This window comes from Paenibacillus sp. Dod16 (assembly GCF_049893405.1).
In the GTDB taxonomy this organism is placed as follows: domain Bacteria; phylum Bacillota; class Bacilli; order Paenibacillales; family Paenibacillaceae; genus Paenibacillus_AQ.
On the sequence record NZ_JBNDYG010000006.1, the window covers coordinates 57672 to 115342 of the forward strand.

The 57671-nt window shown below is 49.6% G+C and carries 55 protein-coding genes and 1 other annotated feature (2 of these 56 cut by a window edge); of the genes, 38 read left to right on the plus strand and 17 right to left on the minus strand.

Annotated elements, in window-relative coordinates:
* On the minus strand, positions 1-272 hold the 5' portion of the coding sequence (locus ACPV3A_RS07355) for a bactofilin family protein (RefSeq protein WP_071222492.1). The gene continues 148 nt to the left of window position 1, outside the view; 272 of the gene's 420 nt are visible here — the first part of the coding sequence; its start codon is at positions 270-272; its stop codon lies off the left edge, out of view.
* 32 nt (positions 273-304) lie between these two features.
* Positions 305-1276: a M23 family metallopeptidase gene (locus ACPV3A_RS07360; RefSeq protein WP_339219715.1), complete on the minus strand. Its 972-nt coding sequence runs from the start codon at positions 1274-1276 to the stop codon at positions 305-307.
* Positions 1277-1513: 237 nt separating this feature from the next.
* On the opposite strand from ACPV3A_RS07360, the gene cls reads away from it, so the two are divergent.
* Both cls and ACPV3A_RS07370 read left to right on the plus strand, forming a co-directional pair.
* On the plus strand, positions 1514-2944 hold the full coding sequence (gene cls, locus ACPV3A_RS07365) for a cardiolipin synthase (protein ID WP_339294854.1): 1431 nt from the start codon (positions 1514-1516) through the stop codon (positions 2942-2944).
* 167 nt (positions 2945-3111) lie between these two features.
* Complete coding sequence (locus ACPV3A_RS07370; RefSeq protein ID WP_113061072.1) at positions 3112-4029, plus strand: YitT family protein; 918 nt, start codon at positions 3112-3114, stop codon at positions 4027-4029.
* Positions 4030-4090: 61 nt separating this feature from the next.
* On the opposite strand, the gene ACPV3A_RS07375 is transcribed toward ACPV3A_RS07370, so the two are convergent.
* Together ACPV3A_RS07375 and ACPV3A_RS07380 are read right to left on the minus strand one after the other, a co-directional pair.
* A complete protein-coding gene (locus ACPV3A_RS07375; RefSeq protein WP_426198637.1) occupies positions 4091-5161 on the minus strand; it encodes a serine hydrolase domain-containing protein in 1071 nt (356 codons plus the stop codon).
* Positions 5162-5210: 49 nt separating this feature from the next.
* A complete protein-coding gene (locus ACPV3A_RS07380) occupies positions 5211-5786 on the minus strand; it encodes a TetR/AcrR family transcriptional regulator (protein ID WP_194544460.1) in 576 nt (191 codons plus the stop codon).
* Positions 5787-6012: 226 nt separating this feature from the next.
* Between ACPV3A_RS07380 and ACPV3A_RS07385 the strand changes: the two genes are divergently transcribed.
* The gene (locus ACPV3A_RS07385) at positions 6013-7107 is read left to right on the plus strand and encodes an SPL family radical SAM protein (RefSeq protein ID WP_194544459.1); all 1095 of its coding nucleotides are present in this window, start codon (positions 6013-6015) and stop codon (positions 7105-7107) included.
* Here the strand turns inward: ACPV3A_RS07385 and ligD are convergent.
* Genes ligD through ACPV3A_RS07400 form a run of 3 tightly spaced genes read right to left on the minus strand, consistent with a single transcriptional unit; the run spans position 7090 to position 9853 of the window.
* A complete protein-coding gene (ligD, locus tag ACPV3A_RS07390; protein WP_194544458.1) occupies positions 7090-8007 on the minus strand; it encodes a non-homologous end-joining DNA ligase in 918 nt (305 codons plus the stop codon). The two genes, ACPV3A_RS07385 and ligD, sit on opposite strands and share 18 nt — an antisense overlap.
* Positions 8008-8012: 5 nt before the next feature.
* On the minus strand, positions 8013-8909 hold the full coding sequence (locus tag ACPV3A_RS07395) for a DNA ligase (protein ID WP_426198640.1): 897 nt from the start codon (positions 8907-8909) through the stop codon (positions 8013-8015).
* 14 nt (positions 8910-8923) lie between these two features.
* Entirely contained in the window at positions 8924-9853 is a 930-nt protein-coding gene (locus tag ACPV3A_RS07400) for a Ku protein (RefSeq protein WP_194544456.1), read from the minus strand.
* A gap of 396 nt (positions 9854-10249) precedes the next feature.
* Here ACPV3A_RS07400 and ACPV3A_RS07405 point away from each other — a divergent pair, with 396 nt between their 5' ends.
* Positions 10250-10537 (plus strand): hypothetical protein, encoded by a 288-nt coding sequence (locus tag ACPV3A_RS07405; RefSeq protein ID WP_216530731.1) that lies wholly within the window; start codon positions 10250-10252, stop codon positions 10535-10537.
* A gap of 4 nt (positions 10538-10541) precedes the next feature.
* The gene (locus ACPV3A_RS07410) at positions 10542-10724 is read left to right on the plus strand and encodes an H-type small acid-soluble spore protein (RefSeq protein WP_071222503.1); all 183 of its coding nucleotides are present in this window, start codon (positions 10542-10544) and stop codon (positions 10722-10724) included.
* 117 nt (positions 10725-10841) lie between these two features.
* Here ACPV3A_RS07410 and ACPV3A_RS07415 read toward each other — a convergent pair whose 3' ends face one another.
* A complete protein-coding gene (locus ACPV3A_RS07415; RefSeq protein ID WP_426198643.1) occupies positions 10842-12023 on the minus strand; it encodes an epoxide hydrolase family protein in 1182 nt (393 codons plus the stop codon).
* Between the two features lie 251 nt (positions 12024-12274).
* Here ACPV3A_RS07415 and tsaE point away from each other — a divergent pair, with 251 nt between their 5' ends.
* The 5 genes from tsaE to ACPV3A_RS07440 all read left to right on the plus strand — a co-directional run bounded on the left by tsaE (position 12275) and on the right by ACPV3A_RS07440 (position 17651).
* Complete coding sequence (gene tsaE / locus ACPV3A_RS07420) at positions 12275-12745, plus strand: tRNA (adenosine(37)-N6)-threonylcarbamoyltransferase complex ATPase subunit type 1 TsaE (protein ID WP_194544948.1); 471 nt, start codon at positions 12275-12277, stop codon at positions 12743-12745.
* A complete protein-coding gene (gene tsaB / locus ACPV3A_RS07425) occupies positions 12732-13523 on the plus strand; it encodes a tRNA (adenosine(37)-N6)-threonylcarbamoyltransferase complex dimerization subunit type 1 TsaB (protein ID WP_426198645.1) in 792 nt (263 codons plus the stop codon). The genes tsaE and tsaB overlap by 14 nt, the downstream gene beginning before the upstream one ends.
* A gap of 19 nt (positions 13524-13542) precedes the next feature.
* The gene (gene rimI / locus ACPV3A_RS07430) at positions 13543-14067 is read left to right on the plus strand and encodes a ribosomal protein S18-alanine N-acetyltransferase (protein ID WP_194544452.1); all 525 of its coding nucleotides are present in this window, start codon (positions 13543-13545) and stop codon (positions 14065-14067) included.
* Complete coding sequence (tsaD, locus tag ACPV3A_RS07435; RefSeq protein ID WP_194544451.1) at positions 14064-15113, plus strand: tRNA (adenosine(37)-N6)-threonylcarbamoyltransferase complex transferase subunit TsaD; 1050 nt, start codon at positions 14064-14066, stop codon at positions 15111-15113. Before rimI ends, tsaD begins: the two co-directional genes overlap by 4 nt.
* Before the next feature lie 519 nt (positions 15114-15632).
* Positions 15633-15974, plus strand: a binding site (T-box leader).
* Positions 15975-16127: 153 nt separating this feature from the next.
* Positions 16128-17651 carry a 2-isopropylmalate synthase gene (locus ACPV3A_RS07440; protein WP_339294848.1) on the plus strand — a complete coding sequence of 508 codons (1524 nt, stop codon included), beginning with the start codon at positions 16128-16130 and terminating at the stop codon, positions 17649-17651.
* A gap of 480 nt (positions 17652-18131) precedes the next feature.
* On the opposite strand, the gene ACPV3A_RS07445 is transcribed toward ACPV3A_RS07440, so the two are convergent.
* Complete coding sequence (locus ACPV3A_RS07445; protein WP_426198648.1) at positions 18132-20084, minus strand: ABC-F family ATP-binding cassette domain-containing protein; 1953 nt, start codon at positions 20082-20084, stop codon at positions 18132-18134.
* A 354-nt stretch (positions 20085-20438) separates the two neighbouring features.
* Between ACPV3A_RS07445 and ACPV3A_RS07450 the strand changes: the two genes are divergently transcribed.
* The 5 genes from ACPV3A_RS07450 (at position 20439) to tatC (ending at position 23419) form a co-directional block, all read left to right on the plus strand.
* Positions 20439-21086: a 5-formyltetrahydrofolate cyclo-ligase gene (locus tag ACPV3A_RS07450; protein ID WP_426198650.1), complete on the plus strand. Its 648-nt coding sequence runs from the start codon at positions 20439-20441 to the stop codon at positions 21084-21086.
* A gap of 3 nt (positions 21087-21089) precedes the next feature.
* Entirely contained in the window at positions 21090-21566 is a 477-nt protein-coding gene (gene moaC, locus ACPV3A_RS07455; protein ID WP_071222520.1) for a cyclic pyranopterin monophosphate synthase MoaC, read from the plus strand.
* 49 nt (positions 21567-21615) lie between these two features.
* Positions 21616-22107: a MogA/MoaB family molybdenum cofactor biosynthesis protein gene (locus ACPV3A_RS07460; RefSeq protein WP_071222524.1), complete on the plus strand. Its 492-nt coding sequence runs from the start codon at positions 21616-21618 to the stop codon at positions 22105-22107.
* 217 nt (positions 22108-22324) lie between these two features.
* Positions 22325-22561: a twin-arginine translocase TatA/TatE family subunit gene (locus ACPV3A_RS07465; RefSeq protein ID WP_071222526.1), complete on the plus strand. Its 237-nt coding sequence runs from the start codon at positions 22325-22327 to the stop codon at positions 22559-22561.
* Positions 22562-22639: 78 nt separating this feature from the next.
* The gene (gene tatC, locus ACPV3A_RS07470; protein WP_426198653.1) at positions 22640-23419 is read left to right on the plus strand and encodes a twin-arginine translocase subunit TatC; all 780 of its coding nucleotides are present in this window, start codon (positions 22640-22642) and stop codon (positions 23417-23419) included.
* A 141-nt stretch (positions 23420-23560) separates the two neighbouring features.
* Here tatC and ACPV3A_RS07475 read toward each other — a convergent pair whose 3' ends face one another.
* Both ACPV3A_RS07475 and ACPV3A_RS07480 read right to left on the minus strand, forming a co-directional pair.
* Positions 23561-24400 (minus strand): WYL domain-containing protein, encoded by an 840-nt coding sequence (locus ACPV3A_RS07475; protein WP_426198655.1) that lies wholly within the window; start codon positions 24398-24400, stop codon positions 23561-23563.
* Complete coding sequence (locus tag ACPV3A_RS07480) at positions 24369-25700, minus strand: helix-turn-helix transcriptional regulator (RefSeq protein WP_426198657.1); 1332 nt, start codon at positions 25698-25700, stop codon at positions 24369-24371. The genes ACPV3A_RS07475 and ACPV3A_RS07480 overlap by 32 nt, the downstream gene beginning before the upstream one ends.
* A 203-nt stretch (positions 25701-25903) precedes the next feature.
* On the opposite strand from ACPV3A_RS07480, the gene ACPV3A_RS07485 reads away from it, so the two are divergent.
* From ACPV3A_RS07485 to groL, 5 genes are all read left to right on the plus strand, one after another.
* Entirely contained in the window at positions 25904-26722 is an 819-nt protein-coding gene (locus ACPV3A_RS07485) for a nucleotidyltransferase domain-containing protein (RefSeq protein ID WP_426198659.1), read from the plus strand.
* Positions 26723-26740: 18 nt separating this feature from the next.
* Positions 26741-28006 (plus strand): methyltransferase domain-containing protein, encoded by a 1266-nt coding sequence (locus ACPV3A_RS07490; protein WP_194544445.1) that lies wholly within the window; start codon positions 26741-26743, stop codon positions 28004-28006.
* A gap of 4 nt (positions 28007-28010) precedes the next feature.
* Positions 28011-30626, plus strand: a complete 2616-nt coding sequence (locus ACPV3A_RS07495; protein WP_426198661.1) for a metallophosphoesterase — start codon at positions 28011-28013, stop codon at positions 30624-30626.
* A 374-nt stretch (positions 30627-31000) separates the two neighbouring features.
* Complete coding sequence (gene groES / locus ACPV3A_RS07500; protein WP_006212454.1) at positions 31001-31282, plus strand: co-chaperone GroES; 282 nt, start codon at positions 31001-31003, stop codon at positions 31280-31282.
* 62 nt (positions 31283-31344) lie between these two features.
* A complete protein-coding gene (groL, locus tag ACPV3A_RS07505; protein WP_071222540.1) occupies positions 31345-32973 on the plus strand; it encodes a chaperonin GroEL in 1629 nt (542 codons plus the stop codon).
* A 131-nt stretch (positions 32974-33104) separates the two neighbouring features.
* On the opposite strand, the gene ACPV3A_RS07510 is transcribed toward groL, so the two are convergent.
* Positions 33105-34232 (minus strand): NADH-dependent flavin oxidoreductase, encoded by a 1128-nt coding sequence (locus ACPV3A_RS07510; RefSeq protein ID WP_426198664.1) that lies wholly within the window; start codon positions 34230-34232, stop codon positions 33105-33107.
* A 248-nt stretch (positions 34233-34480) separates the two neighbouring features.
* On the opposite strand from ACPV3A_RS07510, the gene ACPV3A_RS07515 reads away from it, so the two are divergent.
* Both ACPV3A_RS07515 and ACPV3A_RS07520 read left to right on the plus strand, forming a co-directional pair.
* Complete coding sequence (locus tag ACPV3A_RS07515; protein WP_426198666.1) at positions 34481-35023, plus strand: MerR family transcriptional regulator; 543 nt, start codon at positions 34481-34483, stop codon at positions 35021-35023.
* A 139-nt stretch (positions 35024-35162) separates the two neighbouring features.
* Positions 35163-35327 (plus strand): sporulation protein Cse60, encoded by a 165-nt coding sequence (locus ACPV3A_RS07520; protein WP_194544434.1) that lies wholly within the window; start codon positions 35163-35165, stop codon positions 35325-35327.
* Between the two features lie 74 nt (positions 35328-35401).
* On the opposite strand, the gene ACPV3A_RS07525 is transcribed toward ACPV3A_RS07520, so the two are convergent.
* Positions 35402-36613, minus strand: coding sequence for a PsbP-related protein (locus ACPV3A_RS07525; RefSeq protein ID WP_426198668.1), 1212 nt, complete (start codon positions 36611-36613; stop codon positions 35402-35404).
* Positions 36614-37049: 436 nt separating this feature from the next.
* Between ACPV3A_RS07525 and ACPV3A_RS07530 the strand changes: the two genes are divergently transcribed.
* The 5 genes from ACPV3A_RS07530 to ACPV3A_RS07550 all read left to right on the plus strand — a co-directional run bounded on the left by ACPV3A_RS07530 (position 37050) and on the right by ACPV3A_RS07550 (position 42124).
* Entirely contained in the window at positions 37050-37862 is an 813-nt protein-coding gene (locus tag ACPV3A_RS07530; protein ID WP_194544432.1) for an undecaprenyl-diphosphate phosphatase, read from the plus strand.
* Between the two features lie 128 nt (positions 37863-37990).
* Positions 37991-38626, plus strand: a complete 636-nt coding sequence (locus ACPV3A_RS07535; RefSeq protein ID WP_426198719.1) for a pyridoxamine 5'-phosphate oxidase family protein — start codon at positions 37991-37993, stop codon at positions 38624-38626.
* 69 nt (positions 38627-38695) lie between these two features.
* Positions 38696-39901, plus strand: coding sequence for a phosphoenolpyruvate hydrolase family protein (locus tag ACPV3A_RS07540; protein ID WP_426198670.1), 1206 nt, complete (start codon positions 38696-38698; stop codon positions 39899-39901).
* Between the two features lie 128 nt (positions 39902-40029).
* The gene (locus ACPV3A_RS07545) at positions 40030-41241 is read left to right on the plus strand and encodes a Tm-1-like ATP-binding domain-containing protein (protein WP_426198672.1); all 1212 of its coding nucleotides are present in this window, start codon (positions 40030-40032) and stop codon (positions 41239-41241) included.
* 52 nt (positions 41242-41293) lie between these two features.
* Complete coding sequence (locus ACPV3A_RS07550; RefSeq protein ID WP_194544429.1) at positions 41294-42124, plus strand: phosphoenolpyruvate hydrolase family protein; 831 nt, start codon at positions 41294-41296, stop codon at positions 42122-42124.
* A gap of 175 nt (positions 42125-42299) precedes the next feature.
* Here the strand turns inward: ACPV3A_RS07550 and ACPV3A_RS07555 are convergent, their stop codons facing one another.
* On the minus strand, positions 42300-42473 hold the full coding sequence (locus tag ACPV3A_RS07555) for a hypothetical protein (protein WP_194544428.1): 174 nt from the start codon (positions 42471-42473) through the stop codon (positions 42300-42302).
* Positions 42474-42965: 492 nt separating this feature from the next.
* On the opposite strand from ACPV3A_RS07555, the gene ACPV3A_RS07560 reads away from it, so the two are divergent.
* The 3 genes from ACPV3A_RS07560 to ACPV3A_RS07570 all read left to right on the plus strand — a co-directional run bounded on the left by ACPV3A_RS07560 (position 42966) and on the right by ACPV3A_RS07570 (position 45770).
* Positions 42966-43943, plus strand: a complete 978-nt coding sequence (locus tag ACPV3A_RS07560; RefSeq protein ID WP_426198675.1) for a LacI family DNA-binding transcriptional regulator — start codon at positions 42966-42968, stop codon at positions 43941-43943.
* A gap of 151 nt (positions 43944-44094) precedes the next feature.
* Complete coding sequence (locus tag ACPV3A_RS07565; protein ID WP_260067912.1) at positions 44095-45021, plus strand: prenyltransferase; 927 nt, start codon at positions 44095-44097, stop codon at positions 45019-45021.
* Positions 45022-45038: 17 nt separating this feature from the next.
* On the plus strand, positions 45039-45770 hold the full coding sequence (locus ACPV3A_RS07570; RefSeq protein WP_071222560.1) for a DUF6081 family protein: 732 nt from the start codon (positions 45039-45041) through the stop codon (positions 45768-45770).
* A 759-nt stretch (positions 45771-46529) separates the two neighbouring features.
* On the opposite strand, the gene ACPV3A_RS07575 is transcribed toward ACPV3A_RS07570, so the two are convergent.
* From ACPV3A_RS07575 to ACPV3A_RS07585, 3 genes are read right to left on the minus strand one after another with little or no spacing between them, the layout of a single operon-like run.
* Positions 46530-47441, minus strand: a complete 912-nt coding sequence (locus ACPV3A_RS07575) for a glycine betaine ABC transporter substrate-binding protein (RefSeq protein ID WP_426198678.1) — start codon at positions 47439-47441, stop codon at positions 46530-46532.
* 1 nt (position 47442) lies between these two features.
* On the minus strand, positions 47443-48276 hold the full coding sequence (locus ACPV3A_RS07580; RefSeq protein WP_113058970.1) for an ABC transporter permease: 834 nt from the start codon (positions 48274-48276) through the stop codon (positions 47443-47445).
* A complete protein-coding gene (locus ACPV3A_RS07585) occupies positions 48269-49471 on the minus strand; it encodes a quaternary amine ABC transporter ATP-binding protein (RefSeq protein ID WP_194544423.1) in 1203 nt (400 codons plus the stop codon). Before ACPV3A_RS07585 ends, ACPV3A_RS07580 begins: the two co-directional genes overlap by 8 nt.
* Before the next feature lie 371 nt (positions 49472-49842).
* On the opposite strand from ACPV3A_RS07585, the gene ACPV3A_RS07590 reads away from it, so the two are divergent.
* The 8 genes from ACPV3A_RS07590 to ACPV3A_RS07625 all read left to right on the plus strand — a co-directional run.
* Positions 49843-50412: a GbsR/MarR family transcriptional regulator gene (locus ACPV3A_RS07590; protein WP_071222565.1), complete on the plus strand. Its 570-nt coding sequence runs from the start codon at positions 49843-49845 to the stop codon at positions 50410-50412.
* Positions 50413-50580: 168 nt separating this feature from the next.
* Entirely contained in the window at positions 50581-51909 is a 1329-nt protein-coding gene (locus ACPV3A_RS07595; protein ID WP_426198681.1) for an alpha/beta hydrolase, read from the plus strand.
* A gap of 42 nt (positions 51910-51951) precedes the next feature.
* Entirely contained in the window at positions 51952-52512 is a 561-nt protein-coding gene (locus ACPV3A_RS07600) for a GNAT family N-acetyltransferase (RefSeq protein ID WP_426198684.1), read from the plus strand.
* 165 nt (positions 52513-52677) lie between these two features.
* Entirely contained in the window at positions 52678-53175 is a 498-nt protein-coding gene (locus tag ACPV3A_RS07605; protein ID WP_113058975.1) for a winged helix-turn-helix domain-containing protein, read from the plus strand.
* Between the two features lie 63 nt (positions 53176-53238).
* Complete coding sequence (locus ACPV3A_RS07610) at positions 53239-54567, plus strand: MFS transporter (protein ID WP_426198686.1); 1329 nt, start codon at positions 53239-53241, stop codon at positions 54565-54567.
* Between the two features lie 261 nt (positions 54568-54828).
* Complete coding sequence (locus tag ACPV3A_RS07615) at positions 54829-55938, plus strand: DUF4367 domain-containing protein (protein WP_426198688.1); 1110 nt, start codon at positions 54829-54831, stop codon at positions 55936-55938.
* Between the two features lie 270 nt (positions 55939-56208).
* The gene (gene alr, locus ACPV3A_RS07620) at positions 56209-57396 is read left to right on the plus strand and encodes an alanine racemase (protein WP_071222571.1); all 1188 of its coding nucleotides are present in this window, start codon (positions 56209-56211) and stop codon (positions 57394-57396) included.
* A 225-nt stretch (positions 57397-57621) separates the two neighbouring features.
* A protein-coding gene (locus ACPV3A_RS07625; protein ID WP_028406492.1) for a CopG family ribbon-helix-helix protein crosses the window boundary here: on the plus strand, positions 57622-57671 show its beginning. Its footprint extends 232 nt past the window's final position; the window shows 50 of its 282 coding nt (coding positions 1-50); the start codon lies at positions 57622-57624; the stop codon falls past the right edge of the window.

Here is a 57671-nt window from a genome sequence, read left to right on the forward strand (position 1 = left end):
ATTTGTCCCGTAGGCGTAATGGTCAGTTTGTTTTCTGCCGTTACATCGCCATACACCTTGCCGGCCACGATGACCTCCCGAGCGGAGATATTGGAGCGTGCAATGGCTTCTTCGCCGATCGTGACACAGCCTTGGCTTTCGATGGAGCCGTTAAAGCGGCCATCAATTCGCAGGTTTTCTTCGCATTGAAGCACACCTTCTACTTCGCTTCCCGGCCCAATCAGCGTATCCGTTCGCTCTGAAGCCCGCTTGTTCTTGTTTTTCTTTTTCATATTATATTCCTCCTCATCAAGAATGAATGTTGTTACTGCAGATAAGGCAACGGGTCAATCGTCTGGTTGTTTTTGACGACCTGAAAATGAAGATGAGGGCCTGTGCTTCGCCCGGAGGAACCCAGCTTGCCGATGGTATCACCTTGATCGACATGATCGCCTACCGACACGTCCAGACTGTCCAGATGCATGTACCAGGTCTCCAGCCCATTCGGGTGTTTGACGACGATATAAAGCCCTCGAGCTCCGCTGCGTTCCGCTGCCGTCACCTCACCGGCACCGGCGGCATAGATCGGATCGCCGGTTTTACCGGCAATATCGATGCCGGCATGATAGGCCGAACGCCCGGTAAAAGGATCGCTCCGATAACCGAAATTCGATGTCAGCCGCTTAGAGGTGGTCGGCCATAGAGAAGGTGTGCCTTCACGTTTCTCCTGGGTTTCCTGAGCCTGATCCAGCGTACGCGGAATATGCTGCTCCATGCGAGAAATCAACTGCTGAATCTCCTCAAAATCATCCTGAGTCTCCTTCGCGAGACTTAACATTCCATTCTCATGAACGGCAATGAATTCCCCTCCGACATGCTGCTTATCCTCATCTGTGATGGAGGAGGTCTGTCCTGACAAGCTGCCGTGCTTCTGAATAAACTGCTGAAGCTCCTGCTCCAGCTGCTGAACGCGCTCCATCTGGACCTTCGTTTGCTCTGCTTCGCCCGACAGCTGAATGATGGCTTTGTTTAGACGTTCTATGGCTTCTTCCTTGTCGGTAACCGTTACTTCCATCTTTAAGGCTTCCAGGTTTTTGAGCATCAGCTGCTGCTCCAGCCCCGAGATCGTCTGGGCCGACTGGATCTGCAGGGAAACGATCAGTCCGGCGATGGACAAAATAGCGGCCGCGGGCACCGCTATCATTAGAGGCTTGGACAGATGGATCTGTTTGACTGAATGCTGGGCATCCCGAAGCACCAGCAAGGTTAAGCGTTGTTTACGGTGTGTGGTTTTCATGGCATCTCCCTTCCATACATCGTTTATGGATCATGGTACCCGCTAGACTTGGCCAGCTCCTTATCTAGTATGTATTCTATTCTTTCGAAGAACATGTCAAAAATTATTAGATAAGAGAATTTATTCAGTATGGTGCGCCATTGGGTAATTGAATAAATACATATGGAATTGGTCAATGATGTAGTGTAGTTAATCGATTCAAATACGACTATTATTCATGGTGAGGAGGCTGCCGGTATGATGTGGCTTCTGGTTGCACTTATTACTTTTATTTTGCAGATGGTTGCAGTGCTGTTGCTGGAGTTTCGGAATCCGTCCAAGGCCGTGGCCTGGCTGTTTATTTTATTTTGCCTCCCATTGATCGGGTTTGTACTCTATTTCTTTGTGGCTAGGGACTATCAGAAGCGGTTGAAGATTCGCAAGCGGGGCTCCAGACTGTTTCAGGAGCTTAGGGGACACCTGTGGGATCGGGCCGCCGTTGTTTGGAACAAGGAAGGCATGAACAATGCTGAATTTCATCATAATGACCGTTTGTTCAATCTGCTCAATCACTTGTCGGAGAGTCCGATTACAGGCTGTAATCAGAGCCGCGTGTTGACGGATGGAGAAGAGACTTACGATGCCATGCTGCGTGCTATGGAACAGGCCAAAGACCACATCCATGTGGAGTTCTATATCTTTCGTCATGACCGGATCGGCACGAAGTTTCAGGAGGTCATGATCCGAAAGGCGCAAGAAGGCGTCAAGGTACGCCTGGTTTGTGACGGGCTTGGCAGTTATAAACTCAAGAAAACGTTCATTCGGCGGTTCAAGGAATCGGGAGTGGAGTTCTATTTCTTCCTGCCCGCCATGGTTTCGATGTTCAGCCGCAGAATCAATTACCGGAATCACCGTAAAATCGTCGTGGTGGACGGCATAATCGGTTTTCTTGGCGGGATTAACGTCGGGGACGACTATTTGGGCGAATATCCGAAAATGGGCTACTGGCGCGACACGCATCTGGAAGTAAAGGGAGATGCGGTTTACTTCCTGCAAAATGTGTTTCTGCATGATTGGAAGCTCGCATCCGGAGAGCGCATTGCGGATTTCGGGCTGTTCCCGGAGCATCAATGCACCGGGGATGAGCAAGTGCAAATATTGAGCAGCGGACCGGATCTGAACTGGAATGCCATCCAGGAGATGTGCTTTGGGGCGATATCCGTAGCCAAAGAACGAATATGGATCACCACGCCTTATTTCATTCCGGATGAAGGAATATATGAGGCGCTGAAGACGGCGGCGGTGAGTGGTGTGGATGTGCGGATCATTATCCCCGATCGTGCCGATTCCCGTTTTGTGAAAATGGCGAGCTTGTCCTATGTGGAAGAGCTGCTGGCAGCGGGAGTTACCTTCTACGAATATGAAAAAGGATTCATCCATGCCAAGGTGCTCATTGTGGACGAGCTTCTCGGCTCAGTCGGTACGGCGAATATGGATATGCGGAGTTTTTTCTGTAATTTCGAGCTGACCGCCGTACTGTTTGATCAGCTGCCCATCGAACGGTTGGTTGCGGATTTTAAGGAGGATCTCAAACAGAGCAGGCTTATCGATGCGGAGGTGTTCCGTCAGCGCGGAAGATGGCAGAAAGCTGCCGAAATATTATGCAGGATGCTGTCTCCCTTACTTTAGGTTTAACATCTTACTTGATATGTAAGAATGCAGGGCATGCAAGTGAAATTCAGGAAGAAGCCTGAAAGTTCTATGTCCAGCATTTGTTTATATGATAGAATATTTATAAGGGTTTCACTTATAAATATAAACTAGCTTATTTTTCATAAGTTGAACGGGGGAGATTTATGTCAAGTGATGTGAAGATTCTTGCGCAAGTGAAAGCGGAGCAGCAGAAGCCGGAGAATCCCAAGGCAGGCTCAACCACCTTGAAGCTTCTCCGCCGTCTGGTGTTCTTAACTTTCGGTGCGGTACTAATGGCAGTAGGGCTGGAGATCTTTCTGGTGCCCAACAAAATTATTGACGGGGGCATTACCGGGATATCCATTATGGTTTCCCATATCACGGATTTTCCGCTTGGTATATTCCTGACCTTATTCAACCTTCCATTTTTGTTTATGGGATATAAACAGATCGGGAAAACTTTTGCATTATCCACGTTGTTCGCTGTAGTGGTCATGTCCATTGGAACTTATTTTCTGCATCCCGTCGATCCGATTACCATCGATCCGCTGCTAGCGGCCGTGTTCGGCGGCGTTCTGCTCGGGATCGGGGTTGGTCTTGTAATCCGGTCCGGCGGCTCCTTGGACGGCACGGAAATCGTAGCCATTCTGATCAACAAGAAGACACCGTTCTCTGTCGGTGAAATCGTGATGTTCATTAACGTATTTATTCTGGGCAGCGCAGGATTTATTTTCGGTTGGGATCATGCCATGTACTCGCTGATTGCTTATTACCTGGCGTTTAAACTGATTGACATTACAATCGAAGGCATCGATCAATCCAAATCGGTATGGATAATCAGTGATAAGCATAAGGAGATCGGTGATGCGTTAACCCAACGTTTGGGACGCGGCGTAACCTATCTGGATGGAGAGGGTGCTTATTCCGGGGACAGCAAGAAGGTTATCTTTGTTGTCATCACCCGTTTGGAAGAAGCGAAACTCAAATCCATCGTGGAGGATTGGGATTCCCAGGCTTTTGTTGCCATCGGAAACATCCATGATGTGAAGGGCGGCCGCTTTAAGAAGAAGGCCATACATTAATAACTTTAAAGTGCTATGTTCCACCCACGTTGAGAGTTAACCGGGTGGAGCATCTTTTTGTTTATGGGGTGTCTGTGTGTAAGTGAAGCGTCTTCTTCTCCCGCCCATAATAACGTATGATTCTTGTCATCACCTGCACAGCCGCGGATTGACCGACAGCCTGGTTCACGGTTCCAGTGAAATAGAGTCCTGATTCAGGATGATGGAAGGCAAATGCGCCGGATTGACCCCAGTGACCAATGAGTCCCCGTCCGAGGCTGAATGGAGATAGCGGCTGTCTTGAAATGCCGGTGCCATAGAAAAAGGGGCCCGGTGCCCAGAGAAAATTCCATTGTCTCTGGAGTTCATCCAGATCACCTATCGGAAACAGTTCCCCGTTAAAAAAGGAGCGCAGGAACATCATCGTTTCCCTTGCCGTTGAGACGATGCCGCCTTCCGCTCCGATTGACGCCATGTACAGAGGAAGGTCCAAACGTTTTTTCTTATAATAGAAAGGAACGGGGCTTGTATCTTCGGGATCATGAAAAAAATACGTCTGTGTCAGATTCAGCCTGTCGAAAATATATTCCTTGAATACGTTCTGAATGGATTCGCCCTTGATATTCTCGATCATTCGGCCAAGCAGCCGGTAATTAGTGTCGGAATATTGGGCTTTATTTCTCTGGCCTGGTTTGAATTTGGGCTGTTGCCGTCTAGCCTCATCCAATGTTTTGTCCAGACTCCAAGCCTGATCATGCCCGGCGATGAGGTCGGAGAAGACCTTTCCAGAAAAATAGTCCGGAATGCCAGACGTATTGGACATTAACTGTTTGACGGTGATTTCTCCAGAGTAATCCTTGTTCTCCATCCTATGCAGTCCCGCCATGATCTCTTCGGGGAGGTACTGGCCGATCGGATCATCGAGCCCAATCTGCTGCTCGGCTCGTAATTTTAAGATTACGGCTGTCACGTATAATTTGGTCACGCTGGCAATGAAATAGCGGTCTTCAGTCTTCATTGCCCCGCCGCTGCTGACAAGGGATAGGGATTGTTCCTGGTCCTCGACGCACAGAACCGTGCTAAACACATTCTTTTTATTGGCGATCCGTTCCAACCATTCATCCAGAAGCGACTGCTCTAGGGCTCTTCCCATTCTCCGTAAACCTCCTATAGATCGAAATGTATTGACACCTAATGCAGATTCATTTCTCTTGCTGTTTCCGCAAACGAGCGGCACGTATGAAATCTTGAGCAGCCTCATCCATCATATGGATCATCTTGTCGTCATCAACGCTCTCCGTGAACAGATCATTGGCTAGCATGACACAAAGACCCGTCTGAAAGGTTTGCATTTTCAATAAAATTGATTGCAGCTCCTGATCAGAAAATCCCGCAAGCTCCGGGTCCAACTTCATTAACCCGATAACCTCACGAATTTGTTCGGGGGTATTCTTCGTGTGGGGATTGTTCTTCATTATCAAATCCCGGTAGAGCACAGGGTACTCCTTGGCGAATCGGAGACTTGCCATGCCGATATCCCGGAAGGGCTGACCGGACTTCTGCTCTGTAATCAATCCTCTAGCTACCTGGAAGGTCTTGTCGACGACCTGTTGAATCAGTTCTTCGGCATCGTTGAAATTGACATAGATCGGCGCGATGGAGCTGCCCAGACGTTCAGCTACTTTACGAATCGTAATGGACTCGATCCCATCGGTCTTGGCAATGTCAAATGCGGCTAGCACGATATCTTGTTTGGTGAACCTTGTTTTCGGTGCCATGACTGTCTGCAACTCCTTAGATAATTTATATGTATAACAGTTGATATATATCACATGATATTTAATGATTATAAATCGTAAATGGACGGAGTTCAACCGGTTCCCATGAAGCGTGGTGGGGGTTGGTTTGTAAATCCAGTAAAATCCACTTATAATAAGAACATATGTTTGTTAAAATATGAAATAATTCAAGATAGCATTACAGGATCAGAAGGGAGGAAGAGGAATGGCTCGTACGCAATATGAACGTATAACCACCAAACAGACTTTAAACAGAGTGAAGGAAGAGAGGATGCCCTTCGATTGGTCCATCAATCCGTACCGCGGGTGCGGGCATGGCTGCAGCTTTTGTTATGCTCGCGCTTTCCAGTCCTTCATTGGCATGGGGGCGGAGGATGAGTTTCAGCATCATATCTTTATGAAGTCGAATGCAGCGGAAGCGCTGGAGAAGCAGTTATCGAGTGCTGCGAGGAAGTTTGATCATGATATTGAAGCGATGCGGAGATCGATAGGACAGGTTACGATCGGAACGGCAACCGATCCGTATCAGCCGATCGAGAGCAAGGAGGGCATTACGCGGGAGTGCCTGAAGCTGCTAGCTAAATACCGCATCTCCACGAGCATTACAACGCGCTCTCCGCTCGTGCTCAGGGATATGGACATATTGACACGGATGGAGAATGTATCCGTCAACATGAGCCTCAACACGCTGAATGGGGACATCATCCGGAAGCTGGAGCCGGCATCGCCTCATCCGGAGGGCAGGCTCGATACGATCCACCGATTATCGGCTGCAGGCATAAGAACGGGTTTGTTTGTGGCGCCTGTGCTGCCCTTTTTGACGGATAAGGAATGGGAGCTGAGGGAGCTCTTGTCGCAGGCGAAGGTAAGGGGCGTTTCCTTTGCCATGATCTCGCTGCTGAGACTCTCGCGCGATGTGAAGAAATGGTATATCGAAACACTGAAACACCAGTTTCCTGAAGTGGTTCAGCCTTACCGTGAGTTATATGCGCAGGGCGCATATGCCGAAGAGCATTACGTACGTTCCTTCAAGTCGATGGCAGCCAGGCTGCTGAACGAATGTGAACTGAATGGACTGACCCCGGGGGCATCTGCTGCTGGCGTGAGCCGGCCCGGGACGATCGGAAGCGGGATTTCTCAAGAGGACGGGGCGCAGGTGGAAGGCGCTCGCGATCATCTTCGTTCAGCGGAAGATTTGGCAGCTGTTTCTGTACAGCCAAGGAAGCTGCCGCAACCGGCCGCACCGGTCTCCGGGGAGGAGCTTGTGCCGGATGTGGAGCAGCTATCCTTTCCTTTTTGATCCTGCCTTTCCTTGTGGCTTCAGATGTCGGATGACGTTCTCTATCGGTTGAGGAGGCAGGGTCTGCAGCAGGTCCCCCTTCTCTCTTAATCGTTCCTCGATGTTCAGCAGATGAAACTCCGTGGGAGAAACGTCCTGACGGACCTCGTCCCAAGTGAGCGGTGTAGAGACGGTCCCCAGCCGCCGGGCCCGCGGTGTATAAGGAGCGGCGAGTGTCCTTCCGCTGTAATGCTGAAGATAATCGAAGTAGATTTTATCGCCTCGATTCTTCTTCAGCCGTTCAATGGTGAACAGCTTGGGGAATTTCTCGGTTACATATTGCCCCACGAATTGGCCTACTGTTCGAAGTTCATCGAACGTAATGCCTTCCTGAATGGGAACGATGATCTGGACCCCGGTAGCACCTGAGGTTTTCGGGACGGAGGACAAGCCCAACGAGGTCAGTACGTCCCCTACAATGGCAGTCGCCTCCATGATGCGCGGCTCCTCCGGCAGCGTGGGATCCAGATCAATCATCCATTCGCAGGGCAGATTGCTGCCTGCGAGGTGCAGCGAAGGGTGAAACTCAAGCGCAGCCAGGTTCCCCAGCCATAGCAGCTCCGGCAGTCCGTTGAGCAGCACGTAGTTAATATTTTCGTGCACATAGGTCTGAACAAAAGGAGGCAGCGGCTCCGGCGCATTTTTCTGATAGAAGGATTCGCCTTCGGCTCCGTGAGGATACCGAATGGTCGTGAGCAGCCTGCCCCGGCAGTACCGGAGCAGGAACGGGGAGATGGCCGCAAGCTTTTGCAGATACATCGCTTTGGTAATGCCGACTTCCGGCCAAAGTGGTTTGTCTGGATTCGTAATTTGAATCTCCTGTCCCTCGATCGTCAGGGTGCCTTTGACGGTACGAGCCATATGGTTTACACCCCCTCAATCGATACGAGTTTGGGATGGCGCATCATGCCATCCTGACTCCACTCGAGAAATGTGACCTGAACGGAAAGCGGCTGGCTAAGCCAGGCCAGCTGTTCCTTCTTCAGGTCGGTATGGAGCGTACTCCATACCGCGTCAGCACGATGCATTTCGGCATATTGCAGCAGCCTCTTCTTCGTCTGCTCATTAAGCCCCAGGGAAGCACGGCCGATGTAATTGCCATCGTCATCGGCAATGACAAGGCTGGCTACACGGCCTTCCCTGATGATCATTGCGACGGCGGTGGCTGTCATGTTCACGGCAATCTTTTTCTTGTACCAATCCCGGTGTTTCTTGCCTTCACGATAAGGAGAGGAGAGGCGCTTCATTACAATGCCCTCCCATCCCCGTGCTTCGGCCCAATTCCATAAATGCTCGCCTTCAAGAAACAGATCCGCGGTCAGCAGGCCCGGCGTATCGGAAACGATCTCCTTCAGGCGGTGGTGACGTTCAAGATAGGGCAGCTTACGCAAGTCTTGGTCGCCGTCCACCAGAATATCGAAGAGAACATAAGTAAACAGAGGAGCGTTCGTGCTGATCGCACGCGAACGCTCCCGCTGAAGTACCTTCTGAAACACGGGACGACCCAGCTCCGGATGAAAATAGACAACCTCACCATCCAAAAGAAGTCGCCGTTCATGCAAGCCGGATAATGCCTGAACGACTTCGGGATACAGCGACGTTTTATCGAGCAGCTTGCGGGAATATAGCGATACGCGGTTTTGGTCAAGCCCGGCGAGTATGCGCACACCGTCCCATTTCAGCTGATAACCCCAATCCTCGCCTGTCGTGATCTGGTCCGTCGAGATCGGTGCCATCGGCTCTTTGGGCAGCAGATTCTGCATTTGTCCCATACGGATCAGGAAGTGGAGTCGGATTTCTTGGATTTGGTTGTTCGGCGCTTCGGCTTCGGTGCGTCAAGGTCGCCTTCTCCGCCGCTGACCTTGGCAGCAGGTTCTTTGGCTGCCGTCTTCCGGGTCGTTTTACGCGGCTTTGGTTTGGTGCCCGGATCCGTTCCGATCGGCTTTACAGCTTCGATGCTTGCCTGGAGGGCAGCCATTAGATCGACAACGTTGGTCTCCTGACGAGCAGGGGCAATCTTGATTTCTTCACCGGATACTTTGCTGTTGATCAGATCCAGGAGACGTTCGCGATAATCATCCGTGTATTTCTCAGGATCAAAGGGAGTCGAAAGCTGGTCAATCAGCAATTTGGCCATATCGAGTTCCTTGGAGTTGACCTCGGTTCTTTCAGGCAAATTCGGGACCTGGGAGATCGGCCGGATCTCATCCGGGTAGAAAATCGTCTCGATCGACAAGCATTCATCGAGCACCCGGATCGCGGCCAGACTGCTCTTCGAGCGAATAGCGATTTTGGCGATGCCGATTTTGCCTGACTGCTTCATCGCTTCCAGCAGGAGCCGATATGCGTTTGCGCCTGCTTGATCCGGCGAGAGGTAGTACGTCTTTTGAAAATAAATTGGGTCAATTTCGGTCAGATCCACAAAGTCCAGTATCGTTATGTTTTTGCTGTTCTGTTCCGCCAGCTGCTCCAGTTCCTCTTTTTCGAATAGCACGAATTTCCCCTTCTCATACTCGTATCCCTTCGTAATTTCCTCCCAGGCCACTTCCTCTTCACATACCGGACATTTGCGGATGTAAGAGAGCGGACTGCCGCACTCCTTGTGGATGTACCGCATCGAAATATCCTTATCTTCCGTGGCCGAGAACATCTTGACAGGCACGTGCACCAGACCAAAGCTGATCGCGCCCTTCCATACCGTATGCATTCTATGAAACCTCCTATCAAATTCTAATATGTTTGGGTATGACCGTGTAGTAAACGTAATAAACGACTACTATGACTTTTTGTACTACCTCTATCAGTGCGTGTTCAAAAAGGTCGGTTTTCAGCACCGAGAAGGTTGGATGAAGATAGGGACTGAGAAGCGGAGCGTACATTTTGGGTACGTGAGCACCGGAAGGCCCGGCTGAATTCAAGATTCGATGCCGAGCTGCTTGCTTCCTGATTTGCTTCGTGATCAAAAGCGGACTTTTTGTACTACCTCTATCAGTGTGCCCAAAAAAAGACTCTAGTATGAGTTATAGCTCAGGATTGCATAATTAGAACCTGTTTGTGGCATATTGACGTTGAACGCTGCCTGTATAAGGAGGTAATTTTCGTCATGACGGAGCCTAGAGAAACCCAAACGTCGGAAGAGATACAGAAGGACAGAGCCTCGGACCATTCCGCTGCAGAATCGGTGAACGGGGACATGGTGGATTGGAACAGCCTGACCTCGGAGGAGAGCGAGATCTCTCGCGAATCTACGATGTTCGATATTGACCGGATGATCAACGAAGGCCTTGGCGGAGGTAATGTCACCATAGATAATGGGCTGATCGGCCCTTCCACAACCGATACGATGGACATCGTGGACGAATCGCCAAGAAATAGGGAGAAGGAGGATTAAACGTATGGAGATACAGCGCGCCGTAGAGATTTTCAACTCCAAGGATATTTACAAGGTCAACCTGGAAGGGGAGTCCGTGTGGATCGAGCATGTGGATCAGCAGAACGGAATGGCCACCGTCCAGGTCGGCTCCCGTCCGACCAATACGCTGACTGTAGACGTAGACCGGTTAAAAGAAGGCGAATAGCTTATTGCAGGGCCTCTAGAATTCCGGGGAACAGTTTAATAAACACGAAAAAACACACCTTACTCGGGACTCCGTAAGTTGGAACCCGGATAAGGTGTGTTTGTGTTGACCCTGCCGTTAACGAATCTCTCTGAAAAATAACCGGATATCTTCAGTCAGCAGATCAGGAGCTTCCAATGCGGCGAAATGGCCGCCGCGGTCGAACTCTGACCAATGGACGACATGGTACTGCTGCTCGACCATACTGCGAATGGAGAGATCTTTGGGAAAGACCGCCACGCCGGTGGGCACGGAGGAATATGGTGCCGGCGCTCCCCAATTGTCCGAGCTTTCTTTATAGATTCTTGCGGAGGAGCCTGCCGTTGCTGTCAGCCAATAGATCGAGACATTCGTTAGAAGGAGCTCAAGGTCTACTGCATCCTCAGGAAGATTGGCCGCTGGATCGGTCCATTCCTTAAACTTCTCTACAATCCATGCAAGCTGCCCAACAGGGGAATCCGTTAAGCCGTAGGAAAGCGTCTGGGGTTCGGTCGCCTGAAGGATGGCATATCCGGACCCTTCAAATCCGCCACCGGCTAATTCATCATAGCGAAGTTTCTCTACAGCCGTAAGGTTCTCGCTTTCAGCCGGATCTCCGGTTGGAAACACCGACAGACCGTTACAATGTACGCCAACGATTCGCTCTGCAGCGATCCGGCCAAGTTCCGCTGAAACCATGCTCCCGGTATCTCCCCCCTGTGCTCCATATCGTTCATAGCCCAGGCGGCGCATTAATTCATCCCACGCTTTAGCGACACGCTCGATATTCCATCCGCGTTCGGTGGTATGCCCGGAAAAGCCGAAGCCTGGGAGGGACGGGATCACGAGATGAAATGCATCGGACGGATTTCCACCGTACTTGCCGGGATTGGTGAGCGGTTCAATCAGGCGGGTAAACTCCACAATCGATCCGGGCCAGCCATGGGTTATGATTAGAGGAAGCGCATCAGGCTCAGGGGAGCGAACATGCAGAAAGTGAATGTTTTGCCCATCGATGGTGGTCGTATATTGAGGGAATTGATTCAACATGGTTTCATATTTACGCCAATCGTAAACATCCTTCCAATAGGTGGATAACTCTTTCAGGTAAGACAGCGGTGTGCCATATTCCCAGTGATGATCCTCCAGGTCATCAGGCCAGCGAGTGCGGGTCAAACGTTCCTTAAGGTCAAGCAAGTCCAACTCTGGAATTTGAATGCGAAATGGAAGTATGGTTTCTTCTGAATATGGGGCTGTGTTCGATACATTCGTGGGGTTCATTATAATCCTCCTCAAATCTTTTTATCATTGTTATGGTTTAACTATAATGCTTAATCTTTGACTACGTAGTGTCAGTGTTTGCAACCTGGTTTTACGTTTCTTTTCTTAACTGAGTAATGAAGGCGAAACTCATGTTCTTGCAGCGGGTTGGGAGGACCGATATAATGAAGATCAAGTATTTTGAGATATGGGCAAACTAAGTAAAGGGTGGGTTATCAGTGAACAATGGCCGTACGGAGGGCCAGTTTCGAATGATTTCAAGCAGTCTGGAGGAGACGGAGCAGCTTGCTGCTTGGCTGGCCGCTAGAGCGGAGCCAGGGACTGTCATCGGACTGGACGGGGATCTTGGAGCAGGAAAAACGGCATTCTCCAAACAATTTGCACAGCACCTTGGTGTGAACGGGGTTGTGAATAGCCCGACATTTACGATTATTAAAGAATATGAGGGGCGTCTGCCGCTCTACCATATGGATGTGTACCGTTTGTCGGTCGATGAAGCGGATGAGCTCGGGCTGGATGAGTATTTTTTTGGCGAAGGGGTTTGTCTCGTGGAATGGAGCAGTCTGATCACTGAGCTGTTGCCTGAGCGGTATCTGCATATCCAGCTTGAAACGACAGGCGAAACGCACCGGACCATCACACTTTCAAGCCAGGGCGAGCCCTATGGCGAGTGGTGCCGGGATTTGAATGAAAAATGGGGTAGCTGGAATGAACAACAATGACACGAAGCCGCAGCAGCGGTTTTTGGCGCTGGATACGTCTACGGCATCGCTGGCGGTATCCGTGATGGAGCATGACAAGCTGCTGTCGGAAGTGAACACGAACGCAGACCGCAATCACTCGGTGCATCTGCATCCGGTGATGGCACAGGCGCTTGCTGAAGCAGGCCTCGGCATGGACCAGATGGACGGCATTGCCGTGGGAGTAGGGCCGGGATCTTATACAGGAATCCGGATTGCGGTAACGGCTGCCAAAACATTGGCATGGGCTAATCACATCCCGGTTGTCGGGGTATCCAGCCTGCAAGCCCTTGCATGGGGGGGCCTGAAGTCCGGATGGAACGAAGCCGAGCCAAAGGCGGGAGTCCACTGGATCATTCCGCTGCTTGATGCAAGACGGGGACAGGTGTACACGGCTTTATTCGCTGCCGATTCAGAGAGCAAGGAGAGTGCGCCGATACGTCTGGAGGCAGACGGTATTCGCCTGATGCAATCCTGGGTGGAAGCCATTAAGGAACGCATCAGCAAGCTGCCTGAAGAGGAACGCCCGGTCTGCCTTTGGTTTATTGGGGAAGTGGAACTCCATGCCGAAACCGCCCGCAGGCTTGAGCCGGGGTTCGGAGAACGGCTGCATATTCATCCGTACTCGCTCGAAGGCCGCTGGATGGGGTACTTGGGCGCAGCGAGGCTGCTCGCCGGAGAAACGGATGATCTGCATACACTGGTACCCAATTATACACAGCTTTCCGAAGCGGAAGCGAACCTGCTGCGTAAGCGGTGAAGGGAGCGTAGGATTCGTCATGAATCAGCAGAAGAAGCCGGTAGATGGTGAAGACGGTTTGTCCTTTCGGTTGATGACCCTGGAGGATATTCCGGAGGTTCTCGTGGTGGAGCGCGAAGCGTTCACCGTGCCCTGGACCGAGGAAGCTTTTCACAATGAACTGAAATTGAATCATTTTGCACGTTATATGATTATGGAGTACGAAGGCAAAACGGTAGGATATGCAGGCATGTGGACGATCGTGGATGAAGCGCACGTTACAAATATTGCGCTTCTGGAGCAGTACCGCGGACGCAAGTGGGGCGATCGTCTGCTTACGGAATTGATGAAGACTGCTGCCTATATGGGAATGGAGAAAATGACGCTGGAAGTCCGGGTATCCAATCACGTGGCCCAGCACTTATATATCAAAAAAGGGTTTAAACCAGCCGGTGTCCGGAAGGGGTATTATTCCGATAATCAGGAAGACGCACTCATCATGTGGGCAGATCTGCCCCCTTATCGGGAGGACGATGGCGAGGAAGGAAGTCAAAGGCTATCATGAATGAAGAAAGAGTAGACCGGCAGCACAGCTGCATATTGGCGATAGAAACGAGCTGCGATGAAACCTCGGTTGCCGTTGTAAAGGATGGCTGCGAGGTTTTGTCCAGTGTCATTGCCAGCCAGATTGAAACACATAAAGCTTTTGGCGGGGTGGTGCCCGAGGTGGCTTCCCGCAAGCATGTGGAGAGTATCACGCTAATTATTGAACAAGCCGTAGCTGAGGCCGGCATTGAAATGAAGGATTTGTCGGCGATCGCCGTAACGCAGGGTCCTGGCCTGGTTGGGGCGCTTCTCGTTGGCGTTATGGCTGCTAAAAGCCTGGCGTTTGCGCTCGGCAAGCCGCTGATTGGCACGCATCATATTGCGGGTCATATCTATGCCAATCGTTTTGTGGGCGATATCGCTTACCCTTGCATGGCGCTGGTGGTTTCCGGCGGTCACACCGAGCTGGTCTACATGAAAGACGAAGGCAGCTTTGAGTTGATCGGCAGGACGCGGGATGATGCGGTTGGCGAAGCGTACGACAAGGTGGCCAGGGCGCTTGGCTTCCCATATCCCGGCGGTCCGCATGTCGACCGAATGGCATTGGAGGCCGAGGAGGTTGTGGAGCTTCCTCGCGTATGGCTGGAGCCGGATTCCTACGACTTCAGTTTCAGCGGTCTGAAATCGGCTGTATTAAATGTCGTCAATCAGAGCAAAATGCGTGGAGAGGAAGTCCGGACGGAAGCGATAGCCCGGGGTTTCCAGGAATCCGTGGTCGAAGTGCTCGTGGAAAAGGCGGTTCGTGCGGTCAGAGCATATGATGCCAAGCAGCTGCTGCTGTGCGGCGGCGTTGCCGCCAATCGCGGACTCCGTAAAGCCTTGGCTGAACGCTGCGAGCAGGAAGGGATATTGCTGACGATCCCGCCATTTCAGTATTGTACCGATAACGGAGCGATGATTGCTGCCGCGGCGCATCTGAAATGGAAGCAGGGGAGCTTTACGCCGCTCGATATGAAGGCCGACCCGCAAATGTCACTGGAGCTTTGGGCGGAGCCATTAAGCTAAAGCCACTTGACACGTATTTGTATAGGACGTATAATCTTTATCAAATTCCAGAATGTTGAAACGCGAAGAACAGGATCAGTAAGGTGAACCTTGGATGAAGAGAGCTGCGGGACGGTGCAACGCAGACGAGAGGGACCTGAACTCACCTGGGAGCGGAGCTGGGGAACCTTGCGCAGCGAAGTGCCGGTCAGGCACGGATTGAATTGCGGAGTTTGACCTTGCTACGGGATGGCCTCCGTGAGAATGGCTCCGCACAAATCATTTGTGATTTGGCGATGGAGGGGGCTTTAGGTTCGGGAGATAGCATGATGATCCCGGGAGCTTAGAGTCAACAAGAGTGGTACCGCGATAGGATAGCCTGTCGTCTCTTGAATAAGAGATGGCAGGCTTTTTTGCATGCTTGGACAGCTAAATACGAATCAATCTGATAAAGCTTCACTTTCAATCCGCAGATGATAAAAGCGGAATCTCGGATATAGTGATCCGAAGGATATGATAGTCAGCATAACAACATATCGAATAAACGCAATGAACGGGAGCAGTAAAAGGGAGCCGTCTACAGAGAGCTGCGGGTTTGGTGTAACGCAGCGGCAGCAACCTTCGAATCTCGCCCGGGAGCGGAAGAGGGGAACAGCAGCAAGCATCGGTTGATGGAGCTAGACAGCCCAACGACCCTGAATGCAGCTGTACTCTCTTACGGAGTTTCCTCCGTCATCAGGACGTCCATTCTCTTCATGACCGGCCGGTATGAGGAGATCATGGACAGTGAGTGGACGTGCATATGTCGCGAAGGAACAGCTGCGAAATTAGGCGCGTCAATTAGAGTGGTACCACGGAGGGTCTAAGCCCGTCGTCTCTTATATGAAGAGATGGCGGGCTTTTTTGCTGCCGGCAGCAGCAGGGTGGGATGCGGACGCAAGTCGACGTGCGGACGTAAAGCGAACATATGGAACAGACTAAACAACGTTCCCGTAGGAAATCGGGTCATACCATAACTCAGGAGGAGTATGCAAAATGAGTGAATCCATGAGAACCATCCAAATATTCGATACAACGTTGCGGGACGGGGAACAGGCCCCGGGAGCAAGCCTGCAGCCAGAACAGAAAATTGTGCTGGCCGGAAAGCTGGCTGAGCTGGGCGTAGATGTGATGGAGCCCGGATTTCCAGTGTCTAGTCCCGGGGAGTTTGCCGCTGTGCAGGCCATCTCGAGACAGCTGCAGCAGGTCGAGATATGCGGATTCGCACGGGCCGTGAAAGGGGATATTGATGCTGCCGTCAAGGCCACCCAGGATGCGGCCAAAAGGCGAATCCATCTGTTTATTTCATCTTCCGACATCCATCTTCGACACCAGCTGCGCATGAGTCGTCCGGATGTAGTGGCAAGGGCACGTGAGATGACAGCTTATGCGAAGCAGTTCAGCGACGTGGTGGAATTTACGGCGATGGATGCCTCGCGTACCGGCATTGACGACTTGATTGAGATGGTGGAAGCCGTCATTGAAGAGGGTGCAACGATAATCAATCTGCCCGATACGGTGGGATATGCGCTTCCGAATGAATATGGCGAGATGTTCCGACGTGTGCGGGAAGGCGCCCGTGGCGGAAAGACGGTCGCCTATAGCGCCCACTGCCATAATGATCTCGGTTTGGCTGTGGCCAACAGCCTGGCCGCGATTGAGAATGGCGCCAGCCAAATCGAGGTTACCGTGAATGGGGTAGGCGAGCGTACAGGCAACTGCGCATTGGAGGAGCTGGTCATGGCTCTATCCACCCGGGGTGACATGCTGCGGGCAGAGACGGGCATTACGGCCGAGAAGCTGTATGAAGTATCTCGTCTCGTTAGCGGTGCGATGCATTTTCCGATCGCTTTTAATAAACCTGTAGTCGGCAGGAACGCCTTCCAGCATGAGTCCGGCATCCACCAGGACGGTCTGCTGAAGGACCGAAGCACCTACGAGATTATGGATCCGGAAAAGCTGGGGATTCCGCGGAGCATGATTGTGCTGGGCAAGCATTCCGGTCGTCATGCGCTGAAGGATCGTCTTGCCCGGTACGGTGTTCAGCTTGATGGAGACGAGATGGAGTCCTTGTACGATACCTTCAAGGAGACGGCTGATCGTCAGAAGGTGGTCAGCGATGATCAGCTGCTGCAAATGGTGAGCAGCACTTTGGGCAAACCAGCCCAAGTATATGAGCTGATCGAGGCCCAGGTCATCTCGGGAACGGGCAGCAGCCGGGTCGCGGCAATCACGCTGCGTCATCTGAGCGAGCAAACGGAAGCCACTTACTCCAGCGTGGCGGACGGTCCGGTGCAAGCCGTTATCTCGGCAATCAGCCAAGGAATTAGCAGCGATATCCGCTTTGGCGATCTGGAGCTCCACTCGTTAAGCAGCGGCGAAGACGCGCATGCCGAAGCGGCGGTCACGGTTGAGAAGGCGGGCAAGATCTTCCGCGGAACGGCTGTGCATCAGGATATCGTTATGGCGGCAGGCCTGGCATACGTTGCTGCATGCAACTCGGCGTTGATGTCGGTCTAGGCGAAAAGCTGAATAGGGAACCTTAGCGTCTAACGCTTCTATGATTGATGGCACAAGCGACCTTCCGAACCGGATGGAGGAGGGTCGCTTTTTTTCATAATCAAGCTCGATAAAAACTTGCAGATAACAAGAGATAAGTCTATATAGAAGTCCATTATATAAGACATATAACTCTGTCAAGTTGTGAACAACGTTATCCACATATTCGCCAAAAAATGTGCATAAGCGAGAAAAATGTCGTTAAATCGGTCTTTTGCAAGACGCTGAAAAGAGGGGACAGGATTTTCAAATTTTCCGGTGGAAACTGTGGATAATGTGAATAACTTAGTGGATAAAGCTGGATATAGGACCAGGAGTGCGCGTATAACAACAAAAAAATGGCCGTTTCGGCCATTTTCATGGTAAACTTATGCACCATTCTTGGGGATAAGTTTGTGTATAAATGCAAAACTCCATTTGAAACACTTTTGTGAACTTTTTTTAATCTTCCAGCAATGACTCCCATTCGGCAAAAATTTGCTCAAGCTGACTCTTTTTCTCCTCTAACGACTGCTGGCGTTCTTGGAGTGCCATATAATCCTGATAGATCTCCGGCAGGGTCATCTCGGCCTCTAACTCGGTTATGTCCGATTCCAAAGCATGGATTTGCTCTTCCAGACTTGCGAGCTTGCGCTGACGGTTTCGCTCCTCCCGTTTGGCTTGCTTCTCGGCTTCAAAGGAAACGGCTCCCTGTTTCTCGACGGAAGCTTCAGCTTTTCCTTCCTGTTTCAGGGTGTGACGAGCAAACGGCTCGGAAGGTTCGTCATTCATATCGATAATTTCCTGCTTTTTCTCCGTATAGTCGTCATAATTACCCAGGAAATGTTGAATGCCGTCCGGATGAAGCTCGATGATGCGCTCGGCCATTTTGTTAAGGAAGTAACGGTCATGGGATATGAACAATAAAGTGCCTTCGTAATCCATGAGTGCTGATTCAAGAACCTCTTTTGCAAATAAGTCCAGATGGTTCGTCGGCTCATCCAAGATGAGCATGTTGGCTTCCAGGAGCATCAGCTTGGCAAGCGATACGCGGGCCTTTTCCCCTCCGCTTAAGGAACTGATCTTCTTGAGGACATCTTCGCCGCTGAAGAGGAAGTTGCCCAGAACGGTGCGGATGCGGGCTTCCTCCATATGCGGATAGGTGCCCCATAGCTCTTCCAGAACGGTATTGCTCGGATTCAGCTCGGATTGCTCTTGATCGTAATAGCCGATCTTGACTTTTGTACCCCATTGCAGCGATCCCGCCGTTGGCTTCATGGTACCGATCAGGCATTTCAGGAGTGTCGATTTGCCCACTCCGTTGGGTCCGATCAAAGCTACGGTCTCCCCGCGGCTGAGATCAAAGGAAACCTGACGGAACAATGGCTTGTCCTGCTCGAACGAAAGCGCCAGCTCCCGCACATGAAGCACATCCTTGCCTGACATATATTCGGCTTCAAAAGAAAAGTGTGCTTTCTTCAAATCTCCCAGCGGTTTATCCAGCCGCTCAATTTTATCCAGCGCTTTGCGACGGCTCTGTGCGCGCTTGGTCGTGGAGGCCCGGACCAGATTCCGCTGAATGAAGGTCTCCATCCGGGAAATCTCATCCTGTTGCTTCTCGTACTGCTTCAGCTGGGATTCGTATTCCGCTGCCTTCAGCTCAATATACCGGCTGTAGTTGCCCGTATATTTTTTGGAATGACGGCGTTCGATCTCAACGATGGTCGTTACAAGCCGATCCAGGAAATAGCGGTCGTGGGAAACGACCAGCAATGAACCGGAATAGCCGCGCAGATAATCCTCCAGCCAGGTGAGGGTCGCGATATCCAAATGGTTCGTCGGTTCATCCAGCATGAGCAGGTCAGGTGCCTGCAGCAATATTTTTGCAAGGGCCAGCCTTGTCTTCTGCCCGCCGCTTAATGTGGCAATGGAGGTGTCCGGCGAAAAACTGCCAAATCCCATGCCGTGAAGGACGCTGCGGATACGTGTTTCGATCTCATAACCGCCCTGATCCTTGAACCAGTCCGAACGGATCGCATAACGATCCAGAAGCTCTTGGTATTTCTTCGGATCCTCGCTCGACTTCGGGTCGGCAATTTGTTCCTCCATCTGACGCAGCTCGCGCTCCAYCTCCAGAAGGGGAGCGAAGACATCCAGCATCTCGTTCCATATCGACGAATCGGACTGAAGCCCGCTGTTCTGGGCAAGATAACCAACGGTGGTTTCCTTAGCCTTGAAGATTTGTCCGCCATCATAAGACATCTCGCCTGCCAAAATTTTGAGCAGGGTCGATTTCCCGGCTCCATTGACTCCGACAAGACCGATTCTTTCGCGTTCAAGCACCTGCAGATTGATCCCGTCAAGGACGGGCGTAACTCCGTATAATTTCGTAATGCCATTGGCTTGCAGCAGCATGTTATGTGAAACCTCCATCATTCTATATGTTTGTACCATTAATTCTTCATTATAAGAAAAACGTTTCCCGACGTACATTCTCAGAAGACAGACCGCGTATAGCGGAAGTTTTTCTTGCGAGATAAGGAGGGTAGCCCCTGATGTATAAACAATCTTATCTCTTAAGAAAAACGTTTCCCGACGTACATTCTCAGCGTGGTCATGCTTTGAAGTGTATACGTTCTGATATCTTAAAGTAAGTGTACATGAAAATGGCCGAACAATCGACCATGATTGGCGACTTCCGGCATTCTTGGCGAAAGGAAGGAACAGTGGTAAACTAAAATTAATTATAAGCGTGAGAGGAAAGATCACGTGTTGAACCCTGAGGAAGAATTGAAGCGGGTATCCGCAAAAGAAGCCCTGCGCAAAGTGATGACATTACGCAGGGATGAGTTATCCGGGCAAGAGCGTTCGAAGTGTTCGAAGCAAGCCTGCAAGTTTGCTTCAGAGGTCATGAATCAATTTCAATTTCAGAGCATGATGATTTATGTCCCCTTTCGCTCCGAACTGGATTCCCGGCCGCTGGTTGAATGGGCGTGGAAGCAGGGGATTCAGGTTATCGTTCCCCGAAGTCTGCCCCAAGACCGTTCGATGGAATTGTATAAACTTCAGGCATGGAATGAGCTGATTCCCGGAGCTTACGGCATTCCGGAGCCAGATCCGTTGCGGTCGCAGAAATGGAATCATCCCGGACCTGATATCATCTGGGTGCCCGGGCTTGCGTTTGACAGGAAGGGCGGAAGACTTGGATACGGAGGCGGTTATTATGACCGGCTATCGGACAGGCTTAGTCAGGGAGCGCAAGACAACGCTCAGATCGGTGAACCTTTGTGGATGGGAATTGGCTACGAGGTTCAAGTCTTGGAGCATATCCCTATGGAAGAACATGATAGGGTATTGGACGGTTTGGTTACGGAGTTGGGACATTCGGCAACGGCCAGACCTGCAGCGGAGGGATAAGAGATGGAATTGAGTCATTTTAACGGCCAAGGCAGAGCACGCATGGTGGATGTCAGTGATAAGGATGTAACAGCCCGGACAGCGGTAGCGAAGACTACGGTTCGTATGCACCCGGATACGCTGATTCGCATCCAGGAGGGGAAAATTGGCAAGGGAGATGTGCTTGCCGTAGCGCAGGTTGCGGCTATCATGGCTGCCAAAAACACGTCAAACTGGATTCCCATGTGTCATCCGCTGCCGTTGACTGGCGTGAATGTGGAGTTCAGCGATAATGCTAGGGATGAGTTATATATAGAAACGACTGTGAAGACCACAGGCAAAACCGGTGTTGAAATGGAAGCTTTGACAGCAGCTTCCGCCGCTGCGCTGACGGTCTATGACATGTGCAAAGCCTTGCAAAAAGACATGGTCATCGGCCCGACCTACCTGGTAAGCAAAACCGGAGGAAAGAGCGGGGATTACATACAAGAAACAACATAGGATTGCATAGAGATAGGAGATTCGGACGAGTGGGAAGGAGAGAGGGCAGATGGTGTGGAAAACGGCGATCCTGACGGCGAGCGACAAAGGTTCGCGGGGGGAACGCGAGGATACGAGCGCTCAAGTGATCCGGGAATTGGTGGAGGAAGAGCTGAGCGGAGAAATTATTGAATACCGGATCGTACCGGACGAGCCGGATGAAATTATTGCGGCATTGATCGAACTTACGGATTATTATCAAGTGGACCTTGTCCTCACGACTGGCGGAACGGAGCTGGCGGTCCGGGATGTTACGCCGGAGGCGACCAAGCGGGTCATCGAACGCGAAGTGCCGGGCATTGCGGAAGCGATGCGCGCTACCGTCATGCAGAAGAATCGGAGCGCGATGCTGTTTCGGGGCGTATGCGGCGTCCGCGGCCGTACCTTGATTGTCAATTTGCCGGGTTCGCCCAAAGGTGTGCACGAGAATCTGGCGGCGGTTATGGATCAGCTTCCGGAAGCACTGCTGATGGTAACGGGCCAATATCGGGAGCAGCTCTAGAGAGTATTTACTAGATAATTATGTAAATAAACTGTCACGTTTCTAGACTGTATATGTGATTTACATTATGGTATGATGGCGGTATATGAGCTTGTTTCAACTGTAGTAGTCGGATTATGGTCATTAGTTAACACCTGTTGTAGTGCAAGGCATGACGGATTTAGATCATCCTGAAGTCCTTTTAAAGGCATTGAGCAGGACGAGGAGGAGAATAGATATGAGTGGAATTGGAGTGCCGGGTATTATTTTGCTCGTTATTTTGGCGCTGCTCTTGTTCGGACCGAACAAGCTTCCTGAACTTGGACGTGCGGTCGGAAGAACATTCCGTGAGTTTAAGGACGGTGCGCGGGAGATTATTGCTGACGATGCACCGGCGAAGAAGAAAGAAGAGGCTCCCCAACAAGCCGTTGTCGCTGAGCCAACCAAGGTTGAAGACAAGCGTCTTCCGGAATAGAAATAAAGCAAGGCTTGAAGTCCCTTCCTTCGGGAGGGATTTTGTTTTGTCAGGGTCACATACAGGGTGGTGGTTAACTTGTCGGAGCAAGTGAAAGATATGGCGCTTGTTGAGCATTTGGGCGAGCTTCGCAAACGAATTATTATTGTGCTCGTGGTATTCGTAGCGGGTTTGATCGGCGGGCTTTTTGTTGCGGACCCGATCTATCATTATTTGACGGCGGCTGAAGAAGCCAAGAACTTTGAGCTGCACGCCTTCTCCTTCTGGGATGGTATCGGGATCTATATGAAAATCGCTGCCATTTTCTCGCTTGTCATTTCCGTTCCGCTGATCTTCTATCAGCTGTGGGCGTTCGTCAAGCCGGGACTTCGCAAAGAAGAGCAGAAAGCGGCCATTCGTTACGTGCCTTATGCGTTTCTTCTGTTCATTGTAGGGATCACGTTCGGATATTACGTCGTGTTTCCGATGACGCTGTCATTCACGACAACGATTACCCAGAGCATGGGGCTTCAGGAAACCTACGGCATTACTAATTACTTGAATTTTATGTTCAATCTCGTATTGCCGCTGGCCTTGCTGTTTGAGCTGCCGCTTGTGGTGATGTTCTTAACGAAAATTCGCATTCTGAATCCGCTGCGGCTTCGAAAAATGCGCAAACTCGCGTACTTCGCGCTCGTATTCATCGCGGTTGTCATTACGCCGCCGGACTTCATATCGGATTTCCTGGTCACGATTCCGCTGCTGCTGCTGTACGAATTCAGCGTGTTTCTGTCTTCCGTGATCTACCGCAAGCAGCTAGAGGCGGACATGGAACGGGACAGCCGGTACATACGGGTAGACGAAGAGGATGGACTGTGACGTTTTTTTGCAAAATAGGATCGCATAGAATAAGAACAACCCGCTTAACCAATCCCCACGGGAGTATGGTTTGCGGGTTGTTTTTTGTTGGAGGATCGAATGGTTAGAAATCAAATTTCATAAGTGCATTCGCTCCAGGTCTCATAGGGATCTATTCATATCGTCCTGACTTTCATCTTGCGCATATCTAGCCAGCGCCATCGCTGCGGTTTCCTGCATTCGGGCCTGCAGCGTGTTTCCTTCCACGACTTTTACCCGCAGTCCGAGAAAGCGAATACGGGAGAGCAGAAAGTCGCACTCATCCTTCAAATAGGAGACTTTAATGCGGTAGGTATTGGAATCTTCATCATAATGGACGGTCTTGTCAAAACAGGAGAAAGCGTACAGAATCCGTGACAATTCCCCGTTGTATCGGCGATGGATTTTAATGAGGGCTTGCTTCTCGCGATTTTCCATCAGATTCTGCAGCCGTTCCTTGATGCGATCGATTCGAAAAGACGGAAGTGAGGTCCTTTGGATATATAGAATATGATCCAGCTTCGTGTACATGAGTCCTCTTCGGCTTTTGCTGTACCAGATCAGCATCCATTCCCGTTTGATCATGGAATACTCCAATTTGAACGGGAAACCGGACTGATTGCTGCGCGTTTCTCCGAGCTTCGTTCGATAGCTTAAGCGAAAGCCCTGATCCTGCATGATCATTCTTCGCAAGGTGCGAAGATGCGGGTGATATACACTTCGTTCCTGTCCCTTGGCCTTCTCCAGGATAATCTCCTTCATCTCGGCACCGCTATGCTCCATGTGAAGGATTTGTTCGAGACGCTTTAAGGTTTCAGGCGTAAAGGCGTTAGCTGCCTCAGGGTGCACCAGCATCATTTTGAGCCATCCCCGTTCTTGAGCGGTTATGGCAATCGAGTCAGTTTCCTCAAGCCGCGTCATAATCTGATAATTAAAAATTTTCTCGAACGGATTCTGGCTCATAATAAGCGGCAATCTCCTTCCATTCCTTGATGAACTCCAGGCGAAGGGAGCGGGGCTTGAGCACCTCGCAGCTGGAGCCGAAGCTCCGGAGCCAGGGCTTGATTTCGCTGGTGCCGTTCACTTCGATTTCATATAGAAATGAATCGTCGGATTCTATCGTAACGGTCCCCCATTGCCCTTGCGCCTTAACCCGGTTCAGCACGAAATTCACTTTGCTGTCCTCCGGGTTAAAAAATCTGGCCACGACCTTGGTGGGATTACGGGTATCGGTAACCCAACTATTCTCGAATTCGGCCAGCACTTCCTCCAGGCGCTGCTGGAAGACCTCTTCCTTAACCACATCGCCTTCTTCGATCTGAGTCAATCCCTCCATACGAAACTTCATGAGACCTTGTCTGCCGTTATAACCGATCAGATACCAACGGCCGTATTGATGGTCATATATCACGCGCAGCGGCAGCACCGTTTCCCGAAGCCCTTTGGACTCCCTGTGGAACAGCGGATTCGTATTTTGGGAAGCATAGCGTGAAGTGCTTTTGGGTGATAAGTACAGGAAACGGATTCTAGCTCTTTTGGTAATGGCCTGAAAAATGGTATGCAGATGCGCTTCGTCCAATATGCGTGAAGGATAATGATATTTATAAATATAAGCAGCGGTTGAGTGCGCAGCGATGTCACGCTTCCGCAAAGCCCGCTTTAAGTTATCCCTAAGCATATAACCCTGCACGGACGGCAGCTGCGTATTCGACATGACGTCCACATAGTCGTAGAGATCAAGCAGCTCGTCATCCGACAACGAATCGATCAGATCACGGGCGCCCCTGTATCGGTAAGGCCGGTCTGTGCCTGTCTTCACGATGACTCCGACTTCCTCCAGGTATTTGAGATCTCCGCGTATCGTCTTCTCATCCGGCAGAGACTCCCCGTCAGGCAAGTGATCGCCGCATAGGTCGATTAGTTCTTTGGCGGTTAACTGCTGATGCTGCAGCTGGGTGAGGATCGTGGACAGCCTCAAGCTTTCCGATGCCTTAAGCGATTTGCCGCGGAACAACAGCAGCAGGAGCGGATCTGCGGTTTCATAGTATGAATAGCGCAGGCCTTCGGATAGGGTGAGACTTTGTTCTTCCGAGAGCTGCGGCTGAAGCGATTCAATCCTATTTTTTAAATTTCGAAGCGTTTTGTCATAGGTATGTACCGAAATACCGAGTCGATCGGCCAGTTGTTGCCGGTTGTATGCTCCTCCGGCCAGCGCCAGAATGCGAAGGAACTGGATTTCTTTATCGAAGCTTTCCCGAGCCATGGCGCCCTCCTTCAAGTCATATATTAGATCGTACGTGATGCTGTCTGTAACTATTGTAGCAAGGATAGGGAACTGCATAAAGGATGGAAATTATAACATCTTTTTGTTATCGCCATACTTTCGCCCTGTTGAAATTGGAACGTGTGGAGGACAATAAGGTTATCGGACATCAGACGGCAGCTACAGAAGGAGAGATACCAGATATGAATATATCGCAGGAAATGAATTCGACGATTCAGCAAGAACTTGAGCGAATTGAGCGGGAGGAAGGCGTCCTTATCCTGTATGCCTGCGAATCAGGCAGCAGGGCCTGGGGCTTTCCGTCGACAGACAGCGATTATGACGTAAGGTTTATCTATATCAGACCCGTGGAGTGGTATTTATCGATCTTCGACAAGCGAGATGTGATTGAGCGGCCGATCAGTGACAGGCTGGATATGAGCGGTTGGGATTTGAAAAAAGCGCTGGGGCTTTTTCGCAAGTCGAATCCGCCCCTGCTCGAATGGCTGGAGTCCCCCATCAAGTATAAGGAGACGCTTGGCATCGCCCAGCAAATCCGCAGCATATCTCCGCTTGCGTTCTCGCCAAAATCTTGCATGCACCACTACCTGAACATGGCTAAAGGCAATTACCGGATGTATTTGCAAGGGGGAGACGTTAAGATCAAAAAATATTTCTATGTCCTGCGTCCGATCCTGGCATGCGACTGGATTCAAACCTACAACGAGATGCCTCCCATGGAATTCGAGCTGCTTACGAATCGCCTATTAAATCAGGAAAGTGCGCTGAAACAGGAGATTGATCAATTGCTTCTCCGCAAACGTTCAGGTGAAGAGATGAATGTTGAACCGAGGCTTCCTAACATTAATGCATTCATTGAAGAGAAATTGAACGAATATGAGCTGCTAGCCAAGGATAAGAAGCATCAAGATACGGATCTGGATCAAAGGCTGGATGCTTTGTTTCGGGACGCGCTGGTTGAAGCATGGGGAACCGGTGGACCGCAGTCATTCACGGTTTGACGAAAGGAGAGAGTCATTTTGGCAATTATACAGCTCACATCAACGAATCCGCAGTTTTCGTTTCTCATGAAGAAGAACCCGAACTCCGGCATGCAGCTTCGGAGCGTGAGGCAAGGAACGGCATACGGATGGTATTCCGAGTCAGCTGCGTTTAACGTTTATTTCAAGGATGCGGATAACGAGATATCCTTCAAACAGCACCAAGGGGAGAGCTTCGAGTATTTGAACGTGTCCCGTTATAATACACCTTTGTTTCCGCTGGCTGCCATTAACGAGTTTTTTGCAGCTCCCTTCAAAAAGCACGATGAACGGGACACGGAGGGACACGAGCATGTTTTTTACATCAATCTCATTCATATTGAGAAGACGCGTTATATTGAATTTTTTCAAAAGCATCTCGAGGAATACTCGTTCTTGCTTCGGCACGAAGCCCATAAAAGCTATGCCCTCACCATAACCACCGGGAAGAGCCTGTACCATCTGCTGCATACGGTCAATGTGTTGTGCCTGTTCCTGGCAATGTTCGGGAGCGAATATCTCGATACCTCGGATAAAGTGCTTGAAAAGCACATTCGCAGTCTGAATGTCATCGATGCCCCCTACTACATACGAAGTCTGTTCGTGCGCAATTTTCTGAATCATCGGGATCGATTCAAGCAGTTCAAGCAGGAGCTTGAGTTTACGCCTAGATACAGCATCAATTTTGCATATGGAAACACGGCTATGCAGCGCAGAAGTTACATCGCTCAAGTGCTGCCATTCAACAAGCCGATATTGGATATCGGCTGCGGTGAAGGCTTTTACGCCCTTTCTTTTGCCGGAAAAATAGAGGAAACCTATTATGCGGTAGATATTAATGAAGCTTTGCTGGAAGTGGTAGAGCGTAAAGCGGAAGCGAAGGGGCTGGACAATCTGGTGACCTTTCCGTCGATCGCTCACTTTCTTGAGGGGTATGACGATGAGTCCGTAGACGTTATTTTGACCGAAGTGATCGAGCATATGCCGGAAGCGGAAGCGGCGGACCTCATCCGCCAAGTCGTGCAGGAGATCCGGTTCGAGAAGCTGATCATTACGACGCCCAATGCCGATTTCAACCCGTATTATGAGCTCGATGGTTTCAGGCATGATGATCATAAGTGGGAAATGGGGCAGGAGAAGTTTAGATCGTGGTGTGACGAAATCCTGCAGAATCTGGGCGTTCAATATGAGTATGTGATGATCGGTGACAGTGTGGACGGCATGCATACAACGCAGGGAATGATTGTTACGAGGAAGGGGGAGTAAGGCCATGGAATTGCATACCAAAATGCATACGATTTTTATGCTGGTCGGTCCGACAGAGTGCGGAAAAACGACGTTTGCGAAGGAAATCCTGATTCCATCCTTGCAGTGGGAATACCCTGAGCGCAACTACAGGAGCAATGTCCAGTACCTATCATCGGACGCCATTCGTCAGGAGCTGCTCGGTTATGATTATGATAAATACGATCAGGTGATGCTGGAGGCGAGCTCGCATGCGTTTCAGTTATTATTTGAGCGGCTTAGATTGACGACTTCTTTTCCGATTCAGGCTGACTTTGTTGTAGTGGATACAACGGCATTGGCCGATGATTTCCGGGGCAAGGTCCTTGAAATCGCGCATGAGAACAACTACCGTGTGGAAGTCATTCTGTTTGATTACCGGAAACGGGAGGATTACTACGCCTCCGATCGCTCCAAGAAGCTGATATCCACGCATATTAGCCGCTTGAAAAAGGAGGTGCTCCCCGTCCTCGCACGGGAAGGATACGATGCCATTCATAAAGTGCGTGCGAAGGATTTTCTTAACAAGGAGAAGGAGTTGGCGAAACCTGCTTACGAAGTGATTGTGGACAATAAAGAGGAGTATCTGTCCTCGATTCTGAGTCAGGATATGGAATACATTGTGATCGGAGACGTGCACGAGCGTGTGGACGCGCTTCAGGGGCTTTTGAGGAGTTATGGTTACGGGATGACGGACGGAAAGTTATCCGTTCCGGAGAAACTGCGAAACACCCGGATCATTCTGGCCGGGGATTGGATCGACAAAGGGAAGCAAACCCGAGCCATGATCGATTTCCTCTACGACAATATGGAGCATTTCCTTTTCGTTATGGGGAATCATGAGAACTTCGTTTATAAGTACCTGAAGGGAGAGATCAAGGGGGCCGAGCCGGAGCTGCTGCGTTCCTACTTTGATTCTACGGAAACGTTAGGCCAAGATGAAGCGCTGCGGGAGCGCTTCGATGAACTTGTAGGCCGGGCTAAGCCATTTTATCGATATGTGGGACAGCAGGGACCTTCCTATTACGTAACCCATGCTCCTTGCCGGAATAAATATGTCGGTAAACTCGACTCGAATTCCCTGCGCCATCAGCGTTCCTTACGTCTGGAACGGAGCAACCTGGAAGTCACGACTGAGCAGCAGCTTCTATTTTTAAGCGAAGAAGCGGTCAGCAATCATCCTTACCATGTGTTTGGTCATGTCGCCGCGGTGAGACCGTTTCGGATCAAGAACAAAATTCACATCGATACGGGAAGTGTGCACGGGCATATGCTGACGGCCGTTCAAATCGGTCAAAAACCGGTCTATCGCAGCTTTAAGTCGCCGTTTAGGGAACAAGACCCTGTGTTCCTTCATGAACAATTGCCGGATTTGTTTGCCAGATCAGAGCGCAGCAGCATCGATCTTCGGGATTTAGACCGCGAAGCCCAGCGAAGATTGTTGTATTGCGCGGAGCATAAAATCAATTTTATTTCCGGAACGATGTCGCCGGCGGATAAGGATTTGGCTAAGGGAGAACTGGAGTCCCTCGCAAAAGGACTCGATTATTACAAGGACCAAGGGATTGAACATGTGGTGCTCCAGCCTAAATATATGGGCTCCAGATGCAGCATCTATCTGTTCCGGGACCTTAAGCGCTGCTATGCCGTCAGCCGTAACGGTTACCGAATCAGCGGGATTGATTTATCTGTGGTGTACGAACGGCTGCTGGAGAGATTCTTGCCTCATATGCAGGCCCAAGGCATCGAAATGATGCTGCTGGATGGGGAGCTGCTTCCATGGAAGGCACTCGGGAAAGGCCTGATCGACAGGCAGTTTCAACCGATTGCGGCTGCGCTTGAGTCGGAAACAAGGTTTCTGAAAGAGACGGGTTTTGAGGAGGCTTACGCTCAGCTGCTCACAGCCTATAACGCAAGCGGCTTTGAGAATGAACAGTTTCGACTATCCAAATCCGCGCTTATAGAGAAGCATGGCTCGAGCAGCTATCAATCGTATAAATATATACGGGATGTTCGGAAAGCTTATGTGCCGCTCGAGAAGCATGAGGAAGCTTATCGCATGTACAAGAAGCAGCTCGAACTTTATGCGGGGGACGCGGAATTGGATTACAAGCCGTTTGCCATTCTGAAAGAAATTCGGGATACCGGAGAAGAAGTCATGCCTGATATGAATACCTCGGCCATGTTCCGTTTCCTGAATGACGACAAGATTCTGGTTCTGGATTTGCGTGAGCGGGAGAGTTATGAACAGGCGGAGGCTTTCTTCTCCACGCTGACGACCCGGAACCGAATGGAAGGCGTTGTGATCAAACCGGAAGAGGATCGGGAGAACGCTGCCCCTTACCTAAAGGTGCGAAATCCCGAATATCTCTCGATCATTTACGGTTACGATTACCGGTTTCCGCACAAATACGCGAAGCTGTTGAAACAAAAAAACACGCACAAGAAGCTCCGCACTTCGATCGCCGAGCATCAGCTTGGAAAGCGCATGCTTAGGGTAAAGTATGACGAGATTTCCCCGAGCCACGAGGATTACCAAGCGATTGCGATGCAGCTGCTGTTCGAGATGGAGAAAGAAAAGGAAATCGACCCTAGGCTTTAAGCCGATGGGGGACGGACATTTCGCTGAACGTTAAACAGCCTGAAAAATGGTACCCTTCCTAAGGGAAGGCCCTGATTTCGGGCTGTTTTATTTTCGTAGGATGATGACTGGATCTATAGTTCCAGCCGCACAGTGTCCCTTAAGACTCAGGCATATTTTGGCTGGACATGGATACAATGGAGAAGGGGGTTTAGGGACAACCCCTCCCTAAGTCCGGATTGCAAAAAAATGATCAAAAAATCATGCAAAGGACTTGAAATTTTAAGACAACTTGAGTATCATAAAATTGGTTGTTAGCACTGAGGGTTGTCGAGTGCTAATACATAAAGCTTTGAAAAAAGCATCACAACATATTTAAAGGAGGCTATTTTTTCATGATCAGACCTTTAGGTGAACGCGTATTGGTAGAACCGATCGAACAAGAAGAAACTACGGCATTCGGGATTGTACTTCCTGACTCTGCTAAAGAAAAGCCGCAAGAAGGTAAAGTTATTGCTGTAGGCAGTGGCTCCCTGAAAGACGGCGCACGTGTACCTTTGGAAGTTAAAGAAGGCGACCGCGTCATTTTCTCCAAATACGCTGGAACAGAAATCAAATACGAAGGTAAAGAATATTTGATTATGAAAGAAAGCGACATCCACGCGATCTTAGGCTAATGAACGCCTGAATATATCTTTGTTTCACTATTTCATAATCCACTAGGGAGGTATGTAATACCATGGCAAAAGACATTAAGTTCAGTGAAGACGCCCGTCGCTCGATGCTTCGCGGTGTAGACGCTTTGGCAAATGCAGTTAAAGTAACACTCGGACCGAAAGGCCGTAACGTGGTTCTTGAGAAGAAATTCGGAAGCCCGCTCATCACGAATGACGGTGTAACCATCGCTAAAGAAATCGAGCTGGAAGATGCATTCGAGAACATGGGTGCTCAGCTTGTTAAAGAAGTAGCTACCAAAACCAACGATGTTGCCGGTGACGGTACAACAACGGCAACGGTTCTGGCTCAAGCTATGATCCGTGAAGGTCTGAAGAACGTAACAGCTGGTGCAAACCCAATGATCATCCGCAAGGGTATCGACAAAGCGGTTAAAGCAGCTGTGGCTGAACTTCAAAACATCGCAAAAGAAGTTAAAAACCACCAGGAAATCGCTCAAGTCGCTTCCGTATCCGCAGCTGACGATGAAGTAGGTCAACTGATTGCAGAAGCGATGGATAAAGTGGGCAAAGACGGCGTTATCACCGTTGAAGAATCCCGCGGCTTCTTGACGGAGCTGGAAGTAGTAGAAGGTATGCAATTCGACCGCGGCTACATCTCTCCATACATGATCACCGATACGGATAAAATGGAAGCTGTTCTTGAGAATCCATACATCCTGATCACCGATAAAAAAGTAACCAACACGCAAGAGATCCTGCCGATCCTTGAAAAAATCGTACAGCAAGGCAAACCGCTCGTTCTGATCGCGGAAGACATCGAAGGCGAAGCGCAAGCGATGCTGATCGTGAACAAACTGCGTGGAACGTTCAACGCTGTTGCTGTTAAAGCTCCTGGCTTCGGTGACCGTCGTAAAGCGATGCTGCAAGATATCGCTGCATTGACTGGCGGCCAAGTGATTACGGAAGAGCTCGGCCTCGACCTGAAAACAGCTTCCATCGATCAATTGGGTACCGCTCGTCAAGTGCGCGTAACCAAAGAGAACACGATCATCGTAGATGGTGCTGGTAACAAAGAAGACATCGAAGCTCGCGTGAAGCAAATCCGCAACCAATTGGAAGAAACCACTTCCGATTTCGACAAAGAAAAACTGCAAGAGCGTCTGGCTAAATTGGCTGGCGGCGTAGCGGTTATCAAAGTCGGCGCGGCTACTGAAACGGAATTGAAAGAACGCAAACTGCGCATTGAAGATGCCCTGAACGCAACTCGCGCTGCGGTTGAAGAAGGTATGGTATCCGGTGGTGGTACGGCGCTCGTTAACGTATACAACGCTGTTTCTGCTGTTCAAGTAGAAGGCGACGAGAAAACAGGCGTGAATATCGTTCTGCGCGCTCTGGAAGAGCCAATCCGCACGATTGCAGCAAACGCTGGCAAAGAAGGTTCCGTTATCGTAGAGCGTCTGAAAAAAGAAGAGATCGGTATCGGCTACAACGCTGCTACGGATGAGTGGGTGAACATGTTCGAAGCAGGTATCGTTGACCCTGCGAAAGTAACGCGTTCCGCTCTTCAAAACGCAGCTTCCGTTGCGGCTATGTTCCTGACAACCGAAGCGGTTATCGCTGACAAGCCAGAACCAGAAAAACCAGCAATGCCTGATATGGGCGGCATGGGCGGTATGGGCGGCATGATGTAACAATAGGCCCCAAAAGCCTGTCATATCAATGAAAAAGAGACCTTTCGGGGTCTCTTTTTTTGTATAAGGTCACAAACGTATATATGTCTTTAAGAGCAGCTGCATTTACACTGTGATGTAGCTATAGTCTGTTAAATTTTAGTTGAGATAGGGAACCATCCTGGAGTATTGATGATTTTCAGCCATAACGAATCAGCAATCCCTAATTTTTCTTGATCATTTAAAGTTAACTCTGTACGAATTTCGTTTTCCTTATCCAGAGTTACTGTTTCAACCCAATCTGGATCGATAATCAGTTCTCGTCCAAGCGCAATAAATGGAACTCCCGATTGTAACGCTCTAAGCGCCTCGTCGGGCGTACGGATCGATCCTACGCCGATAATGGGAACTCTTTGTTTCACGAGCTCGTTAATAATCTCCATTCTGGAGCGATAGTCCTCTACGCCACGTCTAGGTTTAGACCAAAAATCCATTAAAGAGACATGCAAATAATCCAAATCTTTATTTGCGAGGGCGTCCACCAATATAAGTGTGTCGGCCATGGTAATACCGGGCGTCAACTCTTCTTCTGGCGATAACCGATACCCCACAAGAAACGGTTGTTTCGCATACTCATCCACCACTTTTCTTACTGTATCTACAACAGTGAGTGGAAATGCCATACGTTTGTCTATATTTCCTCCCCATCGATCATCGCGTCGGTTTGTGTATGGGGAGAAGAATTGTTGAATAAGAAATCGGTTTGCCCCATGAATTTCCACACCGTCGAAACCAGCCTCGATTGCCCTACGAGTGCTATCGCCAAATGCTCGAATAATGTCCACAATTTCTTTCTCTTGGAGTTCTTGAGGGATCACGCTCGATCCTTCTTTAGCAACCGCACTCGCACTGACAATCTCACGGTTCGGTACCAATTCTGGCGAACTCTCACGACCACCATGAAAGATTTGCAGAATGGCTTTTGCCCCGCGTTTCTTAATGGCTGTCGCCAGGCGTTGTAAACTTGGGATTAGATCATCGCGATCAGCCGCTAATTCGCCGCCAAATACCTTGGCGTTGGGTGAGATTATGGCGCTCCCAGTGACAACGATTCCAACTCCGTTTGAACGACTTTCGTAATATGCGATTAACTCATCAGATACTGTACCGTCTTGCTTAGAATAAGATATTGTCATCGGTGCATGAACGATGCGGTTTTTTACTTGGATACCATTCTTAAAACGATACGGCTCCATTAAAGGCTGATATTTACGGTCCATAGATGTCCACTCCTATTTTTTAATCATTGCAGTTCCAATCTGATGCGGGCACTAGGCGCAGTTAACCGCGTGAAATGTCGCGTCGATTCGAGTCCAATATACATTTCCTCCTTTATATGGTCGGGACACTTCTCCCTGTTAGAGCTCATCATAAAAGTTGGAGTCGAATCCAAGTCAAGATGCGAAAACAAAAGAGGTGCCAAGGGAAAGAGATAGGAGAATAAGTTTGACTTGGAGTCGGATCCAAGATGTATAATGGGCAAAATGCAATTTTGGGAGGGGATGCAGTGGAAGAACTAACATATACGATCAAGCAAATCGCCGAGCAAACCGGAATTTCCGAGGATACCATTCGATATTACGAAAAGATTAAGCTACTACCTCGGGCGGATCGAAAGGAAAACGGGCATCGCGTCTATAGAAAAGAAGACATCTATATGATCAAGCTGATATCTTGCCTTAAAAAAACGGGCATGCCGCTCGAGGCGATGCGGCCGTTTTTGGCGGCCTCAGCCAACACGGATTCCGTGGAATATACGGAGTTGGTGGATCAATTAAGAAGCCACCGTGAAAATATCGTGAATCAAATCTCCTCACTTCAGCAGATCGTTGATTTTATTGATATCAAGCTGAAGGAAGGGAGACCTCGCCAGGAAAGCGCAGAACAAAGTCAAGGTGAGGCTTTAGAAGCAGAAAAGGAGAAAGCAAAAACAAAGCCCATTTCCGTCGTGGAAATGAGTTATTTTTCAGCCTCTGCTAAAACGGACAGGTTACGAACCAATATACCATAATTTAGGTGTTGATAAGCCGTGTATGAGAAACCAGACGTTAAAATGGCCAGTGTATCTTAGAGGGATGAAACGCCCGGTTTACTCAACTCCAGCAGGGGAAACCCACTTTATGTCGAAGTTTGATGTGGGGGGTGCTTACATGCTAAAAACGTTGAAAGTCGAGCTCTTTAGCGATTCCAATCTGGACGATTTGCAAGAACAGGTTAATGAGTTCCTGCATAATATCCATCCTGATGATGTCAAGGATGTTAAGCTTTCGTCTGCCGACGGAACGTACGATATTTTGGTCATTTATAAAGAATAAAGAAAAGCACCGCTAAAGGTGCTTTTCTTTATGTCCAGGTATCACCGTATAATAGAGCATCTATAAGAAACAAACTATTCCGTTTTCTCAATCGTGGACACACCGATAAGAACGGAATTCGTGGTTCCTCCACCTACATTTTCAAATGAATAAAATGTTGCCGGCACTCCTCGCATCGTGACGTAATCGTCTTGCAGAATATCGCCGGTAGTGTGGGCGTAAAAACCGATAATGGAGTTATCGTTATCATCTACGATGTGTATTTCGGCAAGAGTAATGCCCTCGTCGATTTCCTCTTCAACGATATCAACAACGTATCCACTTACCTCGATCATCTGATCCAAATAGGGACTCAGATTTTTGTTGAGGTGACGAGACGTGATATTGGGATCGACTTCTGCCTTCGCTCTCTTTTGAGCTTCGGGTGTAAGCGCTGGAAATAACTCATAATGCTCAACAAAATAGTTATAGGTGAGCTCGTCTAGAGCTGCGTCTTCAATTTCAATAGGGATCACATAAGCCATGATTTCAGCGAAAAGGTTTTCTTCCGTTAATCCTTCGACATTACTGCCATCGTTAGCGTTCGAGTCTTCCACCTGATTACTAACTTTAACGGTTTCGAACGAGTCCATGATGTTTTGGACACTCGCTTTTCCTCCATTATCGTAGGCTGTCTTGGAATAGGAAATGGAAAGCGTATAAAGCTCATTGCCGTTTGGGACAAAATATTGAGTCAGTATGACCTGGGCGTTGGACTCTCCATGAGTGTATTCCGATTCCAGGATTCCCGCCGCCTTTTCGGGAACGTCGATGTAGTTCAGTTTTTTGAAATTTTGTATTAATGGTCCCCCATCTCCATTGGTTAAACCTTGTACGGCAACATTAGCTGCTTCCTCGGGAGTAGCAGACGATTCCTCAATAACGACATTTAAATTATCAACAAAAGCTCCTTGGGGATTGGGGTTTACGAATGCCGCGACGACTTGAGGGACGTTAAGCTCTGCATCCTTCCATGTCGAAGGGTAGGAAAAGGAGAAATTCTCTCCCTTAAATGTTTGAGTTTTGTCAGGTTCTTCATTCGTCTCCGTATTTTCAGAGGCCGTGTTTGTTGCCGCTTCATTTTCGGATGGTGAAGGGGCGGATGAAGTTTCGGTTGCGTCTTTCCCTGAACTGCATGCAGTTAGCATGACCAATAACAACATGATGAACAGGGTGGATTTTGCCAGGCTTTTCATTTCTTCTTCTCTTTTCTTGAAGTCCCTATCGGCTAGGGGATTTGCTTGCACGGAAATTTTCCGCCGCTTGTTGTTAGCCTGTTAAAACAGGAATATTATAGAATAGTCTATCAGAACTAGGTATATATTTCTATATTTAATGCGAAAATGTACGGATATTGTAGAATAATAGAAATTAATGGGAAAATAGAACTATTACCTGTGAACAGTAGCCTTTCCCATATCTCACCATAGTGATCACTGGTGTACTTACAACTTTTTATGTCCCCCTAATGAAGCTTTAAGGTTTCATTAAGCTGCAGATCATATGATGGAATCACCTCTTAACAATAGATTAGGAGCCCCTCTAATTCCGTGGTTAGAGGGGCTTCTCTTGTTTACATACCTTTTTGACCCGCTCGTGGTTTGATTGTTGCTATTTTTTTGGGATATGATAGACTAGTATTTTTTTAAGCCATACAAATGTTGTAAAGAGAGTAGGAGAGTTATGGAAGATTTCATCATGTGGTTGAAGTACTTGCTGCTGGGTATTGTGCAGGGGGTTACGGAGCCGATTCCGGTATCCTCCAGCGGTCATTTGATTGTTGCCCAGAGACTCATGGGCATGGAGCAGAATGGGCTGTCATTCGAAATGCTAACCAATGCGGCCTCGTTGATTGCGATTGCGTTTATCTATCGCAAGGATTTGCAGAGACTGATCGTGAACGGCCTAAATTATTTACGCACACGAAAACCGGAGTATAAATCCGACTTCTTGTTCATTCTGTATATTGTTGTAGGTACGATTCCGGCTGTCATTATTGGTCTGTTGTTCAAAGATCAGATCGAAGAAATATTTGCTTCTGTACATACGGTTGGTATTGCGCTGCTGTTCACGGGAGTCGCCCTTTGGCTGATAAGGAATCTTCGCGGTCGTAAGCTGGACAATGACCTGTCATTCAAGGACGCGCTTATCGTAGGTTTGGCCCAGGCGGTTGCGCTGATCCCGGGTATTAGCCGATCCGGCTCAACCGTCATTACGTCGATCGCTGTAGGGATGAAGCAGGAGACAGCGCTTCGGTTTTCCTTTATGCTCTATATCCCTATAAGCTTCGGCGGTATGGTGCTGGGTGTGTCGGATATCACATCGGATCCCGACTTTTCTTCGCTGCTAATTCCTTATCTGATCGCGTTCATTGCTACACTGATCTGTACCTATGTTGCGATGAAATGGCTCATGAATATCATGGCGCGCGGAAACCTGAAATATTTCGCTTATTATTGCTTTGTCGTCGGCGTTTTGCTGCTTGTCTTCTTATAAGAATGGAGCAAGGCTTCCCATAGGTTCTTTGAACTTGCGGGGGGCTTCTTTTCATACGAGGGAGAGGACAGAATCTGATTGGATATAAGAAGAAGGTTCGAGGAGTAACTAAAAGGAGGGTGATTATGATGATAACAGTTCCTTTTCAGTCCATCATTACAGCGGAGGAGGAGCTTCGGGACCTGTTCGGCGAGTCTAATCACGTGGTCAAACATAAAGCGATTGATCGATTGGATCATCACTGCCAAGACTTCATTGCCAAGAGTCCGCTGCTATTTATGGCTACTTCGGACGCATCCGGTTACTGCGATGCTTCGCCCAGGGGAGATGCACCGGGGTTTGTGCATGTGATGGATGAATCCTGTTTGGTTATTCCGGAACGGCCGGGAAATCGACGCTTTGATTCGCTGCGAAATATCCTGACCAACCCGAGGGTCGGCATCGTGTTTGTCATACCGGGTTTGAAGGAGACCCTGCGTGTTAACGGCAGTGCCGTCTTGGTAAGGGATAAAGAAATCCTGGATCGGCTTAGCGTGCAAGGCAAACGGCCATGGCTTGGCATTGGGGTCTCGGTTGAGGAATGCTATATGCACTGTGCAAAAGCCTTCATACGCTCGCAAGCATGGAATCCCGATTCCTGGATATCAGGCGAACAGCTGCCGAATCCGTCCAAGATCATTACGGATCATGTGAATCAAGATAGTGTGACGGAGGAGTCGGTTATTCGGGGATTACAGGATAGTTACAACAAGCGTCTCTATTGATATTCATTTATAATAAGTTTAGCGACGATGAGATATGACGGACAGATTGAAGAAAGGGGACCAATAGCTTTGAAAACGACCAGAGAACAAATTTTAGACCGATTACATAAAGGAATACAGACGCAGGAGCGATTGATTGGCGTCGCGGCAGGAGCAGGAATCTCGGCAAAATATGCGGTTAAGGGCGGGGCTGATCTGATATTGGCCCTGAACTCGGGTCGTTTTCGGCAGATGGGACTCGGCTCCCTGGCGGGTTTCATGCCCTATGCGAACTGCAATGAAATGGTGATGGAATTCGGCTCGCGGGAGATTCTTTCGGTAGTCCGTGACATACCGGTAATCTTCGGCCTATGCGGCACAGATCCAACCATTCAACTCCCTGATTACTTGAAATACATTCGCGGCAGCGGTTTTGCTGGCATTATCAACTATCCGACTCTGGGACTGATTGATGGACAGTTCCGTGAAGCCTTGGAGGAAGAAGGCATTACCTATATGCAGGAGGTGGAGGCTATCCTGGCTGCTCATGAGCAAGATATGTTTACGATGGCCTTTGTTTTTACTCCGGAGCAGACGAAGTGGATGCTGGATGCGGGAGCTGATATCATCTGCGCCCATTTGGGGGTCACGGCGGGCGGGTTGATGGGCACCACGAAAGCATGGTCGCTGGAGAAGGGGGCGGAAATCGCCAGAGACATATTTGAAGTATGTGACGCTTCGGGCAGGCGGCCGATCAAGCTGGTGTATGGCGGCCCTGTCCATACGCCGATCGATGTTCAATATATGTATGACAACACATCAGCCATGGGTTACGTGGGCGGTTCGAGCTTTGAACGAACACCGACGGAGGAGGCCATCGTGGATGCAACACATCGTTTTAAGGCAACGGGCCATCTGGAGCAGGATCGGCAGCTGATGGAGAAGCTCTCGGGGCTCGAAGAGCCGATGGATTATGTTGCATTTGTGAAGGATTATGTTGCCGAGAATTACGGGGGCCCGATTTCAATGACCGAGCTGGCAGAGCGAATTCATGTTTCACGAACGCATCTGAGCGCGCTTTTTAACAGGGAAGTGGGGTGCAGCTTTCCGGAATATATAGCCAAGTACAGGATTCACAAATCGCAGGAAATCATGAAGCACAGCAGGCTGTCACTGGGCAGAATAGCCGAATTGGTAGGCTACCCTGACTATGTTCATTTCAGCAAAACCTTCAAGAAATACGCGGGAACTTCTCCTCAATCCTACCGTCAGCATTTGAAAGACAAATATACATAAAGATCGTACATCGATACGATCTTTTTTATTTGAAAGCGCTGTATTATGGTCTTGTAGGGATCCAATGCCGGACCTGTCAGGACGAGTGCAAGCGATCCTTTAGATGAGATATGGAGGAGGTCTGCACGGTGAAGACGGTAGCTATTGCGGGGACATTTGATTCGAAGGGTGCTGAGTTTTCATACGTTAAATCCGTCATCGAGAGCTTGGGGCTAAAGACGTTTACGATCCATAGCGGTGTGTTTGAACCGATGTTCAAGCCGGATGTATCCAACGACGAGGTTGCAGCGGCAGCTGGAGTAGATATACGTGAGATCGCGGCCCGGAAGGACCGGGCGGCAGGGACTGAAGCGTTGGCTCAAGGGATGGGAAAAATTGTACCGAGGCTGTATGCAGAGGGCAAATTCGACGCCATGCTGTCATTCGGCGGTACGGGAGGTACTTCGATCGTCACAGCAGGCATGAGGGCATTGCCGATCGGCGTTCCGAAACTGATGGTGTCCACGGTCGCATCCGGCAATACAGCGCCTTATGTGGGGACAAGTGATATTATCATGTTCCCGTCCATCGTGGATGTATCCGGACTGAACTCGTTTTCCACCAAAATATTCACGAACGCGGCACATGCGATCGCCGGTATGGTTCAGTTCGAATCGGCGCCCCCGGTGGATAAAAAGCCGCTGGTTGCAGCGACGATGTTTGGAGTCACGACGCCTTGCATCGATTATGCCAGGGCGCATCTGGAGCTGCATGGTTACGAAGTGCTTGTATTTCACGCAACAGGTACGGGCGGACAAACGATGGAAAGCCTCATTGAGGCCGGATATATAGACGGTGTGCTGGATTTGACGACAACGGAATGGTGCGATGAGCTGGTGGGCGGCGTTTTGGCGGCTGGTCCGCATCGGCTGGAAGCAGCCGGTCGCTGCAAGGTACCGCAGGTTGTATCGACCGGAGCGCTGGATATGGTCAATTTCGGTCCATATGAGACCGTGCCGGAGATATTCCGGGAACGGAATCTGTACAAGCATAACCCCTCGGTTACGTTGATGCGGACCACGGTTGGGGAGAACCGACAGCTTGGCGAGAAGATTGCAGAGAAGCTGAATGGTTCGCAAGGGCCTACGGTGCTGATGCTCCCTTTGAAGGGCGTATCGATGCTCGATGTAGAAGGGGAAGCATTCCATGGACCTGAAGAGGATAAGATGCTGTTTGATACTTTAAGACAACGCATAGATCGTAAGAACGTTGAGTTGATCGAGATGAATACGGACATTAATGACCAAGCTTTTGCCGTGGCTGCAGCCGATAAGCTGATGGAGCTGATGAAACGGCAGTGAGAAGGGGAAGCCAAACGCACCAAGTATTCATACTGAAGGAGGAACATATATCATGGCCATGCAAATAAGAACAGAAGTATTAGCAAAATTAAAATCAGAGGTAGCAGCGGGTAAGGTGTTATTGGGAGCGGGAGCAGGAACAGGGATTTCGGCCAAGAGCGCCGAAGCCGGCGGCGTAGACTTGATCATTATTTATAACTCGGGCCGTTACCGGATGGCGGGGCGCGGCTCGCTCGCAGGATTGATGGCGTACGGGGATGCGAATCAGATCGTGGTGGACATGGGGAATGAGGTGCTGCCGGTCGTTAAGCATACGCCGGTATTGGCGGGGGTTTGCGGCACGGACCCGTTCCGGATCATGGATATTTTTCTGAAGCAGCTTCAGGAGCAAGGCTTTGCGGGCGTGCAGAACTTTCCGACGGTGGGCTTGATTGACGGCGTATTCCGGGCGAATCTGGAAGAGACGGGCATGGGTTATGATCTTGAGGTTGAGATGATCCGGAAGGCTCATGAGCTGGGTATGGTGACCACCCCATATGTGTTTGATGTCGATCAAGCGAAGAAGATGGCCGAAGCCGGAGCCGATATTCTGGTTGCCCATATGGGACTTACCACCAAAGGTACCATAGGCGCGAAAACGGCACTGACGCTCGACGATTGCGTGGACAAGATTCAAGCGATCTGTGATGCGGGTAAAGCCGTCAACCCGGACATTATGATTCTGTGCCATGGCGGTCCGATTGCAGAACCTGAAGATGCGGCGTATGTATTGTCCAGAACCAAGGGCGTGGAGGGATTCTTCGGAGCCTCCAGTATCGAGCGTTTTGCCACAGAGGTTGGCATTAAGCAGCAGACTGAGGCATTTAAGAATATCTCCAAATAAAATGATAAGAAAAAGAATGATCGGAATCATAAGGAAAGAAAAAAGGCTCCCATGAAGGGAGTCTTTTTCATCTACAGTGGCTAGAGAAGCGTTGATCGGGTCTAAATTCGTATATGGGTCCGATAACGACGGGTAGCAACCTCTCTAGCATCCGGCGGCTTATCCGCTGGTTCGCTTAATCATCATCCTTGTTCTTGCTCTTGGATGCAGCTATAGCAAAAGCAATGATGATAAGCGGAATGAAGATGAACCAGGGGATCGTAATCGTCGTCCCCAATAGAATGGCAAGCAGGAACAATCCAACCATACCCATTATAATGTACAGGCAGCCTCTGCCGAACGTCTCCATTTTTCCATCAGCTCCTTAATACAAGGATAACGTAATGGACAAGATCCAAGTTTCACGAATCATGATAAAAAGGCAGAAGCCTTGCCCTTGCCATCACGCCCTTGCCGGTCACGCTGACAATGAATGAAGGTTTCCACCCAACCTCAGTGTAAAGTATGAAAAGCATACCAGATCAAGACTTCTTTTTATCGTTGTTCATCTTTTGCATTCATCTTATAACCCTTCAGTGCGCTGAGATTAGCCCTGGAATTTCCAAGGGGTGGTTTCTGATCGCCAGGCTAGCCATATAGCGCCCAGTGTCTTGAACAGTTTCGACATGCCGATACCTCCATAGGGTGATATTTGTAATCGTATCAAAAAAAAGCAATGCGTGGGTATTGTGTACACTCGAATGCAGCAGCTCTTTTACTCCGGGTTGCCTCCCTTTGAATAGGGGAAGCAATCATGATAGTATCAGGAAGGAACCAGTGGATGAAGGGGGCTTGATGGATTGTGGCTAACATTAAAGAGATTGCCAAGCTGGCAGGCGTATCGGTCTCAACGGTATCCCGGGTGCTAAACAACCATCCCTATGTCAGGGAAGATAAGCGGACACGTGTGTTGGAGACCATGAAACAGTTGAAATACGCCCGGAATATGAACGCGGTTCATCTGATTACAGGGAAAACGATGAATATTGCTATCATGCTGCCGTTTATTAATCATGCCTACTTCTCCTTGCTGATGGAGGGAGCCGGCCAAGAAGCGCTTGCCGCTAGCTATCGCCTAATCCTGTGCCAAACCGGGTATGCGCCGGACAAGGAAGTGGAAGTGCTGGAGATGCTGCGAAACCGCGAGATTGACGGCATTATTATTTTATCATCGGCCGTGACCCCAAAACAGATCGAAGCCTATTGTGCTTATGGACCGATTGTATGCTGTCAGGATGCGGGCGAACGATTATTTTCTTCTATATATATAAACCATGCTGACGCATTTCGCAGTGCCATGCAATATTTGATAGAGCGAGGACATCGACGCATCGGCTTCACGGTGGGAAGACTGGATAGTCCGAGCACGAGAGCACGCCAAGTGGCATATGAAGAAGTCCTTAAAGAGATCGGGGAGCCTTACCGCCAGGAATGGATTTTGGATGGCTGTATCGATCTGGAAGACGGTGCGGCAATCATGGATCGGCTGTCCGCTATGGAGGAACGTCCAAGTAGTTTATTGGTAACGGGTGACCATGTGGCCGCGGGTTTGATCTATGAAGCTGAGAAGAGAGGACTGTCCATTCCGCAAGAGCTCGCTGTCATTGGCTTCGATAACCAGCCGATCGGCAAAATGCTGGGTCTCACCACGATTGATAACCGACTCTTTGATATGGGTTCGGAGGCCTTCAAGATGCTGTATGCGCATATTCAAGGGGAGCGGAAAGAGCCGATTCGCAAGGAGCTTGCCTTCGAGCTGATCGAACGTTCATCGGTATAATGGCTGCGTAGCCAAGTTCTAACAAACGGATTACAAAGTTCGACAATTATGATATTCTTATTTATGCAAGTTCCATGTTTCACAACGTCAACGTCTGCAGCTGTCTGCAGGCGTTCTATTCTGTATTATAGAAGGAAAGGAGCATAACCAAGTGGATGCCCTTGAACAGTTTAAAAAAGCTTCCCGAATCAAAGTGATTCCCGTTATGCTGATTCCGGTTGCTTTAGGAGCACTCGGGGCTTATGTATGGACAGGTGAATTTCATATAGGCCTCTTTTTATTGACCTTGATCGGGAGCGGCGCTGCCCATCTGTTCTCCAATATGGTGAATGATTTGTGGGACTATAAGAACGGAACGGACACGGAAGCGCAGGAGCATGTAGATGCGATCTCCACGAATTCCGGTTTTCTTACGAAGGGCGTCTGGTCGCTCCGTAAATTCGAGATCGTTACCTGGACGCTGTTCGGGATTGCGGCGCTGAGCGGTATTATCCTTAGTTTGATCAGTGGTTGGTGGGCCTTCATCTTTGGCGGACTTGGCGGGCTGATCGCTTATTTCTATGTCGCACCGCCGATTCAATTCGGATACCGCGGCAAGGGTTTCAGCGAGATTGCGATTTTGCTATCCTTTGGTATTTTGCCGGTGATGGGCGCATACTACGTTCAAACCTCACATATGGATGTTCGGGCGCTGCTGCTGTCACTGCCCATTGGGCTGCTGACAACGCTGATTTTGTTTAATCATCACTTTTTGCATTGGCAGGCGGATCGTCAGGCCGGGAAGAAGACCCTGGTAGTGGTATGGGGTGAAAAAAGAGCGCTGAGCTTCTCGAGAGTTCTGCTGCTGCTGGCCTGCTTGTCTTTGATAGCCTGCGTATTGGCCGGGGCGCTCCCGCCTTACGCATTGATTGCACTGCTTACGATGATTCCGTTGTATCTTGTCTATGGAAGACTGAAGGACAACAACCGTTCCGAAGCGTATTTACCACTGATGGGTGCGTCAACGATGACCACCATGCGCTGCGGCGGCGTGCTGATCCTGTCATTGATCATTCAAGGAATCATTCAGACTTTGTAAGGAAGAAGGGGAATTAGATGGAACAACAACGCGTTTTTGGTGATTTTCACTCTATCCTGTCCGAGACCGGGACTTGGAAGATCGGCGGTTTTCCGCTGCCGGACGGTTCATTCTGGGAATATCGCGAGCCGAATGCAGTCGTGATCGTCCGCAACGGAATCCTGTACGTGCGGGCACCGCTCAGCCGCCAGAATGATCAAATCCAAATTCTCGATAATGCCAAGCATATGTATTATTCCAACGAAGAGGTAGACGTACCGGAATCCGGCGAGGTTACGTTTGAGCTGCAAATTCGGGCACGCACACAGGGTACGGTTCCCGGCGACTTGTATGACGGTTACGTATCGTTGAATCTGCTTGATTTCAGCACGGGTGCAGCACTGGACTTTTTTGCTTCGAACGACAAGTATGCCAGCGTGTATGCCGTCCTGCCATTCCCGGGGGTACAGGTGCCGGAATCGGACAAGACCCGTTACTTCTGCATTTTCAAAGAGGAAGATACGCATTTTACACCGCGGGAATTCAACACGTACAAAATTACGTATAATCGTGCCGAGGACGAAGCGATCTTCTACGTGAACGGCGAGGAGATCCGCCGGGAGAAAAACATCCCGATCAAGTTTAACAAGTTCACCATCGCATTGGGGATCATGACCGAAAAAGATCTTACGCCGCAGGGCAGTGTATCCGTGCATGGACAAACCGTCATTGCCGAATACTCTCCCGTGACGGTAACGATAAAAGAGTAGTGTTTATGAAAAACGATCATGCCCATCTGTGGGCATGATCGTTTTTGTGAGCGAGGGACGAGCTGAAGCAGTGCAATGTCGAGGCCGTATCGGGGAAAGCTGCAAGCCCCCGACAGGGCAAGGAAGCTGGCCTGGCAAGCCTGTGAGTCCAGAGGATTTCACAGCATGCCCGGCAATAAATGAGTCTGACCGAATTGAACAGGTCAGACTCTCGAGCCGAGCCGACAAGCCTGTGAGTCCAGAGGAGTCACAGCATGTCCGGCAATAAATGAATCTGACCTTGTAGAACAGGTCAGTCCCTCGAGCCGAGCCGGCAAGCCTGTGAGTCCAGAGGATTCACAGCATGTCCGGCAATGAATGAGTCTGACCGTGTAGAACAGGTCAGACTCTCGAGCCGGCCGGCAAGCCTGTGAGTCCAGAGGATTCCTAGCATGCCCGGCAATGAATCAGGCAGCTGACCGTGTAGCAGTGGTCAGCTTAGCCCCTCCCGCGCCCAGCCCCAAAAAAAGCCATCCCAGACGAAAGGGATGGCTCTCTTTTGGTGGGAGGAAAGATTGGAGGCCGTACTTAGGAACAGAGGATGTATGCGTGGAGGAGACCTGGCGTTCGCCTTTGAAACCGGGAAAATACCGCAAGAATATCATCACGTTTTCCTGGTTTCAACAGCGACCGGAACGGATACATCCTCCCAGAACAGGCCGACTAATCTTGACCACCCAAAAAAGAAAACCATCCCATATACCATGGGATGGTCTTATATTACTTCAAATCTTCAATTGAATTTGCTTCCACGTAAGACGGAACCACCAGGCCGGTTTTCACGCCTTCCATGTTAGCGCCAAGGTCTTCGACTTGCTCCTTGAACTTATCCCAGTAGTCTGCATGCGTCAACGGAAGCCATGCTGCTACGGTTGCATCCACGTCGCCGTTGGCAACGCCGGTCCACATGGGGCCTGCTTCGACTTGAAGCGCCTCAACTTTGTATCCGAGCTTGTCTTCCATGATCACTTTCAGCAGATTGGTGCTGGCGATCTCGGAATCCCAAGCGACATAACTGAATTTGAAGGTTTTGCCGTCAACGGGTTGAACGCCTTCGAGCCAGGCGTCGACTTTCTCCGCATTGTTGTCTGCCCATTCCTTCGCGGCAGCTTCAGGGTCTTGGCCTTCTTGAATCGCCGTCATAATCTGACCCATATCGTCGGACGTCCATTTGAAATTGCTTAGGAACTTGTAAGCTTCCGGATGATCTTCTTTCAGTCCAAGACGGACAACGGTGTGAATCTCTTCCGCTTCACCGAATACTTTCTTCGGATCTTCCAGATACTTCAGGTCATACTTGGAGAACATCCAGTGCGGAGTCCAACCGGTAATAATGATCGGATCCTCATTCTTAATGGCTTTGTTAAGGGTTGCCGTCATGGCAGCTCCGGAGCCTTCGACCAGTTTCCAGTCGGTCAATCCATATTCCTCAATAGCCGCTGCGGTCGCCTTCATAATGCCTGCACCTGGATCAATACCGATGATTTCATGTTTCACTTGTTCACCGAGGGAAGCAGTTGAACCGCCTTCAGCCCCTTTGTCCGTCGTTCCATCCGTTCCGCCATTTCCGCAAGCAGACAGAACCAGAATAGCAGCCAAGCTGAGCAGCAACCAAAACTTCTGTTTCTTCAAATTAAGCACCCCTTTTTTTCGTTTTAAATATATTTTGTGTAAAGCGGTCAAGGACAATCGCCAAAATGACGACAGCCAAGCCAGCTTCAAAACCTTTACCAATTTGCAGCTGCGTTACGGCCCGGTAGACCTCGGCACCGATACCTTGGGCACCGATCATCGAAGCGATGACGACCATCGACAAGGACAGCATGATGGTCTGGTTAATGCCGGCCATCAAGGTTGGCATGGCCAGCGGAAGCTGAACCTTGAACAATTTTTGTCCGGAAGTCGAACCGAATGCATCTGCAGCCTCCGTCAGTTCACCTGATACTTGCATAATGCCAAGACGGGTCAAGCGAATCGTTGGCGGTATGGCGAAAATAACCGAAGCGATAACCCCGGGAACCACGCCCAAGCTGAAGAATGTAACGGCAGGGAGCAAGTACACAAATGCCGGCATAGTTTGCATAAAATCAAGAACCGGTATGATCACGCGGGATGCCGACTTGCTGTAGGCCGCCCATATACCCAGCGGAACACCCAGTATAACGGAGATTAAGGCTGCTGTGATAACCAGGCTGAGCGTGCTCATGGTCTGTGACCAGTAACCCAAGTTATCGATGAGCAGAAAACCGATGGCTGTGAACAAAGTCAACGGCAGACGGCCTAATAGGTAGGCAATGACGGCCAGGATGACAATGAACAGATACGGATGAGGCAGCATGAACAAATCCGTAAACAGCTGCACGATGTTTTCGATGATGAAGGAGATGGCGTCAAAGAATCCGGAGAAGACGTCTCCCATCCATTCGACCAAGGAATCAACCCAGCTTGCGAGAGGGATCTTAGGCATCTTGCGTCACCTCCTCGCTTTTGCTTTCTCCGGCCAGGGCACCAAGTACAGCACCGCGGACGATAACGCCCATCAATCGGCCATTCTCATCCACAACGGCCAACGGTACTTTAGCCATGCTCGTAATTTCAAACAATTCATTTAGCAATGTATCGGGTCCAACACTCGGGCCATCCGTGATGAGTATATCCGCAAGCTTACGGTTATTTTTCATGGCATCCGAAGCATCTTCGGCCGTAATGACGCCAAGCAGCTTCTTGGAACGGTCGATGACGAACAGGTTCGAGATTCCCCGTTCACGCATAAGCTCCAGCGCAACGCGAGGTCCACGATCCATCGTAATGGTCTCCGGACGGCGCATAACGCGTGAAGCGGTAAGCACCTTGGACAGATCCACATCTTCCACGAACCGCTCAACGTAATCGTTGGCAGGCTGGGTCAAGATTTCTTCCGGCGTTCCGATCTGCACGATCGAACCGTCCTTCATCAAGGCAATGCGGTCGCCGATTCGAAGAGCTTCGTCCAGGTCATGCGTGATGAACACGATGGTTTTTTTCATTTTATCCTGGAGCTCGATCAATTCGTCCTGCATGTCTCTGCGAATGAGCGGATCCAGTGCGCTGAAGGCCTCATCCATTAGCAGAATCTCGGGATCATTAGCGAGTGCGCGGGCTAGCCCGACACGCTGCTGCATCCCGCCGCTAAGCTGATCGGGCATCTTTTCCTCCCAGCCCTTCAAGCCTACAAGCTCAAGCGACTTCATGGCTGCTTCGTGCCGCTTGCTTTTGTGTACCTTTTGAATTTCCAATCCGTACTCCACATTCTCTACAACCGAACGATGAGGGAACAAGGCGAATTTCTGGAACACCATGCTGATTTTTTTGCGTCGTACTTCACGCAGCTGTTCCTTGTTCATTTTTCGGAGATCTTTGCCGTGGATCAATATTTCGCCCGATGTTGGTTCAATCAACCGATTTAGCAAACGGACCAATGTAGATTTACCGCTGCCTGACAGCCCCATGATGACAAAAATCTCGCCTTCGTGAATATCGAAGCTGACACGGTTAACGCCAACCGTTATGTTCTTCTCTTTCGCAATTCGCGCTTTACTCCAGCCTTGCTCCAGCAATTGAATCCCTTGTTCCGGATTCGCGCCGAACAACTTGCTGACTTTGTTAACTTGCAGAATAGCCAAAAGTACTCCTCCTTTTATTGTATAGAGACGCGTCCATTTGACCGAGTCTTCTTATTCCTGTCGTCTCGTAAACCCATGTCACCCATTGTAACAACCGATACGTAAAGTATCAAACGTTATATCCGTACATAAAGAACGTACAGTAAAAACTGTACAAAGTTATCCTTTGAAATGCTCCCATATGCTCCAATATCCTCTAGAGCGATCTTCTTTACTTTTAAAATAGCTTTCCCTACAATAGATCAGAGAATGTGTGTGGATTCGGCTTGTTTAGATTTCATGGAGATCGTTCACACTACACTTCGAGTCCACCTAGTTTTGTTATGTTGACATGACTTCTTGGATGGCTACAGATAGAGGAGGCTGCAAGCATGGGCTTGTACCATTTAGATGATGAACGGCAGGCAGCCGTGCATAAGATTCGTAAGCGTGTCATTGAAAATATTGGACGGAATATGGATTTGTACGGCATTCCACTCTCAACGGGACATTTATACGGACTGCTTTATTTTGCGGATAAGCCGATGAACCTGGATGAAATGGGGCAGGAAATGAAAATGAGCAAGACCAGCATGAGTACAGGCGTGCGGACGCTGCTCGATTATAAAATGGTAAACAAGGTGTGGGAGAAGGGTTCCCGCAAGGATTTGTATGAAGTGGAGTATGACTGGTACCAGACCTTCTTGGATTTCTTCGATATTAAATGGCGTAAATCGGTGGAGAGCAACATTCTGGTCCTGCGCAAAGCGCTCGACGAAACGGAGAAGCTCCGTAAAACGCATGAAGATGACGAAGAGCTGGCAGCGGTGCTGCAAGAGGATCAGGCGAAGATGCGCGAGGCCGTTGCTTACTATAAATGGCTGGAACGATTGATTGATACTTTTGTGGATGGCGATATCTTTAAGTATGTGCCGAAAGAACCGCCTGAAGGTGAATCCTGATATTGAAAATGGGGAAATTCCCCAGTATAATGTGGAGTAAGGCAATGCTTACCCAAGAGGTACAACCTGATTTTATCGGGTTGTGCCTTTTTTTGTTATCTGGCATCGCCTGGAGTGATTAAGCGCAAACACGCGTATGTGGTGCAAAAATAGTCAGGAGGGGTTAGAATGGTCAGTATGTCCTCAAGAATGGTAGAAATTGCAGATTTTCCATCGGTTAACTTAGGCAATACCCGAAGTTTGTATGTATATCTTCCACCCAGTTATCATGAGAATATGGGGAAGCATTATGCCGTACTCTATATGCATGACGGGCAGCATGTATTTTCAGCGGATGAAAGAGGCGGTTCTTGGGATATGCACGTCACCGCCGATCGGCTGGTTTCCGAAGGACGGATGCAGGAGATTATCATCGTTGGCATCGCAACGGTTCCCCATCAAAGACTGAATGAATACTTCCATGACAATCCAAAGATGCATGAGGTGTTTGATCCCCCGTTTGCCGGTGAACGCTACGAATTATTTATTATTGAAGAAGTTATACCCTATATCAATCAGAACTTTCGCACGTTGAGGGGCCCTCAGCACACGGCCATGATGGGTTCGTCTGCGGGCGGGATCGTTACCTACAATATAGGCTTTAGAAGACCGGACGTGTTCGGAAGTATAGCGGTCATGTCTCCTTATTTCGTCAAAGCTCATTTTGATGCTCAGGGAGAGCTTAAGGAACATCCCTTTTATGAAAGATACGGGACGCATCCCAATCTTAAGATATGGCTTGATATGGGCGGCGCAGAAGGGGTCTTCATGGAAAAATACGCACGGGAGGAAGCAGAACGTTTGATCCAAGACGGGTTTGTGCCTGGGGAAGATCTCATGCTGTTCCTTGATCCGGGAGCGGCTCACAGCCAAAGCGACTGGGCAGGCAGAGCGCAAGCGCCGCTGCTGTATTTTTTCGGCGACATTGGAGAACCAGCCTCGATAAAGCTGCATGGAGATGGCGTCGTAGGGGTGAACGGACCCGTCAAGAAACTGAACCCGGTCATTACATACGACAGCGGATTTGTGCAATCGTTGATGAACGGAACCTACCATGTCGAGGAGCCGGAATTGCTCACGCTGCTGCCGGACGGAACGATGAAGCCTCGAACATCCGGCAGTACCCGGGTTACGCTGCACATGGGAAGCTTGAGCGCAGATAAAGAGATTACGATCGTGGAACAATTGCCTGAGCTTGTGAAAATCACGATTCAGGTGAAGGTACCGCCTTCCACACCGGCTTCCTCCACGATCTATGCTGGATTTGAGATTCCGTACTGCGGAGATGGCATATATAGAGGAAGTGCAATGGTACCTCATGGCTTGTCTTTTACGTTCAAGGTATCAAGAGGGTTTGGACTGCACGAGAAGATCGGGGATCCTGAAGTTAAACGGCGTTCTTTTACAGCATCGTCTGAGATGGAGCTGTTTTATGAGGTTGAGGACTGGGATACTTGAAATATGAAAATGCATTGAATTGTAATCGGAGGATGAATAGGCATGAGCATCAGATCAGCTAGACCACAGGATGCAGCTGCAGCGGTAAGGCTGCTGTATGACGCACTGCACGATGTGGCGCATCAATTAACAGGGGAAGACAGTGAAGAGAAAGTGCTTGAAGTGCTGGAGCAATATTTCCGGGCAGACGAGGGCAGGCTCAGTTACCGTCAGGCTGCCGTGAAGGAGATCGACGGCGAGGTAACGGGCATTATCGTTGCTTACGGCGGGGATCAAGCGGCCGAATTGGATCGTCCGATTCTGGATCGTTTGCGGAAGCTTAAGAATGACCCTTCCGTTGCGCTGGACAAAGAGGCAGACGAGGATGAGTATTATATCGATACGTTATCCGTTTCTCCGCAGTTTGGAGGAAAGGGGATCGGTTCGGCGCTCATCGAACATGCAGAGAACCGGGCAAAGGAGCTTACGTATCGTAAAATTGCTCTCGCTGTGGTAACGGACAATCATCGGGCTCATTCTTTGTACGACAGAAGAGGATATAAAACGGATAAGGAAATCATGATTAACGGGCATGTTTATTATCATATGGTCAAACCAGTTTAGAAAAAAATAAACAATTTATAAGCCGCCTATTTACAAATGGTAATAGGTGGTTTATTATTGTGTCATGTCGATCTAGAAAATTAGAATGATAAACTAAAATGGAATGAACGAAAATAACCGTATAATTTACGTAATTAGAATGAATTTAGAATGGAGTGTTGAGCTATGGAACAAGATCAAAATCAAAGCATCGAAATATCGGTGGAACAAGCGAAGCTGCTCGGGAGCGCCCAGCGGGTGAAAATTCTCGGAACCATACTGGATACGGCCAAAACATCAAAGCAAGTAGCAGATGAATTGGGAGATTCGCCGGGAAGCATCCACTATCATATTCAGAAGTTGTATGACGGCGGCCTGATAGATTTGGTGGAGACCCGGACGGTCGGCGGCATCGTAGAGAAATATTATAAATCCAAAGCGAAGTGGTTTAACACCAAGGGAACGCAAACGATGGACCCGGTCCTTGCCGAAGATTATGCAGCGGCGACCCGTACAAGAATCAGCTTGAGGCTGCAGTTGGACGCAGACCAATATGAAGAGATGACAACGGAATTCAAGGAGCTGCTTGAAAAATGGGTGAACAAGACGCTCACGACCAAAGGGAAAGACAGTAAGGAGTATGCCGTCGGGATCAACGTGGTTTCGACGGAAACGTCCGATTAGGAAGGGGCTTCTAGAGCCTCTTCTCTCCAAAACTACTAACTTTAAATCAAGGAGTGTTCCTCTATGGAAATATTTAAAAATCGCAATTTCCTGCTGTTGTTCGTTGGCCGAATTCTTACGAATATCGGCGACAGCCTGTACGCGGTAGCGGCCATGTGGCTGGTGTACGATCTCGGGGGCTCGACGCTGTATACGGGGCTTGCCGGCTTCCTCTCGATTCTTCCCCGAATCATTCAACTGCTATCCGGTCCGATGATTGACCGGGTTCCTATACGGGGGCTTCTGGTGTACACCCAGTTATTTCAGGCGCTTCTTCTGTTGATCGTTCCGCTTGCATTTTATTTCGACTTTCTGACGGTCGGCGTTGTACTGGCGATTACACCGATTCTGTCCACGCTGAATATGTGGGTATATCCGGCCCAAATGTCGGCCCTTCCCAAAATTCTCGATAAGAAACAGCTGACGCAAGGCAACTCGCTGTTCTCCTTAGCCTATCAAGGCATCGATGTCGCTTGCAACGCAATATCCGGCGTGTTGATTATTGTGCTGGGCGCAGTATCCCTTTACTTATGGAATTCCATTGGCTTCTTCATCGGAGCGCTGTTATTCTCGCAACTGAAAATCAAGAAATCCATCAAAACTTCGGATAACAACGATAATAAAACATCAGTGAACAATACCTTAACTTCAAAACCTAAGCGTAATGCCCTTAAAAGTTATTGGGCGGACATGAAGGAAGGTCTTCGCTACATTCTGGCAACCCCGCTCGCACGGGTACAAATGGGGATGATTGTCATCAATGCTGCGGGCGGCGCTACCTTTACGGTTATGCCAGCGTTTGCCGACAGCCTCGGCGGAGCAGGCGTCTACGGTATATTGCTCATGGCACAGGCTTTCGGAAGTTTGCTGGGAGCGATCCTGGCTCCGTATTTGAAGCTGGAGCGCCTGCCCCTTGGTTATATTTTTGCCGGAGCGTTCTGTTTATCGGGCGCTGCCTGGTGTCTCAGCGTATTCACCCCTTGGACTTGGCTTGTCGTTCTGGTGTACGGTCTGGCATGGTTTCCCGGAGGGATTACGAACGTTATCATCAACTCGGTCATTCAGAAGGCAATACCCGAGAAAAGATTGGGCACGGTGTTTGCGGCAGCTAGCGGACTCAGCGGAATTGCCATGCCGCTTGGCAGCCTGATCGGAGGTGCCCTTGGCGTGGTTGCGGCAAGCTCCTCCATTATCGCGGGATGCGGAATCGCCGTGCTCAGCGTAGGGATCTTCTGGGTCTTTGACTCGACTACCCGTAGTCTTCCGTCACCTGACAATGTAGATGAGGAATGGTTCGCGCCTTATACGAATACGGCTCCTGAGAAGTCAGTTCCTATGCACACTGCCCCTTAGAGTTGGCTAAGGTCGATCAGCTTCTATACTTACAGAGAACAATAAGAAGAGGGTTTGTACTGATTACTTTCATATATCGAGCCGAGGATGAATCAGCGATCGACGGATTCAATCTCGGCTCTTTTTTCGTTTAAGCGAAGTGTAAATGCCTGCCGAGTCCGGAACGCAGCGGTGCTTGTCAGGCTAGTCTGCATAATGTGACCAAGTCCCTCATAGACATGTATCAATCAAGTCAAAACAAGTGTTGAAGGGGATGATGACATGCGCCGGATTTCATGGGTGCTGCTCGCGGTATTATGCTTAACAACAATACTGGCGGGATGCGGGAAGAAGAATGCAGACAGCGTTGTAAAGGATCTGGGCAAGGTGGCTGATAAGCTGGAAAGTGCCAAGGGCGCTTACCAGGGAGCGGGCGTTATGACCATACATACCGGTTCGGCGCCGCAGGAGTATCAGGTTGAGGTATGGTACCAGTCTCCATCTTATTACCGGATCAGTTTAACCAATGGGCAAAAGGATATTACGCAAATCGTGCTTCGCAACGATGACGGCGTGTTCGTTCTGACGCCGAGCTTAAACAAGAGCTTCCGCTTCAAGAGCGACTGGCCGGATAATCAGGGACAGGTATATCTGTACCAAACGCTGCTCAGCAGCATTCTGAGCGACAACACCCGTCAGTTTGCCGAGGATAAGGATAGTTACGTGTTTGATGTGGCCGCCAATTACCACAGCCATTCCTTGATTCGTCAGAAGATTTGGCTCGCCAAGGACAACTACACGCCGAAACAGGTACAAGTGTCGGATTCCGAAGCGAATGTGGTTGTTGAGGTGAAATTCAACACCTTTACCTTTGATACGAACCTGACCAAGGATTCATTTGATACGAACAAGAATCTAAGTGCCATGAACGATGCGAAGGGGACCATGGCGGAAGTGGACGAGAACGGGGTACCGGTGGCTTCCAGTACGGAAGGTAACGGCACTCAGGGAACCGAAGGTTTGACGGAAGCGGCTTCGGGTCGCGATATGGGATCCTTCGGCATCATCTATCCGGAATATGTGCCTGCAGGGGTCACGAACAAAGACACGATGGAAGTTCCGGAGAGCAAGGATCATGCGGTTATTCTGAAGTATGACGGTGTGTATCAATACACGATTATGGAATCCAGACCGGTGGATCGTGCGGTTTCCCTCGTACCGGGCGAGGCCGTGTATATCGATTTCACAACGGTTGGCCTGCTCACCGGCGATCAGCAAAGAACGCTGACCTGGAATTCGGAAGGCGTGGAATACCGAATTACGAGCGCCAACCTGCCTGTTGAAGAAATGAAGAAAGTCGCTGCTTCCATGCAGGGAGAATCGGGTAAATAATACGAAGTAGGCGGATACCGAGCATTGAAGGAGGGCAAAATTCCGACAATGAGGCCATTCGCCTCTTTTCCAAATAAAGGCACTCCATCCGTGGGCTCATCACTATTTCTTGCATATATTCCGATGTTTCACCAAGTTTCGCACCCGGGGGGAACCACGAGCCTCATAAATAAGCAATTTGCCTCAATTGACAGTTGCCCCCGGGAACATTACCATTAATCTAATGTAAAGCATAATGTTTTTTTCAAAATGGTAAGAAGGTGACTGGAATTGCAAGCGATATATCGACCTACCCTGGCGGAGATCAACCTGGACCATCTGCGCGCCAACTATAACGCTTTTCGTGAGGCGCTGCCAAGCCACATGAAATTGCTTGCTTGTGTGAAGGCTAACGCCTATGGTCACGGAGCTGTAGAAGTGGCACGCGAACTTCAGCAACTGGGGGCGGCATACTTAAGTGTAGCTTTCCTGGATGAAGCGCTCGAGCTTCGGCAAGGAGGCATCTCCAGCCCGATCCTGGTGCTCGGATATACACCACCGGAGGCTGTAGAGATCGCTTATGAGCATGATGTAACCATAACCCTGTTCAGTTCGGAAGTGCTCCAAGCGATAAAGGCACTGCCGGTCCAGCCGGAGAAGCCACTCAAGGTACACATCAAGATTGACAGCGGAATGGGTCGTTTGGGCCTGCTTCCAGGCGAAGATGCAATTTCTTTTATAGAAGAAGTATTTTCGCTGCCGCAGGTTGTTGTCGAAGGAATGTTTACCCATTTTGCAAGAGCGGATGAAAAGAACAAAGACTATACGTTGGGACAGTACCGCCGTTTTCAGGGCGTAGCGGACGCTCTTCGGGATAAGGACTACCATATCCCGCTCATACATACGGGCAACAGCGCTGCTGCGATTGATACACCCGAATTATCCTATGATATGGTTCGTGTCGGCATCAGCTTGTACGGACTGTATCCTTCGGACGAGGTGAATCGAAAAACAGTGAGCCTCCGCCCTGTCATGACGTTAAAGACAAAGCTTGTCTACGTCAAAAATTTACCTCCGCATTCCGGTATCAGCTACGGGACGAAGTATGTAACGGAGGAGGAAGAGCAAATTGGAACCCTCCCCATCGGTTACGCCGATGGCTTCTCTCGTATGCTGAGCGGTAAAGTGGAAGTACTGATACGCGGCCGCCGCGTCCCTGTTGTCGGAACCATCTGTATGGACCAATGTATGGTATCGCTCAAACCTTTCGCCGATGAGGCGGAACAAATTAAAGCTGGTGAAGAGGTTGTACTCATCGGTCAGCAGTCTGACGAATGCATTACGGCAGATGAGCTGGCGTCCAAGCTGGGGACGATCCACTACGAGGTCGTCTGCATGATTGCCCACCGGGTACCACGTCAGTATATACGCAATGATATACCCGTGAAGACCGTAAATGCACTCTGGAGCAACCTTTAAAAGTCAAGTCACCATAAGTAATTTATTCAGGAAAGAAGGAATAAGTACAGATCTTCCCGAATTAGGAATATGTCGTTTAAGTCTGTACGAAAGTGTCGATTGTAGTTTATAATGATATGCAGCATACTTGATATACCTTCGGCATATATATTCTTTTGTATAATTTTCCTTGAATAATGTAATACTGGTGCACAGGGCGAGAAGGTTGTGGGGGTGTAATAGAGGGTGGCCAATATGCAGAACACCAAACGAATCATGATCAGTTTACCGGATCA

What these genes read in the sequence shown, in the direction of transcription:
- ACPV3A_RS07360 (WP_339219715.1), bottom strand. Translation starts at nt 1,276, where the DNA reads ATGAAAACCACACACCGTAAACAACGCTTAACCTTGCTGGTGCTTCGG.
- cls (WP_339294854.1), top strand. Translation starts at nt 1,514, where the DNA reads ATGATGTGGCTTCTGGTTGCACTTATTACTTTTATTTTGCAGATGGTT.
- ACPV3A_RS07370 (WP_113061072.1), top strand. Translation starts at nt 3,112, where the DNA reads ATGTCAAGTGATGTGAAGATTCTTGCGCAAGTGAAAGCGGAGCAGCAG.
- ACPV3A_RS07375 (WP_426198637.1), bottom strand. Translation starts at nt 5,161, where the DNA reads ATGGGAAGAGCCCTAGAGCAGTCGCTTCTGGATGAATGGTTGGAACGG.
- ACPV3A_RS07380 (WP_194544460.1), bottom strand. Translation starts at nt 5,786, where the DNA reads ATGGCACCGAAAACAAGGTTCACCAAACAAGATATCGTGCTAGCCGCA.
- ACPV3A_RS07385 (WP_194544459.1), top strand. Translation starts at nt 6,013, where the DNA reads ATGGCTCGTACGCAATATGAACGTATAACCACCAAACAGACTTTAAAC.
- ligD (WP_194544458.1), bottom strand. Translation starts at nt 8,007, where the DNA reads ATGGCTCGTACCGTCAAAGGCACCCTGACGATCGAGGGACAGGAGATT.
- ACPV3A_RS07395 (WP_426198640.1), bottom strand. Translation starts at nt 8,909, where the DNA reads ATGCAGAATCTGCTGCCCAAAGAGCCGATGGCACCGATCTCGACGGAC.
- ACPV3A_RS07400 (WP_194544456.1), bottom strand. Translation starts at nt 9,853, where the DNA reads ATGCATACGGTATGGAAGGGCGCGATCAGCTTTGGTCTGGTGCACGTG.
- ACPV3A_RS07405 (WP_216530731.1), top strand. Translation starts at nt 10,250, where the DNA reads ATGACGGAGCCTAGAGAAACCCAAACGTCGGAAGAGATACAGAAGGAC.
- ACPV3A_RS07410 (WP_071222503.1), top strand. Translation starts at nt 10,542, where the DNA reads ATGGAGATACAGCGCGCCGTAGAGATTTTCAACTCCAAGGATATTTAC.
- ACPV3A_RS07415 (WP_426198643.1), bottom strand. Translation starts at nt 12,023, where the DNA reads ATGAACCCCACGAATGTATCGAACACAGCCCCATATTCAGAAGAAACC.
- tsaE (WP_194544948.1), top strand. Translation starts at nt 12,275, where the DNA reads ATGATTTCAAGCAGTCTGGAGGAGACGGAGCAGCTTGCTGCTTGGCTG.
- tsaB (WP_426198645.1), top strand. Translation starts at nt 12,732, where the DNA reads ATGAACAACAATGACACGAAGCCGCAGCAGCGGTTTTTGGCGCTGGAT.
- rimI (WP_194544452.1), top strand. Translation starts at nt 13,543, where the DNA reads ATGAATCAGCAGAAGAAGCCGGTAGATGGTGAAGACGGTTTGTCCTTT.
- tsaD (WP_194544451.1), top strand. Translation starts at nt 14,064, where the DNA reads ATGAATGAAGAAAGAGTAGACCGGCAGCACAGCTGCATATTGGCGATA.
- ACPV3A_RS07440 (WP_339294848.1), top strand. Translation starts at nt 16,128, where the DNA reads ATGAGTGAATCCATGAGAACCATCCAAATATTCGATACAACGTTGCGG.
- moaC (WP_071222520.1), top strand. Translation starts at nt 21,090, where the DNA reads ATGGAATTGAGTCATTTTAACGGCCAAGGCAGAGCACGCATGGTGGAT.
- ACPV3A_RS07460 (WP_071222524.1), top strand. Translation starts at nt 21,616, where the DNA reads ATGGTGTGGAAAACGGCGATCCTGACGGCGAGCGACAAAGGTTCGCGG.
- ACPV3A_RS07465 (WP_071222526.1), top strand. Translation starts at nt 22,325, where the DNA reads ATGAGTGGAATTGGAGTGCCGGGTATTATTTTGCTCGTTATTTTGGCG.
- ACPV3A_RS07475 (WP_426198655.1), bottom strand. Translation starts at nt 24,400, where the DNA reads ATGAGCCAGAATCCGTTCGAGAAAATTTTTAATTATCAGATTATGACG.
- ACPV3A_RS07480 (WP_426198657.1), bottom strand. Translation starts at nt 25,700, where the DNA reads ATGGCTCGGGAAAGCTTCGATAAAGAAATCCAGTTCCTTCGCATTCTG.
- ACPV3A_RS07485 (WP_426198659.1), top strand. Translation starts at nt 25,904, where the DNA reads ATGAATATATCGCAGGAAATGAATTCGACGATTCAGCAAGAACTTGAG.
- ACPV3A_RS07495 (WP_426198661.1), top strand. Translation starts at nt 28,011, where the DNA reads ATGGAATTGCATACCAAAATGCATACGATTTTTATGCTGGTCGGTCCG.
- groES (WP_006212454.1), top strand. Translation starts at nt 31,001, where the DNA reads ATGATCAGACCTTTAGGTGAACGCGTATTGGTAGAACCGATCGAACAA.
- groL (WP_071222540.1), top strand. Translation starts at nt 31,345, where the DNA reads ATGGCAAAAGACATTAAGTTCAGTGAAGACGCCCGTCGCTCGATGCTT.
- ACPV3A_RS07510 (WP_426198664.1), bottom strand. Translation starts at nt 34,232, where the DNA reads ATGGACCGTAAATATCAGCCTTTAATGGAGCCGTATCGTTTTAAGAAT.
- ACPV3A_RS07515 (WP_426198666.1), top strand. Translation starts at nt 34,481, where the DNA reads ATGTATAATGGGCAAAATGCAATTTTGGGAGGGGATGCAGTGGAAGAA.
- ACPV3A_RS07520 (WP_194544434.1), top strand. Translation starts at nt 35,163, where the DNA reads ATGCTAAAAACGTTGAAAGTCGAGCTCTTTAGCGATTCCAATCTGGAC.
- ACPV3A_RS07530 (WP_194544432.1), top strand. Translation starts at nt 37,050, where the DNA reads ATGGAAGATTTCATCATGTGGTTGAAGTACTTGCTGCTGGGTATTGTG.
- ACPV3A_RS07535 (WP_426198719.1), top strand. Translation starts at nt 37,991, where the DNA reads ATGATAACAGTTCCTTTTCAGTCCATCATTACAGCGGAGGAGGAGCTT.
- ACPV3A_RS07550 (WP_194544429.1), top strand. Translation starts at nt 41,294, where the DNA reads ATGGCCATGCAAATAAGAACAGAAGTATTAGCAAAATTAAAATCAGAG.
- ACPV3A_RS07555 (WP_194544428.1), bottom strand. Translation starts at nt 42,473, where the DNA reads ATGGAGACGTTCGGCAGAGGCTGCCTGTACATTATAATGGGTATGGTT.
- ACPV3A_RS07570 (WP_071222560.1), top strand. Translation starts at nt 45,039, where the DNA reads ATGGAACAACAACGCGTTTTTGGTGATTTTCACTCTATCCTGTCCGAG.
- ACPV3A_RS07580 (WP_113058970.1), bottom strand. Translation starts at nt 48,276, where the DNA reads ATGCCTAAGATCCCTCTCGCAAGCTGGGTTGATTCCTTGGTCGAATGG.
- ACPV3A_RS07590 (WP_071222565.1), top strand. Translation starts at nt 49,843, where the DNA reads ATGGGCTTGTACCATTTAGATGATGAACGGCAGGCAGCCGTGCATAAG.
- ACPV3A_RS07595 (WP_426198681.1), top strand. Translation starts at nt 50,581, where the DNA reads ATGGTCAGTATGTCCTCAAGAATGGTAGAAATTGCAGATTTTCCATCG.
- ACPV3A_RS07600 (WP_426198684.1), top strand. Translation starts at nt 51,952, where the DNA reads ATGAGCATCAGATCAGCTAGACCACAGGATGCAGCTGCAGCGGTAAGG.
- ACPV3A_RS07605 (WP_113058975.1), top strand. Translation starts at nt 52,678, where the DNA reads ATGGAACAAGATCAAAATCAAAGCATCGAAATATCGGTGGAACAAGCG.
- ACPV3A_RS07610 (WP_426198686.1), top strand. Translation starts at nt 53,239, where the DNA reads ATGGAAATATTTAAAAATCGCAATTTCCTGCTGTTGTTCGTTGGCCGA.
- ACPV3A_RS07615 (WP_426198688.1), top strand. Translation starts at nt 54,829, where the DNA reads ATGCGCCGGATTTCATGGGTGCTGCTCGCGGTATTATGCTTAACAACA.